The organism is Nocardioides sp. CPCC 206347, assembly GCF_048654605.1.
Lineage (GTDB): Bacteria > Actinomycetota > Actinomycetes > Propionibacteriales > Nocardioidaceae > Nocardioides.
Genome location: NZ_JBMCYZ010000001.1, coordinates 788,456 through 845,724, shown reverse-complemented (window position 1 = coordinate 845,724; position 57,269 = coordinate 788,456). Strand labels below are relative to the sequence as shown.

Here is a 57,269-nt window from a genome sequence, read left to right as displayed (position 1 = left end):
GGCATCGTGCTCACCGGCGGGGGAGCGTTGCTCCGCGGCCTCGACGAGCGGATCCGCCACGAGACCGGCATGCCCGTCCACGTCGCCGACGACCCGCTGGTGTCGGTCGCGATGGGTGCGGGTCGCTGTGTCGAGGAGTTCGAAGCCCTCCAGCAGGTGCTCGTCACCAACCCCCGGCGATTCTGATGACCCTCGACACCCGCCCGGTGCGTTCGCCCACCCCTGCGCCCCCCCCTTTGCAGGGCAGCAGTGGTCGTCGTACCCCGGCACGGGACGGGGACGACCGAGGTCGACCCTCCCGCTCGCTGGTCGTGGCGCTGGTGCTCGCCTGCGCCGCCCTGATGGTCGTGGACAAGGCCGGCGGCGACGACTCGCCGATCGCGCCGGTCCGCCGCGTCGTCGGCGAGGTGATCGGACCGGTCCAGGCCGGTGTCGCCACGGTCGTCCGGCCCGTCGCCGGCGTTCCCGGGGCCTTCCGCGACAACGGCTCGTTGCGCGACGACGTCGCTGCGCTCGAGGCCGAGAACGCGGCGCTGCGCAACCAGCTCGGCAAGGCCGGGTACGACGACCAGCGGTTGCAGGACCTCGAAGGACTCCGTGCCGTGGCCGGTGACCTCGGCTACGCCCTGGTGCCGGCGCGCGTGATCGCGATCGGCGCCGCCCAGTCGTTCTCCAGCACCGTCACCCTCGACGCGGGCTCGGACGCCGGACTGCGTCCCGACCTGACCGTCGTCGCGGCGCAGGGCCTCGTCGGCCGGATCACCTCGGTGACCAGCCACACCGCCACCGTGCTCCTGATCGTGGACAGCTCATCGGCCGTCGGTGGCCGGATCGGTGACAACAAGGAGCTCGGCTTCGTCAACGGACACGGCACCCTCGGTGAGGACGACCGCCTCGAGATGGAGCTCGCCGACCGCAACGTCGTCCCGAAGGTCGGCCAGCAGATCGTCACGTGGGGGAGCGAGGGCGGCTCGCCGTACGTCGCCGGCGTGCCGATCGGCAAGGTGACCAAGGTCTACGAATCGCTCCGCGAGACCTCCTACCGCTCGGTGATCGCGCCGAACGTCGACTTCACCGCCCTCGACCTGGTCGGCGTGGTGGTGCCCTCGGGCACACCCGGCCGCGTCATCGAGGCAGACGGGAGCCTGACTCCATGAGGACCAACTCCGCCGGCCGTCTTCTCGCCGTGATCGTCGCCGTCGTCGCCGCGCTGATGCTCCAGGTGACCGTCCTGCCGCACTTCGCCTGGCGCGTCGGCGGCCTGGGGGTCGTACCGGACCTCGTGCTGCTCGTCGTGGTCGCCACCGCGCTGGCGACCGACACCCGCTACGCCACCCTGACCGGGTTCTTCGCCGGGCTGGTGCTCGACATCGCGCCCCCGGCCGACCACCTCGCGGGCCGCTGGGCACTGGCCCTGACCGTCGTCGGCTACGTCATCGGCCGGCTCGCCCACGACAACACCGCCGAGGTGGCCCGGTTCGAGCCCGACGGCGTACGACGCCCGCCGCTGAGCCTGGTGCTCGCGGCCGCTGCCGGCGCCTCCTTCGTCGGGACGTCCGTCTTCGCGCTCAGCGGCGTGTTCCTCAACGACGCCGGTGCCGGTGTCGGTGACCTGCTGCCCGTCGCGCTGGTCGCCCTGCTGCTCGACGTCGTCGCTGCGCTCGTGGTCGTCCCCGCCGTCTGGTGGCTGCTGCGCCGTCTCAGCGCCGATCGCGCCGCCCAGACCCAGTGGGCGCGCGCCTGATGGCTGCAACCCCGGGCGGCGCCTCGCATCGCAGTCGGCTCCGGCTGATCGTCATCCAGACCCTCGTCTTCTCGTTGCTCGCGACGCTCGGCGCGCGGCTCTACTACCTCCAGGTCATCTCGGGGGAGCAGTACCAGGGCCAGGCCGCCTCGCAGTCGGTGCGCGAGATCGTCGTCCAGCCCCAGCGCGGCCTCGTCGTCGACGCGATGGGCCGTCCGCTCGTCACCAACCGCCTCACCTGGGTGGTCTCGCTGGACCGGACCCTTCTCGGCAGGATGTCCGAGGCCGACCGCACCGAGCTGTTGCGCCGCACCGGCAAGGCGATCGGGATGCCCGTGAAGGCCATCGAGGGCAAGTTGTTGCTCTGCGGCCAGAGCGGTTCGAACGCCGGCGAGTGCTGGAACGGGTCGCCCTTCCAGGCAGTGCCCGTCGCGCTCGACGTGAAGGAAGCCGCCGCGCTGCGGATCCTGGAGCAACCCGAGGACTTCCCGGGCGTCGTCGTCGACCGGCAGAGCGTGCGGCAGTACCCGTCGCCGTACGGCATCAATGCGGCGCACCTGCTCGGCTATGTCAGCCCGATCACCAAGGAGGAGCTGGACGACGCCGAGGACTCCGGCGACAGCTCGGTCAACGGTGCCTCGGTCGTGGGCCGTGCCGGCGTCGAGAAGGAGTACGACGAGTGGCTGCGCGGGCAGCCGGGCTACCAGCAGGTCGCGGTCGACTCGAAGGGTCGCGTCCGACAGGACGTCTCCGACCTCGAGGCGCAGCCGGGTGACACCCTCGTGTCCACGATCGATGCCCGGGTGCAGGGCATCGTCGAGGAGCAGCTTGCGAAGATGATCAAGACGCAGCGCGCCACGACCGACCCGGTGACGAAGCGGAAGTTCGAGGCCGACTCGGGCGCCGCGATCGTGATGGAGGCGAAGACCGGGCGGATCATCGCGATGGCCAGCCAGCCGACGTACGACCCGGGCGTCTGGGTGGGCGGCATCACCGACAAGCAGCTCGAGCGGCTGTACTCCGAGGCGGCGGGCACCCCGTTGCTGTCGCGAGCCTTCCAGGGCCAGTTCGCCCCCGGCTCGACGTGGAAGCCGTTCATGACGGTCGGGGCGCTGACCAACGGCTACTCCCGCGACACCGTCCTCAGCTGCCCCTCGGCGGTGCAGATCGGCAACCGTGCGTTCCACAACCACGAGTCGCACGCCTATGGCGCGATCGGGTTCGCGCAGGCCATCGCGGTCTCGTGCAACACCTTCTTCTTCCAGGTCGGCATGAAGTTCTGGCAGAAGTTCGGGTCCGACCCCGACGACGTCAACGCGAAGGATCCCCTCGTCGAGGAGGCCGAGGCGTTCGGCTTCGGTGAGCAGACGGGGATCGACCTGCCGGGCGAGGCCTCGGGCCGGGTGGCGGACCGCAAGTGGAAGCTCGCCTACTACAAGTCGATGAAGGACTACTACTGCGGGATCGCGGCCAAGCCGCAGGACAAGAAGACGTCCGACTTCGTCTACAAGTTCTCCCGCGAGTTCTGCGTCGAGGGCTGGAAGTACCGCCTGCCCGACGCGGCCAACTTCGCGATCGGCCAGGGCGACACCATCGTCACGCCGCTCCAGCTGGCCCGCGGCTACGCAGCGATCTCGAACGGCGGCACGCTGTGGGAGCCCCGCGTCGCCAAGGCGATCGTCTCGCCCGAGGGCGAGGTGATCCGCGAGATCGCCCCGAAGAAGGACCGCAAGCTCAAGATCCCGGCGAAGGTCCTGAAGTACCTCGACGACGCGCTCAAGAGCGTGGCGCTGCCGGGCGGCACGATGGCCTGGAAGCTCGGTGGCTTCCCGATCGACAAGGTGAAGATCCGCGCCAAGACGGGCTCCGCGGAGGTGTACGGCAAGCAGTCGACCGGCTGGGTGGCGTCGTACACCAAGGACTACGTCGTCGTGATGATGATGACCCAGGGCGGTACCGGGTCCGGGTCCACGGGTGAGGGCATCCGTGCGATCTGGGAGGCCTTGTACGGCGTCGACGGCGAGAAGGTGAACCCCGACAAGGCTGCGATCCCGGGCGTCACGCCGCCGACCGCGTTGCCGACCTTCGCCGAGGACGGCTCGATCCTTCCCCCGGCCCGAAAGGACTGATGATGAGCAACCGCATCCAGGCCACGCGGGCCTCGGCCGTACGTCGACCGCACCGCACCACCGCCTCACGGCGGGTTTCCTTCCTGCGCTGGGGCGACATCGACCAGGTGCTGCTCGGTGCCGTCGTCCTGCTCTCGCTCCTGGGCTGCCTGCTGATCTGGTCGGCCACCCTCGAACGCGACGACCTGACCGGTGGCGACACCCGCGCCTTCCTGGTCAAGCAGGTCATCAACCTCGGCATCGGCCTGGGCCTGATGGCGATGGTGGTGATGACCGACCATCGCTGGGTGCGGATCCTCGCTCCGATCGGCTACCTGGTCGCCATCGGTGGACTGGTGCTGGTGCTGGTGATGGGCTCGACGATCAACGGGTCCCGTTCGTGGCTGATCATTGGCGGGATGTCCCTGCAGCCCGCGGAGCTGGCCAAGCTGGCCGTCGTCGTCGGGATGGCACTGGTCGTCGCCGAGCGCAGTGAAGGTCGCTGGCGCGACCGGGTCGGCACGGTCGACGTCCTGCTGATGCTGCTGGTCGCCGGCGTGCCCGCCGTCCTGATCCTCGCCCAGCCCGACCTCGGCACCATGCTCGTGCTGACCGCCACGGTCTTCGGAGTGATCGCTGCCTCCGGCGCACACCGCCGCTGGCTCGCCCTCCTCGCCGGTGGGGGACTCGCCGCTGGTGCGTTCGCCGTGCTGAGCGGCTTCCTCGAGGAGTACCAGGTCGACCGCTTCCTCGCCTTCACCAACCCCCAGCTCGACCCCAAGGGCGCCGGCTACAACGTCGAGCAGGCCCGGATCGCGGTCGGCAACGGCGGGCTGTTCGGCCAGGGGCTCTTCGAGGGCTCGCAGACCCAGTCCGGCTTCGTGCCCGAACAGCACACCGACTTCGTCTTCACCGTCGCCGGCGAGGAGCTCGGCCTGGTCGGCGCGGCCGTGATCGTCGCGTTGCTCGGTGTCGTGATCTGGCGCGCGTTGCGGATCGCCGCTCGCACCGACGACGTGTTCGGTCGGATCGCCGCCGCAGGCATTGCCTGCTGGTTCGGGTTCCAGGCGTTCCAGAACATCGGGATGTGCCTCGGGATCATGCCGGTCACCGGCGTCCCGCTGCCCTTCGTCTCGTACGGCGGTTCGTCGATGTTCGCCGGCATGCTGGCCATCGGCCTGCTGCAGAACATTCACCTGCGGACGCTGACCGCACCGGCGTCGCGGATGGCGCCCCAGCAGCGGGTGCTGGTCCGCTCGTAGCGGCCGCTCAACGGAGGAGCCGGCTGTGCACCTGGCCGTGGCCGGGGTGGACCGGCCCGGCGGATCCACCGCTCACCTGGTTTCTGCCGGATTTGCACCAAGACACCCCGAGTGGTGGATCGGCGGGGCCCCTGAACCCTCGCGGTCAACCACCAGGCCCGTGGCGCTCAGGCGCTGAACAGCAGGAACAACCCGCCGGCGGTGAAGCCGACCATCACGAACAACAGCGGCAGCTGCCCGGTGACCTGATCGCGCTTCGGCAGCAGCGTCAGCGCGCGGTCATGGGCAGCGATCGCCGCCACCACATGGCCGATCACGACCGCGATCACCTTGATGCTGGCGAGCACGGACGGGTGGTAGGAGAACCAGTACGACGGCTCGATGCTCGCCGTGCCGAGGATGTCCCAGCCCTTGCCGAACGGGTCGCTGGCCCGTGCCAGTGTCTGCGTGCCGACGTCGATGAACAGCGTCAGGTAGTGGGCGAGGATGTAGCCGAGGATGATCGGCACGATCGAGTGGGCGTAGTGGCGGGGCAGGTCGCGCCTGCCGACGTCGCCCTTTGAGGACGTCAGGGCGCAGGCGACGGCGAACAGCACGCCGGCGGTCACGCAGAAGGCGAGCAGGGCGACGTTGTCGAGCAGCACCTTGCTGACGCTCGCGTCCTGGTAGGTCCGCACCCAGAAGGACGACTCCCGGAACGAGTCGAAGGCCGTGCTGCCGAACAGCACCGCCACGACGGCCACGAGGCCGGGACGTGGCTCGATCGTGGACAGGTTGGCCAGCGGACTGCGCAGCACCAGGCGATCGTCCACGCGGGCCCACGGCGACAGCTTGGCGATCAGCGAGGAGTAGACCTCGAACGGGTCGGCGCGCTCGTAGAAGCGGTTGCCGAAGACCGCGCCGCCGACGAGCATCACGCCGACGTACAGCGCACACCACAGGCGCACCGAGCCGAGCTCGGTCGGATAGCGGTAGGCCAGTTCCATCCACACGAAGGCGTAGAGGCCGAGCGCAGCCGGCCAGTGGCCGAGGCGCTCGGGATAGGTGAACAGCCCGACGTCGGGGTCGCTCCCGGCGAGCTTCGCGATGCCGGCGTTGATCGTCCGTACCGGGCTGATCGCCCGCCACACGGGGCCGAGCAGCGCGGACGCGATGACCAGGCCCACCCACCACCAGACGTAGACGATCCCGAAGAACGGGTTGGTCAGGGTGTTCTGGCCGCCGACGGCGCAGGCGACGGTGAACGCCGCGATGAGGAGCCCGAGCACCCGCAGGCCCACCCGGAAGTACGTCGACGAGGTGACCTGGTCGAGCACCGGCAGCGCGGCACGGGCGGGGTGTCCGATGCGGCCTGATTCGTCGTACCGGGGTCGCCGCCAGGCGACGATGAGCACGGTGAACGAGACGACGAGGGCGGCCACCGCGCCGGAGACGGCCAGCTCCAGCGAGATCGGCAGGTCGGCCTGGCCGCCGATGCCGTGCGCCTGGGGTGCGCCGTTCAACGGACTTCGAGCTGGACGATGACCTGGTCCAGTTCATGCGACTCGACGGCCACGACGCCTGGGCGGTCGATCTGGATCTTGAACGTCTCGGTGCCCGCCTGGTAGGCGAACTCCTGCTCGGGATCGGAGTGCACGTGCAGGGTGCCTGCGGCGTCGGAGGTGACGACCAGGTCGACCGGCTGGCCGGCACCCACGTCGACCCGGTCACCGCTGGGCTCGATGGTGCCGTCCTTCTGGGTGATGTCGACGACGACGACCTCGTCGGTGTTCGTCTTGTCATCCTCACCGCAGGCCGTCAGGCCGGCAAGCAGGGCGATGGTCGCGATGGCCGCGCCGGCGGTTCGCAGCCGCTGCATGAATCCTCCTCGTGATGGAGCCTCGATCGTGGACCGTGGAGGTCCTGCTCCGGGTTCTCTGTCAGAATCTCACGGTGACCCCAACGCGTCCGGAATGGGGCCGGACGTCGTAGCGCTGGTGGGTCCACACAGAGGCTGGAGATACGACCGTGGTGGATCGGGTGCGACCGCGCGACCTGACGTTCCTCGCTGAGGAGACGCCGGAGACGCCGCTGCACAACGTCACGATCGAGATCTTCGATCCGGGCGAGGGCGAGGACGCGTTCGACCATGCCCGGCTGGTGCGCCTGATCCGTGATCGGATCGCGTTCGTCCCGCGGTATCGCCAGCGTCTCCAGAGCATCCCCGGCCACCTGGCGAACCCGGTCTGGGTCGACGACGAGAGCTTCGATCTCGGCTTCCACGTACGACGTTCGGCACTGCCGCGCCCCGGTACCTCCGAGCAGCTGCTCGAGCTCGCCTCACGGATCGTGTCGCGCCCGCTGGACCGCACGCGTCCGCTCTGGGAGATCTACTTCGTCGAGGGGCTCGAGGGCGGCAGGGTCGCGCTGCTCTCCAAGACCCACCAGGCCCTCGTCGACGGCGTCCACACCGTCGACCTCGGCCAGCTGCTGCTCGACCTCCAGCCCGAGGCCCGGGCGCTCGAGCCCGACGACTGGTCGCCGAAGCGCGCGCCGAAGCCGGCCACGCTGCTTGCCGGCGCCGTGCGCGACAACCTGTTCGACGCGTCGGCACTGCTCGACACCGTGCGGACGGGCTCCCGCGCCGTGGCCCGGAATGCTGACCGGCGCTCGGCGCCGGCGCGTGCGTTCCTCGGTGCCGCGACCGGCCGTCGCCCGAAGAACCGCGGTGTCATCAACGGGCCGCTCTCCCAGCAGCGGCGCATCGTCACCGTCGAGACCCGCTTCGCCGACTACCGGCGGATCCGTGAGGTCCACGGCGGCACGATCAACGACGTCATCCTGGCGACCCTCACCGGTGCGCTGCGTTCGTGGCTGATGACCCGCGCAGAGTCGCTCGGTGGCATGCGCCAGATCCGCGCGGTCGTGCCGGTCTCGGTCATCGACGAGGAGCTCGAGGCCACGTCGCTGGGCAGCCAGATCGCTGCCCACTTCGTGGACCTCCCCATCGGAGAGCAGAGCCCCGTCGTCCGCCTGCACCAGGTCTCGTACTCCTTCCAGGGCCACAAGGACACCGGACGCAGCGTCGCCGCCAACCGGCTGGCCGGCATCGCCGGATTCGCACCGACGACCTTCCACGCCATCGGCTCCCGCGTCGCTGCGACAGAGCTGCGTCGCGGCTACCAGCTGTCGGTGACCAACGTGCCCGGCCCGCAGGCCCCGCTGTTCGCCGCCGGCGCCCGGATGCTGGCCAGCTACCCGGTGCCGCCGCTGGTGGCCGGCCACCCGCTCGCCATCGGCGTGACGTCGTACGACGGTGGGGTCTACTACGGCCTGACGGCGGACCGGGACTGGATCCCCGATGTCGACCTGCTCGGCGTCTGCATCCGCGAGGCGCTCGACGAGCTGCTCGACCTGTCGTCGCCGACCCGCCAGCGGGCACCCCGCGGCCGCCGCGGCGTCAGGGCGGTCCCGAAGCCGGGCGCCAAGGGACGGGACTGACCGGTGAGTGCCATGGTTGCGCAGCACCTCGGGACGCTGCACCCGTTGGAGCAGGCGTTGACGATCGTGCTCGCCTTCGGTCCGTTCGTGGTGCTCGGGATCGTCATCGCCTTCCGCCGGCGCGCTGAACGCGCCGAGGAGAGGCGAGACGAGGCCGCGGACCGGACTACCGGCTGAGCCAGGCCTTTCCGGTCCGCTCCTCGGCCCGCAGGGCGCTGCCGATGAGCTTGGCGATCAGCTCCTCGACCTTGCCGCCGACGAGGGGAATCTTCACCGTGACCTGGAGGTCGACGGTCTCGGTGGTGACGCCGTCGACCTCGACGAGGGTGGCGGTGCCGCGCATCTCGCCGGGCTTGCCCGGGATCGTGATGTGGACGTCACCGTGCGTGGGGCTCGACCACTTCTCGGTCTGGAGGATGGTGGTCTCGGCGCCCACGATCTTCTTCGCGAAGGACGGGACCCGGTCGGTCGGCTGGGTCATCTCGATCCGGACGTCCTTGCTGGTGACGTCGCCGTCGACCTTGACGTTGAACGCGGTCGCGCGCTGGTTGGTGCACACCTCCTCGCGGAAGGAGGCGTCGGACAGCATCGCTGCGACGGCGTCGGCGGGCGCGTCGTAGACCATCGTGTGGAGCAGTCGTGTCGCCATGTCAGCGGTTTCCCTTCAGCCAGGCCACGCCCACGGAGTGCTCCAGGGTCATGCCTGCGTCGATGTTGTCGGTCATGAGCTTCTCCAGCTTGCCGCCGATCACGGGGACCTTCACGGTCACCTCGAGGTCGAACACGTGCCGGGTGGTGCCGCCGTCCTCGACGAGGGCCACGGTGCCGACAGCCTTGGTGGGCTTGCCGGGCGTCTCGATCGAGTAGGTGCCCGAGGTGGGGCTGGCCCACTCCTCGCGCACGAGGGCGTGGCTGGTCTCGCCGGCGATCTTCTTGGCGATGGCCGGCAGGCCTGCCGTGTTCTGCACCTGGTCGATGAGGATGCTGACGCCGTCGCCCTGGGGCGTACTGGTCACCTCGATGGACACGACCTGCTGTGCGGCAGCGACCTTCTCCCGGAACGCCGGGTCCGCGAGCATCGCGAACACCTCGTCCGATCCCGCCTGATAGGCGAGTTCACGATGGAACTTCATGGCGTCATCATGGCGCACCTCATCGCTACCGCTGCTGGTTACTGGCGGGTCGCGCCGCATGTTGTCGAGGTCACGTTCGACGGCCTACGTTGAGAGGGTGTCAATGACGACGCTGAAGGCTTCCGTGACCGGGGCAGACCGAGACCGCATTTTCGAGCAGGCTGCCGCTGCAGCCGGACCACCGAAGGGCGGCGGGGGTCCACCCCGCGATGCGCTGCCGGTGCTGCTTCCGGCCTACTACCGGCACGTCGACACCGAGGAGCTGGCGTCGCGCAGCGACGTCGACATCTACGGTGCGTTCGCCTCCCACCACCATCTCGCCCTCGAGCGCACGCCCGGTACGCCGAAGGTGCGGGTCTTCACGCCGACGGTCGCCGAGCACGGCTGGTCGGCGGCCGGGCACTCGGTCGTCGAGGTCGTGTTCGACGACATGCCGTTCCTCGTCGACTCGCTGACCATGGAGCTCGGTCAGCACCTGCGCGACATCCGTGCCGTGGTGCACCCGACCTTCGACGTACGCCGTGACGAGGCGGGACACCTGCTCTCCGCCGAGGCCGTGGTCCCGGGCTCGGTGACTCCGCCCGAGGGTGCGACCCGCGAGTCGTGGATGCACGTCGAGATCGGCCGCCTCGGCGGCGGGGGCGAGGACGAGAAGGTCGCCGAGGGGTGCCGCCGGGTGCTCCTCGACGTGCAGGCCTCCGTCGAGGACTGGCCGAAGATGCAGGCCCAGGTCGCCGGAATCGTCGAGGGCCTCGCCGAGGAGGCTCCGCCGGTCGATCCGGAGGAGGTCCGGCAGACCGCAGAGCTGTTGTCCTGGCTGGCCGACGAGCACTTCACGTTCCTCGGGTATCGCGAGTACGTCCTGGCCAAGGCGCCTGCCGAGAGCGGGGAGGGCGAGGAGGACGTGTTGCGTCCCGTGCCCGGCACCGGACTCGGGATCCTGCGCGAGAAGGCCGAGGCAGGGGACGAGTCCGTTGCCTTCGGCCGGTTGCCCGACGCCGTCAAGGCCAAGGCCCGCGAGAAGACCCTGCTGGTGCTGGCCAAGGCCAACTCCCGCTCGACGGTCCACCGGCCGGCGTACCTCGACTACGTCAGCGTCAAGACCTTCGGTGCCGACGGCGAGGTCGTCGGCGAGCGGCGCTTCCTCGGACTGCTGTCCAGCGCCGCCTACACCGAGTCCCTGCTGCGGATCCCGCTGCTGCGGGAGAAGGCGGCCGAGGTGTTGCGCCGCAGCGGCCAGGACGCGCGCAGCCACGACGGCTCCGCCCTGCTCGACACGCTCGAGACCTATCCGCGCGACGAGCTGTTCCACACCCCGGTCGACGAGCTGACGCCGATCGTCGAGGCCGCCAGCCAGGCCCGCGAGCGCCGCGCCGTACGCCTGTTCATCCGGCGCGACACCTACGCGCGCTACCTGTCCGTGCTGGTCTACCTCCCGCGCGATCGCTACAACACCGGCGTCCGGCAGAAGTTCGTGAAGATCCTCATCGACCAGATCGGCAAGGGCAGGATCGGTCCGGAGAACGTCGAGTTCAACGTCAGCATCAACGAGTCGACGACGGCGCGCGTGCACTTCGTGGTGCACCTCCCCAAGGGCGAGCTGATCCCCGACGACATCGACACGGTCGACCTCGAACGACGCCTGGTCGAGGCGTCACGCTCCTGGCAGGAAGACTTCCTCCAGGCCGTCATTGCCGAGTACGGCGAGGAGACCGGCGGCCTGCTGGGTCGCCGGTACGTCGACGCCTTCCCCGAGGCGTACAAGGAGGACTTCAACCCCCGCACCGCCGCCGTCGACCTCGGTCGCGTCGAGGGCATCGCCGGTGAGAGCGGCATCGACCAGTCGCTGTACGCCGATGTCGACGCGGACGAGGGTGAAGCCCGCCTGAAGGTGTTCCGCGTCGGGGAACCGCTGTCGCTGAGCGGCGTGCTGCCCATGCTGTCCTCGATGGGGGTGGAGGTCGTCGACGAGCGGCCCTACTCGCTGGGCGGCCTGGACCGTCGTACGCACGTCTACGACTTCGGCCTGCGCTACGCCGGCGCGCTGCCCGACCACGCCCGCGAGCTGTTCGCCGACGCACTCCGTGCGATGTGGGACGGCTACACGGAGACCGACGGGTTCAACCGTCTCGTGCTCCGGGCCCGGCTGTCGTGGCGCCAGGCGATGTTGCTGCGCGCCTATGCGAAGTACATGAAGCAGGGCAACAGCCCGTTTGCCATCGACTCCATCGAGCAGGCGCTCGTCGACAACGTCGACCTGGCCCGGCTGCTGGTGCTGCTCTTCGAGACCCGGTTCGATCCGGGCGCCGAGGACGGCCGTGCCGACCGGGAAGCGGACCTCGTGACGAAGATCCGCACCGCCCTGGACGAGGTGGTCAGCCTGGACCACGACCGGATCCTGCGCTCCTACCTGACGCACATCCTGGCCACGTTGCGCACGAACTACTTCCAGTCCGCCGGCGACCCCGGCTCGGCCACGCCGAGCCTGACGCCGAAGCCCTACCTCTCGCTGAAGCTCGAGCCGTCGGCCATTCCCGACCTGCCGTCGCCGCGGCCGAAGTTCGAGATCTTCGTGTACTCGCCGCGCGTCGAGGGCGTGCACCTGCGGTTCGGTGCGGTGGCCCGTGGTGGCCTGCGCTGGTCCGACCGGCGCGACGACTTCCGCACCGAGGTGCTCGGCCTGGTCAAGGCGCAGATGGTGAAGAACACCGTGATCGTGCCGGTCGGCGCGAAGGGGGGCTTCTACGCCAAGCAGCTGCCCGACTCGAGCGATCGCGAAGCGTGGCTGGCCGAGGGCGTGGCCTGCTACAAGACCTTCATCCGCGGCCTGCTCGACCTCACCGACAACCTCGTGGGCGGCGAGACCGTGCCGCCGCCGCGGGTGGTGCGCCACGACGCGGATGACTCCTACCTCGTCGTCGCGGCCGACAAGGGAACCGCCACGTTCTCCGACATCGCCAACGGCGTCTCGAAGGAGTACGGCTTCTGGCTCGGCGACGCGTTCGCCAGCGGTGGTTCGGTCGGCTACGACCACAAGGCGATGGGCATCACCGCCAAGGGTGCGTGGGTGTCCGTACGGCGCCACTTCCGCGAGATGGGCGTCGACTGCCAGACCGAGGACATCACCGTCGTCGGCGTGGGCGACATGTCCGGCGACGTGTTCGGCAACGGCATGCTCTGCTCCGAACACATCCGGCTGGTGGCCGCGTTCGACCACCGCGACATCTTCATCGACCCGGAGCCCGACGCCGCGACGTCGTTCGTCGAGCGCCAGCGGCTCTTCGCCCTGCCGCGGTCGAGCTGGCAGGACTACGACAAGTCCCTGATCTCCGAGGGCGGCGGGGTCTTCCCGCGAACCGCCAAGTCGATCCCGATCAGCAACCACATCCGCGCGGCCCTCGGGATCGCCGGTCACGTCGAGAAGATGACGCCGGCCGAGCTGATGCGGGCGATCCTGCTCGCTCCCGTCGACCTGCTCTGGAACGGCGGCATCGGCACCTACGTCAAGGCGTCGACCGAGACCAACGCCGACGCGGGCGACAAGGCCAACGACGCGATCCGTGTCGACGGTGGCCAGCTGCGCGTGCGGTGTGTGGGGGAGGGCGGCAACCTGGGCTGCACCCAGCGCGGCCGGATCGAGTACGCCGTCGACGGGGGCCGGATCAACACGGACTTCATCGACAACTCGGCCGGGGTCGACACCTCCGACCGTGAGGTGAACCTGAAGATCCTGCTCGACCGGATCGTGCTCGAGGGCGACCTCACGGGCAAGCAGCGCAACGAGCTGCTCGCGTCGATGACCGACGAGGTCGCCGACCTCGTGCTGCGCGACAACTACGACCAGAACCTCGCGCTCGCCAATGCGGCCCGCAACGCGCCCTCGTTGTTGCACGTGCACGAGCAGTGGATGCACCACCTCGAGACCGAGGGCCTGCTCGACCGTGACCTGGAGGCCTTGCCGACGACCCGCGAGGTGAAGCGGCGCCTGGAGGCCGGTGGTGTGCTTACCCAGCCGGAGCTGTGCGTGCTGATGGCCTACACGAAGATCGTGCTGGCCGAGGAGCTGCTCGCTTCCGACCTCCCCGAGGACCCGTACCTCACCGTGGACCTCGAGTCCTACTTCCCCGAGCCGGTGCAGAAGGGCTTCCGCGAGCAGGTCGGGGCACACCCGCTGCGGCGGGAGATCATCGTGACCCAGGTGGTCAACGACCTCGTGAACGGCGCCGGCATGACCTACTGGCCGCGGCTGGCCGGGGAGACGGGCGCGAGTGCCGCCGAGCTGACGCGGGCCAACTTCGTCGCGCGCGAGATCTACGGATCGCTGCCGCTGCGCAAGGAGCTCGAGGAGTTCGACAACGTGCTCGACGCGTCCGTCCAGACCCGGATGCGGGTGGAGATGCGCACGCTCGTCGAGCGCGCTTCGCGCTGGCTGCTCACCAACCGGCGTCCGCCGCTGGACAGCCAGGCGACCGTCGAACTGTTCGCTGAGCCGGTCCAGGCCACGATGCTCGAGCTGCCGCACCTGCTGACCGGCGCCGAGCTGGCTGCCTACGAGGCGCGACGTCGTTCGCTGGAGACGCAGCAGGTCCCCGCCGAGCTCGCGGCCCGCGTGGCGTCGTACGACGTCGCGTATGCGTTGCTCAACGTCGTCGAGATCGCCGTCCGCGACGGACTGGACCCGGCCGACGTGGCCCGGGTGCACTTCGTCCTCGGGGAGCGGCTCGGGGTGTCGGCACTGCAGCAGCGGATCGTCGACCTGCCGCGCGCCGACCAGTGGCAGACCATGGCCCGGGCCGCCCTGCGCGACGACCTGCACGCCGTCCACGCCCAGCTCACCGGGAAGGTGCTCGCCGCGACCGCAGAGACAGTCGACGACGAGTCCGCCGACCCGCACGAGGCCGCCGACCGCAGGGTTGCGGCGTGGGAGGCCGAGACGGGCGGCGTCATCGAGCGAGCGGTCGCAGCCCTGACCGCGGTCTGCACGGACGAGCCGAGCGACATCGCCAAGGTCTCGGTCGGCCTGCGGGTGGTGCGCGGGCTACTGGCCTGAGATGCGCCCGGCGGCGAGGAATCGCCAGCCCAGGAGGGTGCCCAGCACCAGCGGTGCTGCCAGGACCCACAGCGCCGGGTAGGCGATGTTCGCGCCGTGCTGCATCACGTCCCGCGGCGCCAGCAGGAGCCAGCCGGAGAGCAGCGTGACCACGACCGACAGGCAGTACACGGAGCACGTGGTGCGGCCCACGGCTCGCAGGATCGTCCTTCCACCGCCCAGGACCGCGAGGAAGCCGGTGACGACCAGGGCCAGTACCGGCAGCGTGAGCAGGAGGCCTGCCCAGGGTTGTCCCGGACGGGATGGTGGCCTTGCGGTCCCCAGACCGCCCTGGTGGGCGACGAACCAGCCGAGCAGGCAGGCCAGGGTGGCGAAGGCGGCCACGAAGGACGGCAAGTGGTCGCGCACGTCGGGGTCGAACGTGGGCGCGGGTCCCGCCGTGACGGCCTTGCGTGCGTGGGGGTCGTCGGGGTCGAGGGCGAGCGCCCGGTGCGCCGCCTCCTGTTGCTCCGCCACGCTGCCGCTGCTGTTCCTGATGGCGTAGGAAAGCGTGATCCAGCCCTCCAGATGGGTCGGATCGATCTCGGTCACCCTGCGGAGCAGGGGAACCGCGCGGTCGTAGTGGTACTCCCTGAACTCGGCCAGTCCGCGGTGGAACCATGCTCGGGCGGAACCGGGATCGAGTTGGCTCCAGGTCAGGGCCGCGATCCGGACGTCGGGCCAGTCGCTCTCCGTGAGGCTCGCGTAGGACCGGACGATGACGCCGGGCAGCAGGTGGGCCGAGCGTATTGGCGGCGCATCGAGGCCAGGTAGCGGTGAGTCGGGACCGGGAACGTTGCAGTGCATCAGCTCCAGGACGTCGAGGGCCGCATTGAGGTCGCCGCGCGCCCTCAGCAACCGGCACTCGATGTAGTAGCCCTCGGAGACTGCAGGTGCCAAGCGGATCATCTGTCGCGCGGCCAGCAACCGTTCCTCGTCGTCACCGTCGGGGGGCGTGGGGGCGATCGCGTACAGGAACCACGCGTCCAGGTCGTCCGGGTCGATGGTGACGGCGCGCCGGATCGCGGTGAGGCCCTCTGCGTCTCGGCCCTCGTCGAAGTGGAACGCCGCCACGTTGGTCCACATCCGGCTGTCATCGGGGTGGGTCGCGAGCCAGGTCCGCGCACGCTCCATGGCTCCCAGCCGGTCGCCGTCGCCGAACGCGAGCAGTACGGCGTCGCTCTCGTCGTCAGGGTTCGGGTTGGCGTCGTCCATGGGTCGTGACCGTATCGGTTGGCGTCGCTGTTGGTGGATCGTTCTAGAGTCGTGCGCGATGGCAGCGATCAGTGCTCGGAACCTGACCAAGACCTACGGCGACCTGATCGCCGTCGACGGTGTCTCCCTCGAGGTCCACGACGGCGAGTTCGTCGGTGTCCTCGGTCCGAACGGCGCAGGCAAGACGACGTTGCTCGAGATGATCGAGGGGCTGCGGCGTCCCGACGGTGGGGAGGTCCACGTCCTCGACGAGCCGGTCTGGCCGCGCAATGCGGGGCTCCGGCCCCGGATCGGCGTCCAGTTGCAGGCGTCGTCGTTCTTCGAACGGTTGACGACGCGCGAACAGATCCGCACCTTCGCCAGTCTGTACGGCGTCGGCGCCGGCCCCGCTGACGAGTGGCTCGAGCGCGTGGGGCTCGCCGAGAAGGTCGACACGCGGGTGGAGGACCTCTCGGGCGGCCAGGCACAGCGCCTGTCGATCGCGTGCGCGCTGGTGCACGACCCGGAAGTGGTGTTCCTCGACGAGCCGACCGCGGCGCTGGATCCGCAGGCGCGGCGCAACCTGTGGGACCTGCTCGCGTCGATCAACGACAGTGGCCGGACCGTCGTCCTCACGACGCACTACATGGACGAGGCCCAGGCGCTCTGTGACCGGGTCGCGGTGATGGACCGCGGCCGGATTCTCCGGTTCGAGACACCTGCCGTGCTGATCAGCGAGCTGGACACCCCGGGCACCCTCGAAGACGTCTTCCTGTCACTCACCGGCCGGGAGTACCGCGCATGACGGCTCGGACGTGGGGACCGTTCTGGGCACTCTCCCTGGCGATCCTGCGCGGGTTCCTGCGTGACCGTGCCTCGGTGTTCTACACGGTCCTCTTCCCGTTGATGTTCCTGGTCCTCTTCGGCGGGCTCTTCGCCAACCAGGACCAGTCGAAGGTCGACCTGATCCAGGTCGGCCACGTGGCATTGATCGACGGCCTGTCCGACAGCGCCCGGGGCGCGTTCGACGAGACCTTCGAGGTCACGAAGGACGACGACCTGGCTGCCGCGCTCGAGGAGGTCCGCAAGGGCGACGCGGATGTTGCGCTCGAACAGCGCGGCGACAAGGTGATCGCGCACTACACGCAGACCGACCAGGTCAAGGCGGCCATCACGCAGGGCACGTTGCGGGCGTTCGTCGACGGCGCCAACGTCGCAGCGACGGGCCAGCCGCCGAAGTTCGGCTTCGAAGCGGAGCAGGTCGAGGACGACTCCCTGAGCACCATCCAGTACGTCACACCCGGACTCCTGGGCTGGGCGGTTGCGATGAGCGCCGCGATCGGCGCGGCGGCCACCCTGCAGGGCTGGCGCCAGTCCAAGTTGCTGCGCCGCCTCCAGCTCGCCCCGGTCACGACGGGGACCATCGTGGGGGCGCGGGTGACGGTCACGCTGTTGATCGCACTCGGCCAGCTCGCGATCTTCCTGGGTCTCGGTGCCGCGGCGTTCGGGCTCACCCTGACCGGCTCGTGGTGGATGGCGATCCCGTTGGTGGTGGTCGGCACGTTGTGCTTCATGGCACTGGGCCTGCTCGCGGGCGCGGTGGCCAAGACCACGGAGGGTGCGATCAACCTGGCGAACTTCCTCGTGCTCCCCATGGCGTTCCTGAGTGGTTCGTTCTTCCCGCTCGACGCGGCGCCGAAATGGTTGCAGCGTTTCTCGGAGCTGCTGCCGCTCAAGCACCTGAACACCGGGATGCTCGACGTCATGGTCCGTGGTGAGGGACCGTCGGCCACGTTGGTGCCGCTGGCGATCCTCGCGACGTTCGCGATCGTGGTCACGGGGCTGGCAGCGCGACTGTTCCGGTGGGACACCACCTGAGATTCCTGCCGTGCAGGAGGTGGAACCCTGCATTTTCGGGGGACAAGCCCCTAGTCTGACCTGCGCACCCCCCGTCCCAGGAGGCTCACCTTGTTCGACTTCAACGCGCTGCTGGCGGCCCCTGCGAAGGGGCCCGTGCTCGACATCTCGGTCATCCTCGCGCAGCTGGCGTTGATCATCGTGGTGGCCCGACTGGCCGGCAAGGCCGTCTCCAAGATCGGCATCCCGCCGGTCGTCGGCGAGATCGGCGCCGGCGTGCTCCTCGGTCCGAGCCTGCTCGGGATGGAGCTGAGCCAGGAGCTGTTCCCGCTGGACCAGCGCGGCTACCTGGACGTGCTGGCGCGGGTCGGGCTGGTGCTGTTCATGTTCGTCGTCGGCCTCGAGCTCGACATCAAGCTGATCAAGGGGCGCGAGAAGGTCGCCGGCTCGGTGTCGATCTGTTCGATCCTGCTGCCCTTCACGCTGGGCATCGGACTCGCCCACATCTTCGTCAACAGCAACGCGACCGAGGCGCTCAAGCCGGCCGACGCCGACTTCTGGCCGTTCGCACTGTTCATGGGTGCGGCGATGTCGATCACCGCTTTCCCGGTGCTCGCCCGCATCCTCACCGACCGTCGCATGCACCGGACCGAGACCGGCGGCCTCGCGCTGGCCTGTGCGGCGACCGACGACATCATCGCGTGGACCCTCCTCGCGGTGGTGCTGGCGATCGCTGGTGTCGACGGCGGCCACGGCCACCTCCCGAGCTGGGCGATCTACCTCGCGATCCCGTTCGTGCTGGTCGCGATCTTCGTGGTCCGTCCCGCGCTCGGCACCCTCACCAAGGCGTACCACAAGGCGGGGGAACTGACCCCGACCATCATGTCGGTGGTGCTCGTCGGCCTGCTGCTCTTCGCGGCCACCACCGAGGTGCTCGGCATCCACTACATCTTCGGGGCGTTCCTGTTCGGCGCGATCATCCCGCACGAGCAGGCCGCCGCCATGCGCCACGAGATCCTGGTCCGCCTCGAGCAGATCTCGGTCCTGCTCCTGCTGCCGGTGTTCTTCCTGATCTCCGGCCTCAAGGTCAACATCCAGGGCCTCGGCGTGAAGCACCTCATCCCGCTGCTCGCGATCCTCACCGTCGCCATCGTCGGCAAGTACGTCGGTGCGTACGTCGGTGCGCGGATCCAGAAGGTGCCGCACTGGCAGGCCAGTTCGCTCGGCCTGCTGATGAACACCCGCGGCCTGACCGAGCTCATCATCCTCAACGTCGGCCTCGAGAAGGGCCTGCTCAGCCCCGAGCTGTTCACCCTCATGGTGATCATGGCGCTGGTGACCACGGTGATGACCGGACCGCTGCTGGGCTTCACCTATCCCCAACGCCGGGTGGCCCGCGACATCGCCGAGGCGGAGCGCGCTGCCCTGGGCGCCGAAGCCGTCGATCGGATCCTCGTGCTGTCCCGCACCGACCAGGACGACTCGGTCCTGGTCGAGATCGCCGCCGCCCAGCTCGCCGGCGCCCAGCCCGCCGAGATCGTGGTCGCGGACCTGCAGCCGCAGGGCCGGGCACTCGAAGTGGGCAGCGGACTGTCCCTGGAGCTGGCGGAGATGGCCTCCGCGATGGAGCGCCAGCAGGTGCTGGTGCGTCGTGGCGAGGAGATCGGCATCCCGGTCCGGGTGATCGCCCACGCCAGCGCTGACGTCGAGCAGGACCTCGTCGAACTCGTCGCCGTGCTCAAGCCACAGGGCCTCGTCGCGTGGTCCGACGACCCGTCGCTCGACGGTGTCGTCGCCGCCAACGAGTCGCCCGTCGCGGTGGTGCCCGCGGGCACCCCGACCCAGGACGCCGACGCTCCGGTCATCGTGCACTGGTCCGGCGACGTCAGCGGCGAGGCAGCGATCGTCCTCGGCGCACGGATCGCGGTCTCCCGCGGCACCACGCTCGACGTCCGTGGCGACGGTGGTCGCCGTCAGGCGGCGGCCCGCAACGCCCTCGCCGAGCGCGGAGTCCGGCTGGCCGAGGCGGACGTCGAAGCGGGCCCGCTGGCCGCCGTCCCCACGGAGCTGGGGTCGTTCACGGCGTCGGGCACGCCCGGGATCCGGGTGCGCGCCGAGCTCGACGCTGCTCCGGTGGACTTCGCCGTCGTACCGCTGGGGACGACAGCGTCAGTGTGAATCTAGTGTGAGGCGCCGGCGTGGGTGTTGAACGCCAGCGTCCGGTGACCGATGCGCACGCGCGTTCCCTGGACCAGGACCTGCTCGGCGCCGGGCTGCATCCGCACCCAGTCCGGGGTCTTCGGGACGTGCACGAACGTGCCGTTGGTCGAGTTGTTGTCGATCAGGACGACGTCCCAGCCGCGCATCTCCAGGCGGGCGTGGACCCGCGAGACCTGGTTGGACTGGTCGATGATGGGCAGCGGGCGGAACTCGCCGCCGTGGATGCGCTCGTCGCCGCTCGGGTCCCGACCGAGGAGGTAGGGGGTGTCGAGCTGGAAGACGGAGCCGTCGTCGAGCACGATCACGCCCAGCGGCGGCCGTGAGCCGTTCACCAGGACCGGGGTCTGCTGCACCATGTTGATGCCGCACACGGCGCAGAAGAGCACGCGCGGGTCGTTGAAGTGGCGGTTCTTGCAGTAGACGCCCCGGACCTGCTCGCCGGGGCTGTCCTCCATGACCTGGGCAGCGCTCTCGACGATCGGCAGTGGCTCGAAGTCGTCCATGTCGTCGTCGACGTCGCTGATCAGCACCGACTGGAAGTTGACGTGCTCGTCGGCCGGAACCGGTGGCAGCGGGCGACCGGCCGGTGGTGCGACGGGCGCAGCCGGAGCCGGAGGTGCAGGGGGCGCGGGCGGAGCGGGAGGAGCCGGGGGAGCGGCGACCGGGACCACCATCGCGGCGGCGGCGTCGGAGACGGGGGTCTCCGGGTGGTCGTGCCCGTGTCCGTGGTCGTGTCCGTGGTCGTCGGTCATGGCGGGCGCATCCGCCGCCATCATCGGCTCGTCGGTCATCGCGACGGGTTCGACGACCATCATGGCGTCGCCGGCACCCGAGGGCAGGGTGAAGGAACCGGCCGGGATCACGCCGCCGTCGAGGCGGTACGTCGACCCGTCGGCCGGCGCGGCAGCGCCGGGCAGTGTGACCGTCACCGACTCGACCGGCCACGGGATCAGCCGCTCGACCCACGCGAGCGAGTCGGCGCCGGAGATCGTCTGGTCGTTGATGGTGACCGTGACGTCACCGTCGACGAACACGGCCAGGCCGGTGGAGTGCGGAGCCAGCGCGGCGAAGCCGGGGGACTGCTCGACCGCGGTCGACAGCATCAGGGCATAGCCCCGCACCAGCTGGCGACCCTGGCCGCCGTTGGCCGCGACGATCTGGGCGTGCTCGAGGTAGGGCTTGACCACCGTGGGCTGGTCGGAGCCGACGAGGAGGACGACCGGCCCGATCCGGGCGAGGGTGCCCTCGCCGGGACCGGGTACGACGGTCGCGCTCGACCAGTCCTCTGCGGATGTGGCGGGAATGGGCATCAGATGATCCTTCCACCGAAGAAGCGCCACCGGATGAACGGAACGCGCATGGGCCCGTTGGTCCAGATCCAGACCACGAACCAGATGACCGAGAAGTCGATGAGGAACGCCCAGAAGTCGGGGATGCCGTCGATGCCGGGGACCAGCTCGAGGTCGAGCAGCAGCCAGACCAGCGCCCCTTCGTTGAGCGCGGTGATGAGGCCGAACATCGTCGGCCAGTCCTTCTCCCACCGGAACTGCTGGATCCCGTGGTAGATCAGCTCCCACACGATCCCGAGCACCAGCACGGTCGCCAGGATGATGTACGTGGTCTTGTAGTCGGGGTCGCCGGGCAGGATCGGCGTGAGCGCCAGGGTGATCAGACCGCCGAAGACGACGAGCATGAAGATGCGGGTCTGCAACCGGCCGTTCAGGGTGGGCAACATCAGCGCACTCCCTTGCTGAATTGGAGGGTCGGGTGGGCAGCGTCGCTCACGGGGCGCTCCCTGCCAGCCACTTCCACCACTGCAGCGTCGAGCGCACCGGCCCGATCCGCTTGCCGAAGCCGCGCTTGCGCAGGTCGGCCTGGATCTCCTGCGCAGCGACCTGCAGTCCCAGGAACGTGTCGACGCCGGGGAAGTAGCCCCCCAGGGTCGAGGACCCGGACGCGTACATCGCGCCGGCACCGGAGGCCGTGCCGATCAGCTCGAACGAGCGGTCGACGTTGAGCCGCCCGACCGGGTTGCGGGTCACGCCACCGTGCTCGAGCAGGTCCTTGAGCAGACGGTGCTCGGCGATGTCGGCTTCCAGCCCGGTGCAGTCGATGACGAAGTCCGCCTCGATCGGGATGGTGCCCTGCGCGGTGCGGACGTGGTTCACGATCCGCTCACCGCTCGGCTGCATGTCCTCGACCGCGCCGACGACCGGCGTGTACCAGCCCTCGCGGCGGCCCTGGTTCATCTGCTTCTGCCACAGCTTGCGCCACGGGGTGTTGGTGCCACCCATCCGCTTGTAGAGCTCGGCGCGCTCCTCGCCCTCGAGCTTGCGGACCTGGGCCTTGAGCTGCCCGCCCCACACCGACTTCGGGTAGTTGAAGCCCTGGTAGGCCCACCCGTCGCCGCCACGGCGACGCATGAACATCCGCGGCTTGCCGCCGCCGGGGCGTGCGTCGCCCTCGTTGCCGTAGCCGTCGTTGGGCCCGTTGATGTAGGTCCGGAACAGGTGGACGATGTTGGTCTGCGCACCGTGCAGCAGCCGGTCGTCCATCAGGCGCTGGAGCACCCGCGAGGCCACGATGCCGCCACCGCGCACCACGACGGTGCTCGGGACCTGCATGAGTCGCTCGTAGACGTGCTCGTGTGCCTCGTAGGCATTGACGATGTGCCGGTAGTCGTTGTGCTCGGTGCGGTAGCGCTGGAGCTCGGGCAGGAACTTCAGCCCGGGGTAGCCCACGGCGACGTGGACGTACTGTGACCGGAAGGCCACCCGCTTGGTGGCCGACGCGCCCTCGGGGGGCGTCAGGATCGTGAAGTACCCGCCGCCGTACCGCCGGCGCACGATGCGGACCAGGCCCTTGACCAGCATCTCGTCGTACCCGATGCGGTTCGCCTCGCGCTCGAGCTGTTCGAAGACGTTGCCGGCCTTGGGCGTGTAGTAGTCGGCGAAGATCGGCTCGCTGAAGAGCTGCCACAGGACCTTGATGTTGAACTTGCGCACGCCTTCGGCAAAGCCGTACGACGGGAAGCCCCAGATGTTGTCGGGGCGCGATGCCGAGTCCGAGCGCAGCCGCTCCGGCCGCGGCACCTGCGAGACCCGGGTGAGGTACTCGTAGGTCTGCCACGGCTTGTCGAGCGTGCCCAGGACCCGGATCTGCGACGTCGGGACGCCGGCGATGCGCAGGTAGTCGACGGTGACGAAGCTGCCGATGCCCGACCCGACGGTCACGAAGGGGACGTCCACGATCGGGATGCCTGCCGCCGCCACCAGGTCGTCGGTCCAGAAGTCCGTCTCGAGCATCTGGTCCGTCAGGTCACCGGTGATGGCCTGGGCGGGCAAATACGTCGAGGGGTCAGTCGTGGGGACCACGGATGCTGCAGAGGGCTCGATCAACGTGCCTCCTAGATCGCTGAATGCGTGCGGAACGCTACACCCGCTACCCGATGCGGCGCTTGCTGAATCCTTGCACTTCCGGGGCGCGACGTAGGGGTTTCGGGGTGAAGGACCCGTGGCATCGTGCCATGCTGGAGTCCGGTCGCGTCGCGGCTGCCCGACAGTCATGGAGGATCGAGTGCAGGGAATCGCTGATTACGAGTTCGTGCGCCCCTTGGGCGAGTCGAACTACGGCACGAACTACCTCTCGAAGGCTCCGGCCCGCCTGGGCATCGGTGCCGAGGAGGTCGTGGTCAAGGTGATCGCCGGCCCGACCTCGGACGATGCCTTCCGGCGCGCGACCCGCGAGCTCAAGCACTTCAGCGTCGCCGATTCCGACCGTCTGGTCGCCGTGTACGACGCAGGCCGCCACGGCGGAGCGTTCTACTACGCGATGGAGTACCTCCCGCACGGCTCGCTGGAGAACCCGCACGTCGAGATCGGGACGGACCGTCGGGTGGCGGCCGTCCGCGACGCGGCGCTGGCTGCGCACGCCCTGCACGAGCGCGGCATCGCCCACCGCGACATCAAGCCCGCGAACATCCTGCTCGCCGACGACGGTGGTCGACTGGCGGACCTCGGCCTCTCCCAGTTGCTCTCCCCGGGCATGGTCACCACCGGCCTGGGCCAGATCGGCCTGGAGTTCACCGACCCCGCCATCATGCTCGGGGCGCAGGCCTCCCGGGCCAGCGACATCTGGTCGCTGGGCGCGTCGCTGCACTTCGCGATCACCGGCAAGGGCGTCTACGGCGACCTCAAGGGCACCGAGCCGCTGCTGCTCGTGCGTTCGATCCTGGCCTCGCAGCCGACGCTCTCCGACTCGCTCCCGCCTGCTGCCCGGACCCTGATCGAGTCGTGCCTCAGCGCCGACGTCGCGGCGCGCCCGCGTACGGCTGCCGAGGTCGCCGAGCGCGCCTCGGGCCTCGCCAGCGAGCTCGGCTCCACGGTCTGAGTCAACGGCATGGAACTCCACGAGGCGATCCGGGAACTCGTCACCGCCCACGGCACCTCGATCTTCGCGGACGCGAACGGGTTCCGGGGTGTTCTGGACGACGTCCTCGAGGAGGAGCAGGCCAGCACCGGTGACATCAACCTGCTCGTCGACGCGGTTCGCTTCGATGTCCTGACCCCGCTCACGGCCATGATCGACGGCGGCGCCGACCCGGTCCGCGCGGTCGAGGCGGCCGGTCAGCGGTTGGCCCGCGATCGCGGCGGCGATGACCAGGCCGCGTCCAGCTGGGCCGCGGCCGTCCTCGGGTACGCCGTTGGCAAGGTGCCCGGCGACGTGATCCTGCGCTATCGCTCGCAGCGCCCGCCGTCCTCGCATCTCCAACAGGCTCCGCCGCCCGCGGGTCCGCCGCTGCAATCCCCGCCCGCCCAGCCTTTTCAGTCGCCACCGGGCCAGTCGCCGGCCACCGCCTGGCCGCCCCAGCCGGGCCAGGCGGGCCAGCAGGCCGGCCCGCCGACCGTGCTGCCGGGGTACCAGTCCGCGCCACAGGGAACGCCGTACGGCACCCCGGCGTACGGCGTCGCGGGCGGCTACCCGCCTGCCCCCGGCTTCGGCCAGCCGCCCCGGAAGAAGAAGAGCCACGTCGTTTGGATCGCTGCCGCCGTCGCGGGTGTCGTGGTGGTGGGTGGCGGGATCACGGGCCTCGTCCTCGCCAGCGGCGACGACAAGTCCAGCAAGGGCAACGGCGGCCAGTCGCCGGAGACCTCCGACACCCCGACCGTGGACGTCGACGCCGACGCGCTCGACGAGCGATACAACGCACTGGCCTCCACCATCAGTGCCGGGACGAGTGACTGCGCCGCAGGCACGCCGACGACCGGCCAGGCCGAGGTCATCGACTGCGTCGTCAGCGCCGGCAAGCTGAAGCTGATCACCTACCTCGACGAGGCCTCCCTGACCGCCGCACGCAAGGCTCGGCTGGACTACCGCGCCGGCACGCTGACGGCTGACAACGGCACGACGGCGCTCTACGAGTTCGATCCGGAGCGCGGCGGGAGCTCTGCCCCGGCACTCGTGTACTGGGACACCACTTCCGCGCTGCAGTCGGCGACGATCACGGGCGAGGGCAGCGTCAAGATCGACACCGTGACGACGAACTACAAGGCGACGTCGCCGCGCGTCCCCGAGCCGACGAACCCCCAGCACCCGGTGCTGCGGGACTTCATCAACATCAACATGGATGTCTCGAAGTGCACGCGCCAGCGCACCTTCTTCGTCGGAGAGACGGAGGAGAGCTCGTGCACGGCGGTCGAGGGGATCGTCGTCACGGTCGGGCGCTACACCACCCGCAAGCTGCTGAGCGAGGACCGCAAGTACTACAAGGGGAAGTACGAGGAAGCCGGCACCGGCGGCGGCAAGCAGGGTGGCGGCGGCACCTGGAAGTTCGGCGAAGGCAAGGCCGAGGGCGCCTACTACGCCTATCGCAACAGCGAGGGCGACACGGCCACGCTCTACTGGGACTACAACCTGTCCGACTGCTTCTGCTACGGCGTGGCTTGGAGCTTCGACGGCAACCTGAAGAAGCTCGAGGACTGGTGGCCGAGCGACTGATCGTGAGTCGGGTCGTCAGTCGGGCACCGGGACCGTGTCGGCCAGGTCCGGCCGGCTGATCCCGGCGACGTCGGTGCGCACCATCAGGGCCATCGTGGTGTCGTCACCGCCGATGAGGGCGGGCTCGGCAAGCCATTCGGGGAGCTGTTCGCGGACCCAGACCAGGCCGCGGTTGCGGCTGAAGTCGAGGAGCTGCTCGCCGGTCTGGCGCCACCAACCGTCGGCGTCGACGCGCGAGCGCCCGAACCCGTCGGTGCACAGGAAGATCAGGGCGACGTCGTCGACCCGCACGTCCACGACCGCGACGCGGAGCGCGTCGACCGGCCGCGGCTGGCACAGCGAACTGGTGTGCAGCCCGTCGAGGTCGGGGTCCTCCGGCAACGGCCGCGACGCCTCCCCGGCAGCCGAGACGAGGACGGAGTCGCCGTCCCCGATCTGGAGGAAGACGACCAGGTCACCCACGGCGGCCGTGGCCAGCACGGTGGACCCGTAGGCCCGCAGCGGGTCGGCGCTCGCGCCAAGCGCGTCCTCGGCCGCGGAGTACGGGTGGGCCGCGAGGTGGTGCTCGACCTTGGTCACCCAGCTGTCCACGAGGGCGGCCCCGGCGGCGCTGAGCAGGGCCTCGGCGGCGGTGTGGTCCGCACCGTCGCCGAGCTCGTCGAGGGCGTCCAGCGTGCGCCGCAGCTCCTCGACCGCGCAGAGGACTGCGAGGGCGGAGCCGATGTCGCTGCGGAAGTGCAGCTTGTGGCCGTGCCCGTCGGCGACGGCGATCACGGCGCGGCCGTTCTCGTAGTCACTCCACGTCAGGACGGAGTCCTGGAGCGGCAGCTGATCGCGGACGTGGACCGAACCGATCGTGGTGCCGGACAGCGTCGTCCAGCCGTGCGTCATCCGAGGGTGCTCCAGATCGGGTCACCGATCGGGCTCGGAGGCGCGGCGGTCACACCGGTGCCCGGCCCGACGACCGGACGGGAGGCGACCTTGCTGGCGGCCTTCGAGGCCCAGACGATGTACTCGACCAGTTGCTCGGGGTTGTCGGCACGCAGCAACGGGACGTCCTCGTCCCCGATGAACCGGCGCAGCGAGTGCATGTCGGCGTCGCGGCCGACCCCGAGCGCGAGCCGCACGGCGGTGGCGCCCCATCGGTTGTTCAGCAGGGCCTGCAGGCCCTCGGCGAACGTCACGCCGCTGCTCTGCGTGGGGCGTCCGTCGGAAACGAGGATGATCGCCGGCGGGAAGGCGCTGTTGCTCTCGTCGAGGTGGTCGAGCGCGCCCGCGAGGGTCTGCAGGGCACTGCCCAGCTCGGTGAACCCACGCGGCACGGCCTCGAGGCGCTTCCAGTGGATCTGGTCGACCTGCGTCGGCTCCTCGATGATCCAGTGCGGTTCGTTGGCGAACGCGAGGACCCGGATCAGCAGCTCGGCGTGCGGGTTGGCGCGCGCCTCGTCCTTCAGGTGGGGGAGGACCTCGGTGATCGCGTTGTTGAGCGCCTGGATACGGCCGCCCCGCATCATGGAGCCCGAGACGTCGAGAACGAAGATGAAGTGCAACGGCTTGCGCGCGAGTGCACCGCCGAGTCTGTCGCTCATCGGGGCCCTCCTTCCGATGGGTCGGGGTGTCGGGGTGGGTCGGATCCGCGCTGTCGGGGCGTCTCGACCAACGCTAACGCTGAACCGGTCGGCCGGACTGTGTTTCAACGTCCCCGAATCTGTTGAGGCTATACATTGTCACGCAGGTCGAGCGGAGCTATTACGGAGGTCGGGCACACCCATGGTGCTGGCAGAGGGCGTGGAGGTCGATCTCGGTCCGTTGGGACGCGCCCGGGTGACCTCGTTGCTGGGCCAGGGGGGACAGGGCTACGTCTTCGAGGTACGCCGCGAGACCGGCGAGCCGCTCGCCCTCAAGTGGTACAAGCCCGAGAGCGCGACCTCGCAGCAGTACGACGAGATGCAGCAGCTCGTCGAGATCGGCTCGCCGCACCAGCGATTCCTCTGGCCGCTCAGCATGGCTCGCGTCGGCACGGAGCCGAGCTTCGGCTACGTCATGCACCTGCGGCACCAGCGCTTCCTCGAGCTGAGCTTCCTGCTGCTCAACGCGGACCGCGACGGACAGCCGCTCGACGTCTCCTTCTCCTCGATCATCGAGCTGTGCCGCCAGCTGAGCTACAGCTTCCTGCGCCTGCACGCCCGCGGCCTCTGCTATCGCGACATCTCCTTCGGCAATGTCTTCTTCGACCCGTCCAACGGTGACGTCCTGATCTGCGACAACGACAACGTCGGCATCGACAACGGAACGGGGCGGGTCCTCGGGACGCCGTACTTCATGGCACCGGAGGTCGTGCGCGACACGACGTACCGCACCCTCCCGAACACCGACACCGACCGGCACTCGCTGGCCGTGCTGCTGTTCTACTCGCTCTTCCTCGGTCACCCGCTCGAAGGCGCGCGCACCGACGCCGGCATGCGCGACGCCCACTGGCTGATGACCCACTTCGGGACCGAGCCGCTGTTCTGCATGCATCCGGACCGGACCGAGAACCGGCCGGCGCAGATCGTCCAGCAGTACTGGAACATCTATCCGCAGTTCCTCCGCGACCTGTTCATCCAGGCGTTCGCGGAGGGCCTGGACAACCCGGGTGCCCGGGTCACCGAGGGCCAGTGGATCAAGGCGATGGACCGGCTGCGTGACGGCCTGCTGGCCTGCCCGACCTGCGGAACGACGAACTTCTGGAGCCCGGAGGACGACAGCGTCACCTGCTGGCAGGACCAGACCGAGGTACGGCCGCCGTACATCCTGCAGATCGGGCGCCGCACGGTCGCGGTCGGACCGCAGACCACCATCCGGTCCGACCACCTCACCTCGGGGATCGACCACCCGACGGTGCTCGCCCAGGTGCGCCAGCACCCGGAGGCCCGCGATCGCTGGGGCCTGCACAACGCGTCCGACTTCTCGTGGCCCGTGTCCTACCCGGGTGGCCAGAACTTCCTGCTCGAGCCGGACCGGACGATCGAGCTGGTCAACGGCGCCCGGATCCAGATCCGCAACTCCACCGTTCAGGTGCGTCGACCGAGCGGTTCGACGCCCGGGGCGACCGCATAGGGTGACGGCCATGTCTGCTCTCGTGGTCGAGGTCGACGGACGAGTCCTTCGTCTCGAAGGCAAGCCCGTCTACCGCATCGGTCGGGCCATCGAGGCTGACGTCGTCCTGACCGCCGGATCGGTGTCGCGCCAGCACGCCGAGCTCCAGGCCTCGGAGTTCGGCTGGGTCCTGGTCGACAACGACAGCCAGTTCGGCACCTACGTCGACGACGAGCGAGTCACCGAGTACCCCGTCGAACGCGCGATCTCGGTGCGTTGCGGTCCTCCGGCGGAGGGCGCGAGCCTGAGGATCATCCCGGCCGCACAGTACGACGCCGCGGCCACCCCGGCGGTACCCGCCTCTGTGCCGCCGACGGCTCCGCCGCTGGCCGCACCACCGCCCCCGCCGATGCCCGCGCCCGGACCGCCGTCGCGCATCCCGCCGATGCCGAGCCTGCCCGACGAGCTCACCATGCCGCCGATGTCCTCGGCGCCACCGCCCGACCCTTCGGCGCGATTCGCACCGCCGGGCGCTCGTCCTGCGGGAGCCCCCGGCCTGCCGCCGGCGATCCCGGGCAACGACGCCACCCAGGTCCTGGCGGCTGCGCCGCGCCCGCAGGCCGGACCGCAGGGTTACGCAGGACCGCCCGTCCAGCGCACCGGCCCGGACCTGCTGCTGGTGGCCGAGGGCCGCGAGCACCGCTTCCGCCACCCCGCCCAGATCACCGTCGGTCGCCGCGGCGACTCGACCGTCGTGATCAGTGACCCCGCCTGCTCCCGTGTGCACGGCCGGATCGACCCCTTCCCGGGCGGCTGGGCCTACACCAACCTGTCCAACGAGGGCACCTTCGCCGAGGGCCGCCGGGTCACGACCCGGAGGTTCGACGAGCGGATCAGCATGCGGCTCGGGCACCCGGTGGCCGGCCCCGAGCTCACCCTCGTCCCGATCCTGTCCGCCGCCGAGGAGGAGAAGCGGATCGCCCGCCGGCGGTGGGGCAAGCGCCTGGTGATCGGTGGTGCGGCGGCCGCCGTCCTGCTCCTGATCGCGGGCGTCCTCGGGATCGCCCTGCTGGTCGGGCGCGACGACGACGGTGACAAGACCGCTGACGGAGGGCCGCCGAGCGGCTCCAGCTCGATGGGGGCGTTGACCGGGGAGGAACTCGACGCGGCCAAGGCAGCCACGGTGAAGATCTCGGCGCAGACCCATCTGCTGTCCGATCCGAGCAGCATGGGCGACTACCACGGGTCCGGCTCGATCATCCGCGAGGACGGACTGATCCTCACCAACGCCCACGTCGCCGAGCCCGAGGCCGAGGGCCTCAACGACCAGTACTCCGGTGAGGAGATCGCGAACCCCGAGTTCCTGCTGGTCTCCCTGACCGACGGCATGACGGACACCAACGCCCCGGCCGCCTACCGCGCCCGCGTGGTGGAGGCCGACGGCCACCTCGACGTCGCGGTGATCCAGATCTACGCGAACGCCGACGGCAGCGACCTCGACGGCAAGCTCGAGCTGCCCGCCGTGCCGATCGGCAGCTCCGGCGAGCTGCGGGCGGGCGACGACGTGACCGTCCTGGGCTTCCCGGCCGTCGCCGGTGCCGGCGAGTCGATCACGGTGACCACCGGCGTCATCTCCACCGTGCTCAACGACCCGGACCTCGGGCCGCGCTCGGAGCTCGACACCGACGCGCGCATCGCCCCGGGCAACTCCGGTGGCATGGCGATCAACAACGACGGCGAGCTGATCGGTATCCCGACAGCACTCTTCTCGGACCGCGACACGACCGTCACCAGCGGCCGGATCCGGTCGATCGACGTCGTGAAGGAACTGATCGACCGGGCCGAGGACGAGGTCGACTGACGGTCAGCTGGCCTTCTTCGCAGCAGCCTTCTTCGCGGGGGACTTCTTGGCGGTCGTCTTCTTGGCAGCAGCCTTCTTCGCGGATGTCTTCCTTGCCGGAGCAGCCTTCTTCGCGGTGGTCTTCGCGGGCTCCTTCGCCGGTGTCGTGTCCTCGCCGCGGGAGCTCTTGGCCGCTTCGACCGAGCGCTGCAGGGCGGCCAGCAGGTCGACCACCTCGCCGCCGGTCTTGGCGGACGTCTCGGTGCGCTTGACCTCGCCGCCCTCGATCTTTGCCTTCACCACGGACTCGACGGCTTCGGCGTAGTCGTCCTCGAAGTCGGCCGAGTCGAAGTCACCGGAGAGGGTCTCGATCAGCATCTGAGCCATCTTGACCTCGGCGTCCTTGACCTCGCCCACCTCGACGGAGAAGTCGGGCACGCGGACCTCGTCGGGCCACATCATGGTCTGCAGCACGATCACGTCGCCGTTCGGCGTCGAGCGCACGCGCAGCACTGCGGTCGACGTGCGCTGGCGCAGGGCAACGGTGACGACGGCCATCCGGTTGGAGTCGAGCAGGGCCTGGCGGAGCAGGGCGTACGGCTTGGCGCCGGTGCCCTCAGGCTCGAGGTAGTACGACTTCTCGAAGAGCATCGGGTCGATCTGGTCGACGGGCACGAACTTCTCGACCGCGATCTCCCGGGAGGAGGTCGTCGGCAGGTTGGCCAGGTCGTCCTCGGTGAGGATGACCATCTCCCCGTCCTCGGTCTCGTACCCCTTCGCGATGTCGGAGTAGGGCACCTCCTCGCCGTCGATGGCGCAGACCCGCTGGTACTTGATCCGGCCGCCGTCCTTGGCGTGGACCTGACGGAACGACACGTCATGGCTCTCGGTCGCGCTGTACAGCTTGACCGGCACACTGACGAGGCCGAAGGAGACCGCACCCTTCCAGATCGCACGCATGGGCAGAGCCTACGCCGAAGCACCGACCCGTTCGACTGCAACGATGGAGCCGTGCAGCAGTCCATCGGTGTCGTCGGCGGGGGGATCGTCGGTCTCGCGGTCGCCCGCGAACTGACCCGCCGCCGCCCGGGTCTCCAGGTCCTGGTCCTCGAGAAGGAGGACCGCGTCGGCGCCCACCAGACCGGCCACAACTCCGGGGTCGTGCATGCCGGCATCTACTACCGTCCGGGCAGCCTCAAGGCCGACCTGTGCACGCGGGGGCGGGACCTCCTGCGGGAGTACTGCGCCGAGCACCGGCTGCCGTACGTCGAGTGCGGCAAGGTCGTGGTCGCCGTCGACGCCGCTGAACTGGGCAGGTTGGACGCGCTCGAGCGCACCGCCCGGGAAAACGGCGTGCCCGGCCTCCGTCGGCTCGACGCTGCCGGTCTCGCCGGGATCGAGCCGCACGCCGCCGGTCTCGCGGCCCTGCACTCGCCCCGCACCGCGATCACCGACTACGTCGCCGTCGCCGAACAGCTCGCCCGCGACGTCGAGGGGGCGGGTGGCCGGGTGCTGGTCGCGAGCGAGGTCACCGGGATCAGCCAGCGCGGCGGCCGGGTCACGCTCACCACCGGCCGGACGTCGTACGACGTCGACCAGGTGGTGCTCTGTGGCGGACTCCAGTCCGACCGGCTGGGCCGGCTGGCCGGGCAGAAGGCGGAGCCCCGGATCATTCCGTTCCGCGGGGAGTACCTCGCCGTGTCGGCAGCCAAGCAGGATCTCGTGCGGGGCATGGTCTACCCGGTCCCCGACCCGCGCTACCCGTTCCTCGGCGTGCACTTCACCCGCCGGGTGACCGGGGTGCTCGAGGTGGGCCCGAATGCGGTGATGGCCCCGCATCGCGACGCCTATCGTCGTTCGTCGGTGCGGCTCGCCGACGTGGCCAGCGTCGCCACGTGGCCGGGCTTCTGGCGGATGGCGGCCACGCACTGGCGGACCGGCGCGAAGGAGGTGCGTGGCTCCCTGTCCGTGCGTGCCTACCTGCGCGCCGCTGAGCGCTACGTCCCCGCCATCGGGCCGGACGACGTGGTGCGTGCCGGCTTCGGGATCCGCGCCCAGGCCGTCGATCGCGACGGCACCCTGGTCGACGACTTCCGGATCACGCACCGCGACGGTGTCACCAGCGTGCGCAACGCGCCGTCGCCCGCCGCGACGTCGAGCCTGGCCATTGCCGAGTACGTCGTCGACCGGATCCCCACCACGGCACAATGACCGATGTGCTGCTTCCCATGCTCGCCACGCCGGGCACCCACGTGCCCCCGGGGGAGGACTGGCGCCACGAGGTGAAGTGGGACGGGGTGCGGGCGCTGGCCACGATCGACGGTGACGTGACGCTGGTCAGCCGCAACGGGAACCGGATCACGACCGCATGGCCCGAGCTCGTCACCGCTCCGACCGGGCTGGCCGACACGGTCGTCGACGGCGAGATCATCGCGCTCAACGACCGCGGCATCCCTGACTTCCGGGTGCTCGCGGAGCGGATGCACGTCCGCAACACCGCCACCGTGGCCCGCCTGGCGCAACGGATCCCGGCGACCTACATGGTCTTCGACGTGCTGCGCCTGCGGGGGAAGGACCTCACCGGGCTCCCGCTCGAGGAGCGCCGTCGCCTGCTCGGCGACCTCGACCTCAGTGCCTCCGGCTGGCAGGTCCCGCAGGAGTACGACGATGGCGCGATGCTGTTCGAAGCCACCCGCGCCCAGGGGCTCGAGGGGATCGTCAGCAAACGGATCGACTCCACCTACCGGCCCGGTGAGCGCAGCCACCACTGGCTGAAGTTCGCGCACCGGCACCGTGGCACCTTCGTGGTCGGGGGATGGCGTCCCCAGACCGGTTCGAGCGACCGGCTCGCGGCCGTCCTGGTCGGCGAGGTCACGCCGGACGGACTGCTCTACCGCGGCCGGGTCGGCAGTGGGATCGGTCCGAAGCAGTCCCGGTCGCTGACCGATGCCCTCGCGTTACTGGGCCGGGCCGAGAGTCCGTTCGCCGACGAGGTGCCGCGGGCCGACGCCGAGGGCACGTCCTGGGTCGACCCTGTCGTGGTGGTCGACGTGGACACGCACGGGCTCGGCTACGAACGGCTGCGCCAGCCGTCGTACCAGGGGATCCGTTCCGACGTCACGGTGGACGACCTGGCCCGACCTGACGCGGGAGGGCACTGATGCCGAAGAAGGCCGATCACCAGCAGACCGAGGTGCACGTGGACGTCGAGGGCCGCACGCTACGGCTGACGAACCTCGAGAAGGTGCTGTATCCCGCCACGGGCACCACGAAGGGCGAGGTGCTCGACTACTACGCACGGATCGCGCCGGTGCTGCTGCCGCACCTGGCCGGACGGCCGGTGACCCGGATCCGCTGGCCGCACGGCGTCGGTGACATGAGCTTCTTCGAGAAGAACGCGCCGGCCGGGACACCGAGCTGGGTGCGGACCGCCGAGGTGCCGACGACCGGCAGCCGCGGGCCGAGCCGGAACGGGGACACCTTGCGGTTCCCGATCATCGAGGATCTCCCGACCCTGATCTGGGCGGTCCAGCTCGCCGCCCTCGAGCTGCACGTTCACCAGTGGACGGTCGATGACAAGGACGAGCCGCTCGGCGCGGACCGGGTCGTGATCGACCTGGACCCGGGGGAGGGTGCCGGTCTGCACGAGTGCTGCCAGGTGGCCCTGCTGGCCCGGGACGCCCTCGCCGAGCGCGGCCTCGAAGCACTGCCGGTGACGAGCGGCAGCAAGGGCCTGCACCTCTATGCGCGGCTGCCCGAGCGCCGGCCGTCCGACGAGACGAGCGAGCTGGCGAAGGAGATCGCCGAGGAGCTCCAGGCCGCGCATCCGCAGCAGGTCACCGCCACCATGACCAAGGCCCGCCGTCGCGACAAGGTCTTCCTCGACTGGTCGCAGAACGCCGGCTCCAAGACGACCGTGGCGCCGTACTCGCTGCGCGGTACGCCGCGGCCCCAGGTCGCGACGCCGATCACCTGGGACGAGGTCGACGAGGGAGCCGAGGACCCGTTGGGCCTCGAGCAGTTCACGCCCGCCCAGGTGCTGGAGCGCGTCGACGAGTACGGCGACCTCTTCGCGCCGTGAGCCTCACGGGTCGTTGCGTCGCCGCATGGCGTAGACGTCGAACTCGGTGACCACACCCGCCGGGTCGCCGCTCGACCCGACGGCGCTGGCCAGGTCGTGGGGCGAGGTGGCGTGGTCGGCCTCGTCGAGGGTGGCGTCGATGAGCAGCTGGATCTCGGACGTCGGGTGGTCCACGCGCAGGGCCGTGGGCTCGATCCGCCAGCCGTGGCGGCCCAGGTCGTTGAACAGGCCCATCAGCGTGGTGTTCTTCTCCGCGGCGATGCCTTCGAAGCCGTCCGCGGCCTCGATCAGGTAGACCGGGCGGGTCACCGCGAGCGTGGCGGCGTCGTACAGCGGCACCCACAGGCGCGCGTACTCGTAGCTCCGCGATCCACTCACCCAGCCAGTGTAGGACTCGTGGGACGAGGTGCGCCGGAATCTTTCGACGGGCTGCCCGGTCAGGCAGAACGCAGCGGACGTACGGCGGCCGGGTCGACCACGTTCGCGAGGTCGAGGGTGGCACCGAACACCAGGCCGCTGCCGGTCACGGCAGGGGCGTCGACCACGTCGGCCACGACGACCGTGACGTTGTCGCGGCTGCCGCTGTCGAGAGCCGCGCGGACCAGGCGTTCGACCGCCATGCTGCGCGACTCCATGCCCAGGAGCATCTGGATCGCGGCGGGGGACAGGACGTCGCTCAGGCCGTCGCTGCACAACAGCAACCGGTCCCCGGGCAGCAGCTCGATCAGCCGCACGTCGGGCTCGGGTGTGTGCTCGCCGTCGACGGCCTGCAGCACGACGTGCTTGTACGGCGACGCCGCGGCCTGCTCGAGGGTGATCCGCCCGGCGTCGACCATCGCCTGCACCATGGTCTGGTCGTGGCTCAGCTGGGTCAGGGCCCCGTCGCGCACCAGGTAGGCCCGGGAGTCGCCGACCTGGGCCAGTGCCGTCTCGACACCGTTGGTCAGGATGGCGGTCAGCGTGGTGGCCATGCCGACCCGGCGTGGGTCGGCGGCGACGCCGGCGACGAGCTGGTCGTGCGCTTCATGGGTGGCGGCGGTCAGCAGCCGGACCGGGTCGACGCCCGGGTGGGCGAGCGCTCGCGCGCTGACGACGTACGACGTCGTGGCGGAGGCGATCTCGCCGGCGGCCGCGCCACCGACACCGTCGGCGACGCACAGCAGGTAGGGCCCGGCGAACCCGGCGTCCTCGTTGTTGTCGCGGACGAGCCCGACGTCGCTGTGCGCTGCGAAGCGGAACTGGAGCACCGCACTCACCTCCCAGGAACCGGTCGCCGTCGACCCTGTGTCGATGGTGCCCGATCAACCTGTGAAACGTCTGTAGGTGCCCTCGGAGTTCCGCGGAGCAGCGGTCAATCAGGAGCGGGTGAGCTCCGGAGCCTCGCTCAGGAGCGGAAGCCGACCTGACCCGCGACGCTGCGTCCGATCTCGACGTACGCGAGCTTGGCGACCGGAACCACGGTCACCTTGCCCTTGGTGTCGGTCAGCCTGAGGACGCCGTCGGACGACAGCGCCTCGCTGACGAGTGCCTCGACGCCCTCGTTGGTCTCGTCGGTCTCGATGACGAGCTCCCGCGCGGTGTTCTGCACACCGATCTTGACCTCGACGGTCATGGTTGTTCTCCTCGTTCGTGGGGACGGTCGAGGATCCCGACCGTCTCGTTCCAGCCTAGTCAGGCGTCGGAATGCTCATCTGTCCGCGGGTACCCGCGGATGCCGCGCCAGGCCAGGCCGGACACCAGGGCAACGGCCTGGTCGCGGGGCAACCCGGTCAGGCCGCGTTCGGTGTCGGTCAGCCAGAACCGCGCGCTGACCTGCGCCATTCCCACCAGGGACACCGAGAGCAGGCGCGATGCGTCCGGAGGCAGTCCGGTGTCGTCCTGGATCACGGAGGTGATCAGGTCGGCACACTCGGTGGTGACGCGGTCGATGTGGTCGCGGACCGCGGGCTCGTTGGTCAGGTCGGACTCGAAGACCAGCCGGAAGGCGCCGGTGTCGTGCGCGACGTAGTCGTAGAAGGCGTCCATCGCAGCGGCCACGCGCTGCTTGTTGTCCTGTGTCGACTCCAGTGCGCGGCGGCAGCTGGCGATCATCGCGTCGCAGGCGGCGTCGAGGATCGCGAGGTACAGCTCGAGCTTGCCGGGGAAGTGCTGGTAGAGCACCGGCTTCGAGACGCCGGCGCGCTCGGCGATGTCGTCCATCGCAGCGGAGTGATAGCCCTGGGCGACGAAGACGTCGAGGGCAGCGGCCAGCAGCTGCGCGCGTCGTTCGCGGCGGGGAAGTCGAACGCCGCGGGGCCGCCTGTCGTCCAGGTCGAACTGCTCGGTCACCACAGCCAGAAGCCTACTCGTTGGTAGGCGAGGCCCGTCGGACGCCCGGCACCCGGCCGGCACGTCCCGTCGTCCGGGTCCGGATGACGGGACGTGGTGTCCACTCCTTGGTCGGGGAAGGGACCATGGAAGGGTCGAGGGAACAGCCGGGCACCTGCACGGCGTTGTCCCTGGACTGACCCCCATCGTTTCCGAGGAGTACGACGTGAGCTTTCCCGCGCTGGTGGAGCCGGCCGCCGAGCTGACCATCGACGAGGTCCGCCGCTACAGCCGTCACCTGATCATCCCCGACGTGGCGATGGACGGACAGAAGCGGCTCAAGAACGCGAAGGTCCTCGTGATCGGCGCGGGCGGCCTCGGCAGCCCGGCGCTGCTGTACCTCGCCGCGGCCGGTGTCGGCACGCTCGGCATCGCCGAGTTCGACGAGGTCGACGAGTCCAACCTGCAGCGCCAGGTCATCCACGGGATGAGCGACATCGGCCGGCCGAAGGGCCTCTCCGCGAAGGAGTCGATCGCCGAGATCAACCCGCTGATCAACGTGATCCTCCACGAGGAGCGCCTCGACAACGACAACGTCATGGACGTGTTCAAGGGCTACGACCTCATCGTCGACGGCACGGACAACTTCGCGACGCGCTACATGGTCAACGACGCGGCGTACTTCCTCGGGATCCCCTACGTCTGGGGCTCGATCTACCGCTTCGACGGCCAGGCCTCGGTCTTCGCGCCCACGATGGCCGACGACGCCCCCTGCTACCGCTGCCTGTACCCCGAGCCCCCGCCGCCGGGCATGGTCCCGTCCTGCGCCGAGGGCGGCGTGCTCGGTGTCCTGTGCGCCTCGATCGGCTCGATCCAGGTCAACGAGGCCATCAAGCTGCTCATCGGTGCGGGTGACCCCGCCATCGGCAAGCTGGTCATCTACGACGCCCTCGAGCTCGAGTGGCGCAAGCTGAAGGTCCGCAAGGACCCCAACTGCGCACTGTGCGGGGAGAACCCGACCGTCACCGGCCTGATCGACTACGACGCCTTCTGCGGCGCGATCTCGGAGGAGGCGGCCGACGCCGCCGTCGACGCGACGATCAGCGTCACCCAGCTCGCCTCCATGATCAAGGAGCGCGAGGAGGGTTCGCGCGACTTCGTCCTGATCGACGTCCGTGAGCCGGCCGAGGCCGAGATCAACCACATCCCCGGTGCGGTCCTGATCCCGAAGGGCGACTTCCTCAACGGGACGGCGCTCGCGCAGCTGCCGCCGGTCGACTCCGGCAAGCAGATCGTCATGCACTGCAAGACGGGCGTCCGCTCGGCCGAGACCCTGGCGATCGTCAAGGGTGCCGGCTACGACGACGCCGTCCACGTCGGCGGCGGCGTGGTGGCCTGGGTCAACCAGATCGACCCGAGCCAGCCGACGTACTGAGTCTCGATCACCGAAGCAGACAGGCCCCGCGATCCGTGAGGATCGCGGGGCCTGTTGCGTCCCCGGCTCAGGTCACGGGTTGGTGACCTGGACCTGGATGGTGCCGTCGGCGTTCTCGGCGGTGACCGTGGCGGTCACCCCGACCCCGGCGACCTTCACGGAGTTCTGCTCGTTGGCAGCGCTCCAGTAGGCCTGGGGGTTGGTGTCGTTGAACGTCGGGACACCGGCGACGGACGGAGCACACGCGGCGAGCGTGTCGTGTCCGCCGGCGGTCGCCACCTGCTTGTGCAGGCAGACCTCGTCGGTCGCCGAGATGCCGAAGGTGGCATCGAACGGCTCGCGGCGGTTCGAGGGGCTGGACCCGTCCGGGTACGTCAGCGAGTCCGGTCGTACGTCGACCGGAAGGGCGTAGCCCCCGCCCGGGTGGGCGCTCGTGTTGTTGTCGGCGTACGCCAGGTCGACGAGCCAGACGAGCATGCCGTTCTGGTAGGCGAAGTGCTCCACCCAGTCCGGTCGCGTGACGCCCTCGGAGAAGTTGTACGGCCCCACCTGGAGGGTGCTGTCGTACCCGACGTACTGCCGGTTCTCGATGAGGTAGTAGCGCGGGGTCGTCTTGGTCTCGGTGCCGGTCGAGGCGGTGAAGCCCTTGACGGTCCAGCCGTTGGCGCCCTTCTCTGCCCCGTCGGTGATCGGCTGGCCGTAGCCCTTGATCACGATGTTGTCGATGAAGGCGCCGGCTTCGTTGTAACCGCCGTCGGTGGCATAGCGCAGCCGGAACAGCGAGGCCTTCTTCTTCTTCTTGTCCAGGGTGTAGCGCCAGCTGTGCCTGGTCCAGTCGGCGGTCCCGTCGATGGCCTCGAGCTGCTTCCACGTGGTGCCACCGTCGACGGAGTATTCCGCGTAGAGGAAGTCGTAGTCGGGCTCGATCTGGTTCCAGATGTCGGCAGTGACCAGGACCGACGTCGAGGGCGGGACCTGACGCGTCAGGGTCGCGACCAGGTTGTCGCCACGGCCGGAGTACCACGAGTACTTCCCCTGACGGGCCTTCGTGTAGACGTTCGTCGTGGTCTTGTCGGGCAGGTTGACCTTGATGGCCTGGTCCTGTCCGACGGCCGTCTCCTGCGACGGGGACAGCGTGAAGCTGCCGTTCTGGCCGGGGTTCACCTCGGTGTAGTCGAGCCAGCCGAGGTAGTACTTCTCCTCCGGGCCCATCAGCCCGGGCGTGGTGCCGATCGACTCCTGGCCGTGGTTCAGCCACGAGCCCGAGGACATCAGCGTCCAGAATCCGGTGCCGTTGTCGCCGCCCGCGGTGTCGTAGAAGTCGGGAAGCTCCAGGTCGTGGCCGTACTCGTGCGCGAAGACACCGAGCCCGCCGTTCTCCGGCTCGACGGTGTAGTCGCCGATGAAGTACTTCGAGTCACCGACCTGGGCGCCGCCGTACAGGTTCTGGCTGGTGCCGACGGTCGGGCCGGTCTGGCCGTAGAGGTTGCCGTTGACGTACCAGCGGTGCGACCAGATGGCGTCGTCGCCGGCACCGGCCTCCTCGCCACCGCCCGCGTGGACGGCCTGGAAGTGGTCGATGTAGCCGTCGGCCTCGTTGAAGTCGCCGTCACCGTCGAAGTCGTAGCGGTCCCACACGTCGAACTGTGCGAGGTAGGCGTCGATCTCGGCAGGCGTCTTGCCGGCAGCGACCTGCGCGGCGTACCAGGCGTCAGCGGTGTCGGCGATGAAGGCCCACGAGCCGCCGGTGTCCTCGACCGCGTTGTCGCCGTACGTCGAGGCGTTGCCGGGAACGGTCACCCAGTCCTCGGTCGTGACGCTGACGTCGTAGCGGCCGCTGGAGACCTCCTTGTAGTAGTTCCTGAAGGACTCGCCGTCGCCGTTGAACATCTCGTCGTAGTGCGCCTTGTTGAAGTCCGGCGTCCACTCCGTGGAGTTGTCGACCGCGCGGTCCGGCTCCGCGATCTCGTTGTGCAGCGGACCCGGGTCGGTGCCCTGGGCCGGCACGTTGGCCGTGCCGAACTGGCCGAGCAGGGTGAGGATCTTGTCGCTCCTCTCGACCGGGAACTCGACGTACTCACCGGTGGCGAGCTTCACGGTCGCGCCGCCGTCGGCCCGCTGCTGGAGACGAGCGTTGCCGTTCTCCACCAGCTCGAGCGCCTTGCGCATCTCGCGACGCTGCTCGTGGGTCTTGGGACCCGGCCGATCGTGCTTCTTGGCGTGTGCCGGGCGCTGCTTCGCAGGGCCGTCGACAGGGGTGTCGGCCTGAGCCGGTTGCAACATCGCGCCACCCAGGGCGATGGTTGCGGCGCCGGCGAGCAAGCCGGATGCCAGTTTCTTCACAGATGCCTCCGAGAAATAATGGTGAGAGGGCACCGAAAAGTCGTGGAAGACGGAACGTCGCCCGAGACCTGCAGATTTTCGGCGTCCGTCGGTACCTCACACGTAAATCACTGTCGGACGCAATAGTTGGGCGAAAATTTGCGCAAGGTGTTACGAGGCAGCTTGCAACCCTCGAACCCCACAAGTCCCGCGCGTAACCCCGGACCCGCTGTTCTCGTTGGTCAGGGCATCGTGGTCCTGGTGTTGCGGACCACCGCGAATCGGTCAAAGCGTTCACCGCACCGAGGGAGCAACTGAGAGCCCCGTCCTCACGGATGGGGCTCTCGGCGTCCGTACCGCCGACGGGGTTAGATGGGCCCGTGGACGAGGGGTACGTCGAAGTGTTGCTCGACCTGGTCGAGCGGATCCCGCCCGGTCGGGTGACGACGTACGGTGCGCTGGCGGCCGTGGCTGGAGGAGGTCCGCGGCAGGTCGGATCCGTGATGGCGAGGTACGGCGGCCCGGTGCCGTGGTGGCGGGTGGTGCGTGCCGATGGCACGCTCCCGCCGAGCCACGACGACCGGGCCCGTGCGCACTACCTCGACGAGGACACGCCGCTGAAGGTCAGCGGCGGCCTCGACATGCCGCGGGCGTTCTGGGATCCCGCGACGGAGGACTGACCTGGGTCAGCTGAGCGCCGCGATGGCGGCGTCGTAGTTCGGCTCGGTCGCGATCTCCGGGACGAGCTCGGTGTACAGGACCGAACCGTCCGCGTCGACGACCACGACGGAGCGGGCGAGCAGGCCCTCGAACTTGCCGTCGACCAGCTTCACGCCGTAGTCGTCACCGAACGAGGTGCGGAAGCCCGAGCCGACCTGGACGTTCTCGATGCCCTCGGCGCCGCAGAAGCGGGCCTGGGCGAACGGGAGGTCCTGGGACACGTTGATGACCGTGGTGTTCTCGAGACCGGCCGCGAGCTCGTTGAACTTGCGGACGCTCGCGGCACAGATCCCGGTGTCGATGCTCGGGAAGATGTTGAGCACCGCGCGGGAACCCTCGGGGAGGGCGACGTCGCTGAAGTCGGAACCGACGAGCGAGAAGGACGGGGCGGGGGCGCCGACGGCGGGAAGTTCGCCGACGGTCGAGACGGGGTTGCCGCCGAGTGCAGTGGTAGCCATGCCCTTTGTCTAGCAGGTCAGTAGTCGACGGCCACCGGCGAGGGTCACCGGAGACGGCCGAGGTAGCCGACGACCTTGCGCACCTCGAGCAGCTGGCGTTCCCAGGTGATGCCCACGACCGTCAGCAGGACGCCGGCGAAACCGATCCACACCCACTTCGGGAACTCCCCGGGGTAGGCGCCGATCTCGCGGAACACGATGATCGCGCCGACGGTGGCGCCGACCAGGAGCGGCGCGCTCCAGCGCAGCGAGGCGCCGGCGATGGTGAGCGCCAGGCACACGCCGCCGAGGAGCAGGGCCCGGAGCGAGACCGGGTCCCCGATGACCCACAGGAGCGACGGGATCGTGCCGAGCAGCAGGCCGGGCAGCAGGGCCTCCGCAGTGCCGACGGTGTCCGACTTCTGCATCCGCCAGAGACCGAAGGCGAGCAGGGCCACGGCCAGCGGGAGCGTGTAGGCCTCGGGTGCCTCCACCTCGAGGTCGGCCAGCCGCACCCACGTGGCGAGCAGCAGCAGCGCTGCACCGATCCAGGCGCCGAAGCGGCGCGACTCGTGGATCAGGGCGCTCGCGCAGAACACGAACCCGGCGACGGTCAGCCACAGCGCGGTGTACCCGCCCGCGTCGGTGGTTTCGGCGCCCGAGATCGGGAACGTGATCAGCGCGACCGCGACGGCCGGCAGCTCGATCTCGATGCGGGGCCGTCCGAGGGCGAGAAGACCGACGGCGAGGAGCACCGGGATCGCCACCCAGGCGGCGTCACCCCCGAAGGCGTAGACGGAGGCGCTGGTCGCGAGGCCGAGGAACGGCGCGGCCGAGAGGGCGCCGCTCATCCGGACGGCCTCCGTGCCGCGCAGCGCGAGGACGACGGCGGATGCGGTGGCCAGTCCGGCAACGATGGCGGTCATCGGGGCGCTCGGGACGGCCGCGATCGAAGCGGCACCTGCGGTGAACGTGGCGGCGACGCCGAGGCCGGCAGCCCGGCCTCCGGTGGTCATCAGCGCGGCGGCCGCGGCGCCGAGTGCCACGAGGGTGAGCACGGCGACGGGCAGGGCCAGCGTGACGTCGTACGACGCCAGGGTCGCGGCGGCACCGATGCCGGCCGCGATCGCGGCGACCTGGGCCCAGATGGCCAGGTGGTCGCGGCGGCGGGCCGAGACGAGCAGCGCGATGAAGGCGATCGGCACGAGCAGCGACGGCACCAGGAGCAGCGGCTCGGTGACCGGGTTCTCGCCGCCGATGGTGAGGTCGAAGCGACGCTCGAAGCCGGTGGAGAGGTCGGCCCAGCGGGCGAAGGCAACCACCACGGTGACCAGTGAGAAGCCGGCGAGGATGGCGCTGCCCACCGCCGACGGCGCGATGGCAATGGTGCGGAAGGACCGGGGAAGCAGGCCGAGGACCAGGACCCAGGCCGCGGTGACGGCGACGGCCACCAGACCGACGGTCGTGGTGTCGGTGTCGACGCTCGGGAGGGTCACGACGACCGTCACCACCATGGCGGCGAAGCTGGCGCCGGCGAGGAGGAGCCCGCGGTTGCGGACAACCAGGCCGGGGACGAGCAGCACAGCGGCGGAGACGAGCAGCGACCAGCCGGAGCCGTCGATCCACAACTGGTGGAGATCGGGTTCGGTCAAGGAATCGGTGAGTGCCAGGCCGCTGGCGCCGAGCCAGGCGAAGGAGCCGGCAACGGCCTGGCTCCAGGCGAGCACGGGCAGGTCCTGCGAACGGGCGAGAAGGATCGCGCCGATGGCGAGCGCCGTGAACACGTGGCCGACGAGGAGCTGGTGGTCGGTGACGTCGAGGGTGCCGAAGTAGGCGACCGCCGTACCGATGCCGGCGATCACCTGGGGAGCGACAAGCCGCGGCTCGCCACCGACGCGGACGAGTCCGAGCACGATGCCGGCCACCGCGACGACCAGTCCGGCGACACAGGCCGTGACCCCGTCACCACCGTCGCCGAGCCAGCCGGATGCACCGGCCCCGAACACGTCGAGGGCCAGCAGGCCCAGTGCGACGACGATCAGTGACTCGCCCGCGATGCGGAGCCCTGCGCGGTGCAGGAGCAGGGCCGAGGTGCCGGCCGTCAGGGTCAGGCCGGCGAGGACCGCGGTGCGGCCGCCGACGCCCAGCGCCGACCACGAGACGGCCAGGAAGATGACGGACGCGACGAGCAGGCAGAACGCACCGAGGCCGAGCAGGATCTTCGGGACGGACGCGGACGCGACGCCGCGGCGTTCCGGGGCGGGCGCCATCGCAGCGCCCGGGTAGGGCGGCAGCGGCGGGGCGGGCGGACCCGCCGGCCGGGGCGGGGGCGGTACGGCGCGCTTCTGCGCCGGGGCGGCGCCCGGGGGGACCAGCGGGCCGCCGAGCGGCGCCGCGGTCGCGGCGGCCGGGGCAGCCGCGGGAGCCGGGGCGGCCGGCTGGCCGTGGAACGCGGTGCTCGCCGTGCGCAGCTCCACCACCAGCTCGTCGGCGCGACGCAGCGTGCGGAACAGGTCGACGGCGAGGGGGTGCCGGACGAGCAGCTGGCACGTGGGGCAGACCGGAACTCCTGTGGGCAGGGGTGACCGGCAGTCGGGGCACAGGGCGGGATCGGCGTAGCGCATGGATCCATTCAGCCAGACGAGCCTCCAGGCAGGCATGACCGCACGACTCATTCGCACTGAGTCGTCGTACTCATTCCTCCACAGGCATACCGCTGGTCTGGGGAGGAACGCGGTGTTTCTGTGGAGGGCGCCGGGCGTGTCTGTGGACGACACGCCGACAACCGGTGGAGGACGAAAAACATTGGTGAAACCGCGAGGAAACCCCTTGCCAAGCTTGTCTGGACCGGCGTAGAACTTCTCCCACGCACTCCTCCGGGAGAGCGGGATCGCCGGAAGGCAAAGATCCAAACGGCCCTACCGGAACCCTTCGGGGTGAAGGTGAGGCGGCCCCTCACGGGGACGCTGGCCGCACGAGCCGGGTGACGAGGCGAGTGGGATCGGATGCAGAAGGAGATCGATCGGGAGCGTCACCAGTACCGATCAACCGAAGGGCCCTTGTGACTCATACTCACGAGGGCCCTTCACCTTTTTCTTGCCTGTGCGTGTGCGAGGCGTCGGGCCCTGAGGTGGTCCCTCGCTGGCTTAGGAGCGGGTCCCCGTCGCCGGCGTCGACCTTTGTTGCACGCCCTGCGGTTTGGCGGATTGACGCCGACGACGGCGACCCGAAGCGCCCTCGAGGGACCACCTCGATACCCGACGCCTCGCCCGGCAGACTTGTCTCCATGGATCGCCCTGCGCTTGCTGTCCTGCACGACCTGGAGCCGCACCCGGAGGGTGGGTGGTACCGGCAGACGTGGGTGTCGCCGGAGATGGTGACGTTGCCCGACGGGCGGGTGCGGCCGACGGCGACGCTGATCTACTTCCTGCTGCCGGCGGGGGAGTCGTCGGCCTGGCACCGGGTGGCCTCCGACGAGATCTGGCTCGCACACGAGGGAGTGGTCACGGTCGAGCTCGGTGGGGACGGGGCGGTGCCGGATGCTGGGCCGGATGTGAGGGGCGGGTCGCGCCTGGTGGTCGGGGCCGACGTACCGCAGGGGTTGGTGCCGGCGGGGGTGTGGCAGCGGACCCTGCCGTCGGATGCCGACGCGCTGGTGAGCTGCCTGGTGTCGCCCGGGTTCGACTTCGCGGACTTCGAACTGGTGTGACGCCGCTCGGGGATGTGTCGGGCCGGGATGGTTGAGTGACGCCCGTGGAGCAGGGGAGCGGACAGGCCAGGTATCGCCTCGCCGTGCCGTCCGCGGCCGGACCGGCACCGGTGCTCGACGAGCACCAGCGCCAGGTCGTCGACCACGGCGGTGGGCCGCTCCTCGTCCTCGCTGGTCCCGGCACGGGCAAGACCACGACCCTGGTCGAGGCGATCGTCGAGCGGATCGAGGGTCGCGGTGCGCGCCCCGACCAGGTGCTCGCGCTGACCTTCTCGCGCAAGGCCGCCGACCAGCTGCGCGACCGGGTGAGCGCCCGGCTGGGGCGCACCACCGGTCCCCAGCTGAGCTCGACCTTCCACTCGTTCGCCTACGCGCTGGTTCGTCGGTACGCGCCGGCCGAGCTCTACGAAGCGCCCTTGCGCCTGCTCTCGGCGCCCGAGCAGGACGTCGTGCTCCGCGAGCTGCTGGCCGACCATCCCGAGTCGGTCCAGTGGCCCGACCGGTTCCGGCAGGCGATGTCGACGCGCGGGTTCGCCCGCGAGGTGCACGCCGTCCTGGCGCGCGCTCGCGAGAAGGGACTGGAGGGCGAGGACCTGCGCGCCCTCGGCGAGGCCGAGGGGATCGACGAGTACGTCGCCGCCGGGCTGTTCCTCGAGCAGTACCTCGACTCGCTCGACAGCCTCGGCGCCACCGACTACGCCGACCTGATCCGTCGCGCGGTGATCGAGGCCGAGGTGCACCGTGACGAGCTGCGTGCGCAGTTCCGGCACGTGTTCGTCGACGAGTACCAGGACACCGATCCCGGTCAGGTGGCGTTGCTCCGGGCCCTCGCGGGCGACGGCCGCGACCTGGTTGCCGTGGGCGATCCGCACCAGTCGATCTACGGATTCCGCGGCGCCGAGGTGCGCGGGATCCTCGAGTTCCCGACGTCCTTCCCGCGCCGCGACGGAGCACCGGCCGACGTCGTCGCGCTGCGCACGATCCGTCGCTTCGGGCCCGGCATCATGGCGCCCGCGCAACGCGTCGCCGGCCGGATCGGGCTGCCCGGCACGATCAGCGAGGACGCCCGCAAGCTCTTCCTGTCGCCGATCGCGGAGACGGGTCCGCACGGACGGGGCCTCGTCCAGGTCCGCACCTTCGACACCGAGCGGGCCGAGGCCGAACACCTTGCCGACCTGTTGCGGCGTGCCCACCTGGAGGACGGCATCGCGTGGGACGACATGGCCGTCCTCGTGCGTTCGGGACGTGCCAGCATCGGCCCGCTGCGGCGGGCGCTCGGCGCTGCCGGCGTGCCGGTCGAGGTGGCGCGCGACGAGGTGCCCCTGGTCCGCGACCCCGCCGTACTGCCCCTGCTGGACGCCCTGCGCGCGGTGGTGAACCTCGACAACACCGACCCCTCGCACGTGGAGTACGTCGACGTCGGGCGCGCCGAGGCGTTGCTGACCGGCCCGCTCGGCGGCCTCGACGCCGGCGACGTGCGACGCCTCGCACGGGTGCTGCGCCAGCGGGAGAAGGACGTCGCCCAGGCCGAGGGCGGGACGCCGCGCGGTTCGCGGGAGCTGGTGCGGCTGGCCGTGGTCGACGCGACGTTCCTCGACGGGCTCGACACACCCGAGGCGGGACAGGCCCGTGCGCTGGCAACGCTGCTGGCCCGGGCGCGAGCGGACCTCGACGCCGGCGCGAGCGCCGAGGACCTGCTGTGGACCGTGTGGTCGGGCACGAACTGGCCGCAACGGCTGCGCCGGTACGTCGAGGCAGGTGGCGGCTCGGCGCGTCGCGCCCATCGTGACCTCGACTCGATCTGCGCCCTGTTCGACGTGTCGGTGCGATCCGGGGAGAGGCGCGAACACCAGGGTGTGGCGCCGTTCCTCGAGGGCCTCGTGCAGCAGGAGATCCCCGCCGACACGTTGGCGGACCGCGGCGCACGCGGCGCCGCCGTACGCCTGTTGACGGCGCACCGGAGCAAGGGCCTGGAATGGCGCCTGGTGGTGGCTGCGCACGTCCAGGCCGAGGGCTGGCCCGACCTGCGGCGTCGCTCGACGTTGCTACAGGCCGACCGGATCGGGACCGACGGGCTGCTTCCGCCAGTCTCGACCCGCGAGCTGCTCATGGAGGAACGGCGGTTGTTCTACGTCGCGTGCACCCGTGCTCGCGAGCGCCTCGTCGTCACCGCGGTGAAGTCCAGCGAGGACGAGGGCGAGCAGCCGTCCCGGTTCATCGAGGAACTCGGCAGCTCGATCGAGCACGTCGTCGGTCGTCCGCCGCGGCCGCTGTCCCTGGACGGCCTGGTGGCGGAGCTGCGCCGTACCGTCGCGGACCCGGCGACGGAGGAGCCGCTGCGCGCTGCTGCGGCCCGTCGCCTCGCCCGCCTCGCGCAGGAATGGGTCGGACGCCGGGCCCTGGCGCCTGCCGCCGATCCCGCCACCTGGTGGGGCACCCGCGCGGTCACGGTGTCGACCACGCCGATCCGCGCCGAGGACCAGCCGGTGCCGGTCTCCGCGAGCATGCTCGACTCGCTGGCCGTGTGTCCGACGCAGTGGTTCCTGACCCGTGAGGCCGGCGGCGTCGGTCGCGCCCACCAGTCGGCCAACCTCGGCGAGCTCGTGCACGCCCTCGCCGAACGGGTGGCGGCGGGCGACGCGCCGCCCGACCCGGCGGCCCTGATGGCGTACGTCGACGAGGTGTGGGACCGCCTCGACTTCCGGACGCCGTGGTCGAAGGTGCGCGAGTACGAACGTGTCCGCGCGGCGCTCGAGCGGTTCGTGGAATGGCACGAGTCCAACCCGCGTGAACTGGTGGACCGCGAGGCGAAGTTCTCAACGGTGGTCGACCTGCCCGACGGCGAACGCGTGCAGCTGACCGGGTACGCCGACCGGGTCGAGCTCGACGCTGACGGGCATGTCGTTGTGGTGGACCTCAAGACGGGCCGCAACAAACCGTCGGACACCTCGGTCAAGGGACACGTCCAGCTCGCGCTCTACCAGTTCGCCGTCGACCACGGCGCGCTCGACACCGACCCGGCCGCTCCGGCGCACACCGCCGGCGGCGCCGAGCTGGTGCAGCTGGGACTGGTGGACGGCGGCATGGCGGCGACGGTGCAGCAGCAGCCGGTGCACGCCGAGGAGGGCCCCGAGCGCGACGACCTCCGTGGGCGGTTGGCGAACGCCGCGGCGCTGATCCGCGGGGAACACTTCCCGGCCGTGGCCGGCCAGCACTGCCGTACGTGCTCGTTCGTGCCGTTGTGCCCCGCGAAGAGTGCCGGGGCGGTGGTCGCGCAATGACGTCGACCCGACCGCCGATGAAGCTCGACACCCCTGCCGACCTGCAGCGGGCGATGCAGGCGAAGTTCCCGCCGAGCGACGAGCAGTGGGCCGCGATCAGCGCCCCCCTGCGGCCGGCGGTCGTGATCGCCGGCGCCGGATCGGGCAAGACCACGCTGATGGCTTCGCGGGTGGTCTACCTCGTGCTCACTGGTCAGGTGCGTCCCGAGGAGGTGCTCGGCCTGACCTTCACGACCAAGGCTGCCGCCGAGCTGCGCCAGCGGATCCGCACCGCGCTGCGCGACGCGGGAGCACTCGACCTCACCGTGGGCGGCGAGGACGCCGACGAGGTGCTGGAGCCGACCGTGGCGACGTACAACGCCTATGCGGCGACGCTCCTCACCGACCACGGCCTGCGGATCGGGCACGAGCCCGACACCCGCGTCATCACCGACGCCGCGCGCTACCAGCTGGGTGCCCGGGCGATCGACCGCTTCACCGGCGACATCGATCACCTGACCGACCACCCCGAGACGGCGATCCAGAACCTCCTCGCCCTCGACTCGGCGATGAGCGAACACCTCGTGGCGCCGAGCCAGGTGCTCGCGCACGACGCCGAGGCGCGCCGCGGCTTCGAGCGGGCCCGCGACGCGGAACTGGCCGGCAAGGCGCGCAAGACGTACGTCGAGGCGGTCGAGAAGGCGATGTCCGCGATCGACCGGCGGGCCGACCTGCTCAAGCTGGTGGCGTCGTACCGCGGCCTCAAGCGGGACCTGGGCCTGATGGACTTCTCCGACCAGATCGAGCTCGGTGCACGGCTGGCGGCCGAGCGGCCCGAGGTCGGCGCCATCGAGCGCGGGCGGTTCAAGGTGGTGCTGCTCGACGAGTACCAGGACACGTCGGTCGCGCAGGCGATCATGCTGTCGCGGTTGTTCTCCGGTGAGGTCGACGGGCGTGGGCACGCGGTCACCGCAGTGGGCGACCCGAACCAGGCGATCTACGGCTGGCGCGGTGCGTCGGTCGCCAACATCCTCAACTTCGCCGAGACCTTCCCGGCGGCGGACGGTGAGTCCCGCACGCACCCGCTGACCATCAACCGCCGTTCCGACCGCCGCATACTCGACGTCGCGAGCCGGCTCGCCGGTCCGTTGTACGACGCCCTGGAAGCGCGCGGCGCAGGGGTGGCGCGGTTGCGCGCACCTGACGATGCCGTGGACGGCCTCGTCACGGCCGAGGTGTTCGAGACGCAGCGGGACGAGCTGGCGTGGCTCGCGTCCTCGATCCGTGCCGGTTGGGGTGGGGAGCCCGGCGACTGGGCGAAGACGGGCGTGCTGACCCGCGACAACGCGCACGCCGAGCTCGTCTTCGACGCGCTGACGTCCGCCAACATCCCCGTCGAGATCGTCGGTCTCTCCGGACTCCTGCGGTTGCCGGAGATCGCCGAGATCGTGGCCACGCTGCGGCTGCTGCACGACGTCACCGACAACGCCGCGCTGCTGACCCTGCTCGCCGGACCGCGCTGGGCCATCGGGCCGCGCGACCTGCGCCTGCTCGGTCGACGGGCCAGCGAGCACGCCGGCCGGCGGGGCCGCGCCGACGACACCGTGTCGGTCTCCGCGCAGCTGGTCGCCATCGCCGACGGCATCGATCCGGCCGAGATCCCGTGCCTCGACGACGCCCTCGCCGACCCCGGCGACGCCGAGTACTCCGAGGAGGCGCTGGCCCGGTTCGGCCTGCTGCGTGACGAGCTGCGCCTGCTGCGCGCGGCCGTGGGCGAGCCGTTGCTCGACCTGGTCCGCCGGATCATCGACGTCACCGGTGTCGACGTCGAGCTCGCCTCGTCGACCAGCCCCGCGGCCGCGGCACGACGCGACAACCTCGACCTGTTCGTGAAGGCCGTCGCCGACTTCCAGGCCGTCGACGGCGACGTGACGCTGCCGGCGTTGCTCGCCTACCTCACTGCTGAGGACGACCAGGGCAACGGCCTGGACGTGGCGACGCCCACCGAGGCCGACTCGGTCAAGCTCCTCACGGTGCACCGCTCGAAGGGCCTGGAGTGGGAGACGGTCTACTGCGTGGGTGTCGGGGAGTCCCGCTTCCCGTCGAGCCAGGGACGGACGCTGTGGGTCTCCTCGCCGTCGGTGCTTCCCGCGCCCTTGCGCGGTGACGCCGGCGACCTGCCGCAGCTGGAGGGCTTCGACAAGGCCGCGCTCGACGACTACCGGCAACGGGCCAAGGCGCACGAGGCCGACGAGGAGCTGCGCCTCGGGTACGTCGCCTTCACCCGCGCCGCCCACCACCTGTCGGTCACGTCGTTCCAGTGGGGACCGCGCAAGACGCCCTACGGACCGTCCTCCTACCAGGAGACGGTGCGCGCGCTGCTGGCCGAGTGGGGACTGGCGCCCGAGCCGTGGCTGACCCGGCCCGAGAAGGGCTCGGCGAATCCCTACGACGCCGAGGATCCCTCCCGGCCCTGGCCGGCCGACGGCTTCGGCGAGGAGGCGCGCCTGCGGCTGGCCGCCGCCGAGCTGGTGCGCGCCGCCGACCCCGACGCCGAGGAGGACGACCTGGACCTCGTGGCCAGTGCGCGCGTCGCGGAGTGGGATGCCGAGATCGAGCAGCTGCTCGCCGAGGCCCGCGTGCAGGCGGCCGGCGGCGCCGGCACCGAGGTCGTGGTGACGCTGCCGGCCTCGCTCTCGGCGACGGCGATGGGACGACTGCGGGACGACCCCGAGGGCCTGGCCCGCGACCTCGCCCGCCCGATGCCGCGGCCGCCCGCACCCGCGGCCCGCTTCGGCACCCGCTTCCACGCCTGGGTCGAGGCCCGGTTCGGCCAGCAGGGGCTCTTCGACCCCGACGAGCTCGCCGGACGCGCCGACGCCGGTATCGACGACGAGGCCGACCTCCAGGAGCTCATCGCGACCTTCGAGACCGGACCGTTCGGGTCCCGGGTCCCGCACGCCATCGAGGCGCCGTTCGCCCTCGTGCTCGGCACCCAGGGCGGCGCACAGCAGCTGGTGCGGGGGCGCATCGACGCCGTCTACCTCGAGCCCGATGGTGCGGGAGAGGGCGGGTCGTCGTACCTCGTCGTGGACTGGAAGACCAGCGCCCGCCAGGACGCCGATCCGCTGCAGCTGGCGATCTACCGGCTCGCGTGGGCCGAGCTCCACGACCTGCCGGTCGAACAGGTGCGCGCGGCCTTCTACTACGTGCGCAGCGGGGAGCTGGTCGTCCACGACGACCTCGCCGACCGCGAGGAGATCGAGAAGCTGCTCGGCTGAATCGCTGGGTGGGCCTGCCCTCAGGCGCGCTCGACGCGGATCGCGGGCGGAGTGGCGAGGGTCTGCCCGACCACGCAGTAGCGCTCCGTCGCGGTGGCCAGGCGGCCCAGCGTGGCATCGTCCGCGTCGGTGTCGAGCGTGAGCGTCACGACGATGTCCTGGACGCCGACGGGTGCCTGCCGGTCGACCCCGAGGGTGCCGCGCGCGTCCCACCAGGCGTCGGCGGCGAGCCGGGCGTCGCGGATCTCGACGCCCATCGACGTGGCGACGGCGCGCAGCGTCACGGCGGCGCAGGCGAGCACCGCCTCGAGGAGCAGGTCGGCCGAGCACGCATCGGTGCCGTCACCGCCGGCAGCGCTGTGGAGACCGGCCCGGACCGGACCGGCGAAGCCGTCGACCGTGCCCGTCACACCGGGATCGCGGTAGTCGCCTCGCGCGCTGGTGGGGATCCTCGCGGTGGCGGGGTCCGACCGGTACGTCTCCTTGAGCGGGACCTGCGCGGCCCGGAGCGCTGCTGCATCCATGGTTGATCATCGCGTGGATGCGCTCACTAGTCTGCAGGTGTGACTTTTCCGCACCTGGCGCTCGCGGCCGCCGCCCACGAACGCCACGGCCTGCACCGCAACGACGAGTCCTGGCTGGCCGATCGGTGGGCCGATCCCGCCAGCCGCGTCCTGGTCGTCGCCGGAACCCGAGTCCGCCCCGGGCCGGACGGACTGGAGTGGGTCCCCGCTGCTGATGCCCCGGACGGCGTACGCGTGCTGCTGGGGGAGCGGGACGGCACGACCTGGTGGGCGGTGATCGCCCCGGGTGACCTGGCGAAGGTGGAAGGGGAGACGTGGCTGCCGTTGCGCGGGCTGCTCCCGTTCCTGGCCGGCGAGTCCATTCGCCAGGCGCCGCTGGTGTTCCACGCCCTCGGCCTGGCCGAGTGGCACTGGGCGCACCGGTTCTGCCCGCGCTGCGGGGGCACGCTGTCGTCGCGTTCGGCTGGCCATGAACTGGTGTGCGACGCCTGCGGGAAGCCGCAGTTCCCGCGGTCGGACCCGGCCGTGATCATGCTGGTCTCGGCCGGTGAGCCGGGCAGCGAGGACGAGCGGTGCCTGCTGGGTCGGGGCGCCGCGTGGCCCGAGGGACGGTTCTCCACGCTCGCGGGCTTCTGCGAGCCCGGCGAGAGCCTGGAGGACGCCGTACGACGCGAGGTGCTCGAGGAGACGGGCGTCGAGGTCGGCGAGGTGACCTACTTCGGCAACCAGCCCTGGCCGCTCCCGTCGAGCCTGATGCTGGGCTTCCACGGCCGAGCGACGTCGGAGGAGATCCGGCTCGAGGACGACGTCGAGGAGGCGCGCTGGTTCACCCGCGCGCAGATGCGGGCGGGCGCCGAGGACGGGTCGCTGGTGCTGCCCGGCGGTGTCTCGATCAGCCGTTCCCTCATCGAGGACTGGTACGGCGGAGCGTTGCCCGGGAGCTGGTGAGGCGGCTCGGGCTACTCGACGACCGCGAGCGTCGCGAGCTTGGCCTTGACCTGCGCGACGCTCGGGTTGGTCTGCGCGCTCCCGTCGGCGTACACGAGGGTCGGGACCGTCTGGTTGCCGCCGTTGGCCTGCTCCACGACGAAGGCGGCGTCCGGCACCTGCTCGATGTCGACGATGTCGAAGGCGATGCCTTCGCGGTCGAGCTGGCTCTTGAGCCGGTGGCAGTAGCCGCACCACGGAGTGGTGTACATCGTGAAGGTGCTGGTGCTCATCGCTGAAGTGTCGCCTCTGCGGTCTAGGGTCTGATCTTCGACCCAACCATGTGCGCGAAGGAGATGTTCCCACCGATGTCCACGGTGTCCTCGTCGATCGAGCAACTCCTCTCCGCGCTCGACCCCGAGCAGCGTGCGGTGGCCGAGACCCTGCGCGGCCCGGTGCGGGTGCTGGCCGGTGCGGGCACGGGCAAGACCCGGGCGATCACCCACCGGATCGCGCACGGCGTCCAGGCGGGTGTCTACGCCCCGTCCGAGGTCCTCGCCGTCACCTTCACCACGCGGGCTGCCGGTGAGCTGCGCCAGCGGCTCCGCACCCTCGGCGCACCGGGGGTCCAGGCGCGCACCTTCCACAGCGCCGCCCTGCGCCAGCTGCGGTACTTCTGGCCGCACGTCTACGGCACCGAGCTGCCGGTCCTGACCGAGTCGAAGATCCCGATGATCGCCGGCGCGTGCCGCAACATCGGCGTCCGCGGCGACCAGGCGCTGCTGCGCGACCTGGCCTCCGAGATCGAGTGGGCCAAGGTCAGCAACGTCGGCTCCGACGTCTACGCGCGGATCGCGCCGACCAAGGGTCGCAGCATCGACGGCCACTCGGCCTCCGACATCGCCCGCGTGTTCGCGGCCTACGAGGAGGTCAAGCGCGACCAGGGCCGGATGGACATGGAGGACGTGCTGCTGCTGACGGCCGGTGTGCTCGCCGGCGACGAGCGCGTCGCGGCCCAGGTGCGGCGCCAGTACAAGTGGTTCGTGGTCGACGAGTTCCAGGACGTCTCGCCGCTCCAGTCGGCGCTGCTCGACCTGTGGCTCGGTGGACGCGACGAGCTGTGCGTCGTCGGCGACCCGGCGCAGACGATCTACTCCTTCGCCGGCGCCGATGCGACCTACCTGCGGGACTTCCCGAAGCGCTACGCCGGCACCACCTCGATCGAGCTGGTGCGCAACTACCGCTCGACCCCGCAGATCGTCGAGGTCGCCAACAGGCTGCTCGCGGGCACGCCCAGCGCCGGCGTCGACCTGCGCTCGCAGCAGGCGACCGGCTCCGCCGTCCGTTACGTCGGCGAGCCGGACGAGGTCGCCGAGGCGGCCAGCGTCGCGGACCGGATCGCGAAGCTGCATCGCGCCGGGACGTCGTACGGCGAGATGGCCGTGCTGTTCCGGATCAACGCACAGTCGGAGACCTTCGAGGACGCGCTGACCGACCGGGGCATTCCGTACGTCGTCCGGGGTGCCGCGCGCTTCTTCGACCGCCGCGAGGTGCGCGAGGCGGTGACCCGGCTGCGCGGAGCGGCGCGCTCGGGTGACGCCGACTCCGGGCCGTGGCTCGACATCGTCAAGGCGGTGCTGGCGTCGATGGGGTGGACCGCTGCGCCGCCGACGAGCAGGGGACAGGTCCGGGACCGCTGGGAGTCGTTCCAGGCGCTCGTGGACCAGTCCGAGGAGTTCTCGACCGAGGACGGGATCGAGGCGTCGATGACGACCTTCGTGGCCGACCTCGAGCGCCGGGCGAGCGAGCAGCACGCGCCGACCGCTGACGGCGTCACGCTCGCGACCTTCCACGCCGCCAAGGGCCTGGAGTGGGATGCGGTGTTCTGTTGCGGCGTCCAGGACGGCACCCTCCCGTTCGTCTACGCCAGCCAGGAGGGTGCGCCTCCCGGTGCGGTCGAGGAGGAGCGGCGGTTGCTCTACGTCGGCATGACCCGGGCGCGCCAGGACCTGATGGTGTCCTGGGCCGCTGCCCGCAACCCGGGACAGGCAGCGCGGCGCCAGCCCTCGCGCTTCCTGGTGCCGATGCTGCCCGAGGCCCAGCGCCCGCAGGCGAACCGGCGGCCCACCAAGGTCGCGCGGTGCCGCGAGTGCCTGCAGCCGTTGGCGAGCGCGGCGGAGAAGAAGCGGGGGCGCTGCTCCCACCACCCGATGCGGTACGACGAGGCGCTCTTCGAGCGACTCAAGGCCTGGCGCCTCGAGACCGCCCGGGAGAGCGGCGAGGACGGCAAGCCACTGCCGGCGTACGTCGTGTTCACCAACGCCACGCTGGAGCTGATCGCTGAGCACAAGCCCGCCACCATGGCGGCGCTCGCATCGATCAGCGGGGTCGGCGAAACGAAGATTGAGCGGTACGGAGAGGCCGTTCTCGCGGTTGTTTCAGAAAAACCTTGAAAAACCCAATAAATGATTTGCGCGTCCTGATACACGGCCATTACGGTCGTCAGACAACATCCGTTGCGCATCAGAGCCCTGGCACGGCTCGCGCTCTCAAGGCACCGAAGGAGGTGGCGACACCATGAAGAACATGACGATCATTCCGATCCCGATGGCGACCTGGCAGCTCACGCTGTCCGCACTCGACTGCGCCACCTCTGCTCCGACGGCTCCGAACGCTGCTTTTGCTCCGTTCAGCGCCGCCGTTGACGCCGTGGCCACTGACATCAAGGCCGTTCCGGCCGTCAAGCGAGAGCGCGCCCTCACCGGCACGGGACACCGCGGCTTCAACGCCGTGTACGTCTCTGGTTTCCACGCCTGGAGCCCACCTGTCTGATCTGAGCATCAGAAAGGCAGCCTCCAGGCCGCGGAACCCGAAAGACCGGGATCCGCGGCCTTCGTGCTTCTCAGACCGAGAACGCGGAGTCGCAGATCCCCTCAAGGAAATCGACCAACGCGATCAGGTCATTGAAGAGGAGGTGAAAGCAGATGACGACCAGTGTTCTCGAGCCGACGCTGGACGAGCTGCTGCCGTGCCGGCTGAACGATGCGGAGTTGTGGTTCGCCGAGTCACCGTCGGACGTCGAGTCCGCGAAGGCGCTGTGCCTGGACTGCCCTGTCCAGCAGCTGTGCCTGTCCGGCGCCCAGGAGCGGCGTGAGCCGTGGGGCGTCTGGGGCGGCGAGTTGTTCCTCGCCGGCGTGGTGATCCCGCGCAAGCGTCCCAGAGGACGTCCGCGCAAGGACGCCGCGGCGTAGTCCACACCCGCAC

The 57,269-nt window shown here is 70.3% G+C and carries 47 protein-coding genes (1 of these 47 cut by a window edge); 27 read left to right on the top strand and 20 right to left on the bottom strand.

The genetic code is table 11. From position 1 onward, the window contains the following. The 5 genes in view from ACOACQ_RS04030 to rodA are tightly spaced (at most 2 nt apart) and all read left to right on the top strand, a layout consistent with a single transcriptional unit that may run on beyond the window. Window positions 1–186: the 3' portion of a rod shape-determining protein gene (locus ACOACQ_RS04030; RefSeq protein ID WP_378602340.1), read on the top strand. It extends 846 nt beyond the left edge of the window; only the last 186 of its 1,032 coding nucleotides appear in the window; the start codon falls outside the window, past its left edge; the stop codon is at window positions 184–186. Further along, entirely contained in the window at window positions 186–1,157 is a 972-nt protein-coding gene (gene mreC, locus ACOACQ_RS04025) for a rod shape-determining protein MreC (protein WP_420287649.1), read from the top strand. The genes ACOACQ_RS04030 and mreC overlap by 1 nt, the downstream gene beginning before the upstream one ends. Next, window positions 1,154–1,744, top strand: a complete 591-nt coding sequence (gene mreD, locus ACOACQ_RS04020) for a rod shape-determining protein MreD (protein ID WP_378602346.1) — start codon at window positions 1,154–1,156, stop codon at window positions 1,742–1,744. Before mreC ends, mreD begins: the two co-directional genes overlap by 4 nt. Then, complete coding sequence (mrdA, locus tag ACOACQ_RS04015) at window positions 1,744–3,873, top strand: penicillin-binding protein 2 (RefSeq protein ID WP_378602349.1); 2,130 nt, start codon at window positions 1,744–1,746, stop codon at window positions 3,871–3,873. Before mreD ends, mrdA begins: the two co-directional genes overlap by 1 nt. Before the next feature lie 2 nt (window positions 3,874–3,875). Further along, entirely contained in the window at window positions 3,876–5,114 is a 1,239-nt protein-coding gene (gene rodA, locus ACOACQ_RS04010) for a rod shape-determining protein RodA (RefSeq protein ID WP_378602352.1), read from the top strand. 167 nt (window positions 5,115–5,281) lie between these two features. Here the strand turns inward: rodA and ACOACQ_RS04005 are convergent, their stop codons facing one another. Then, complete coding sequence (locus tag ACOACQ_RS04005) at window positions 5,282–6,616, bottom strand: hypothetical protein (RefSeq protein ID WP_378602355.1); 1,335 nt, start codon at window positions 6,614–6,616, stop codon at window positions 5,282–5,284. Beyond that, window positions 6,613–6,972: a hypothetical protein gene (locus tag ACOACQ_RS04000; protein ID WP_378602358.1), complete on the bottom strand. Its 360-nt coding sequence runs from the start codon at window positions 6,970–6,972 to the stop codon at window positions 6,613–6,615. Before ACOACQ_RS04000 ends, ACOACQ_RS04005 begins: the two co-directional genes overlap by 4 nt. 161 nt (window positions 6,973–7,133) lie before the next feature. Between ACOACQ_RS04000 and ACOACQ_RS03995 the strand changes: the two genes are divergently transcribed. Together ACOACQ_RS03995 and ACOACQ_RS03990 are read left to right on the top strand one after the other, a co-directional pair. Further along, window positions 7,134–8,594 (top strand): wax ester/triacylglycerol synthase family O-acyltransferase, encoded by a 1,461-nt coding sequence (locus ACOACQ_RS03995; protein WP_378602361.1) that lies wholly within the window; start codon window positions 7,134–7,136, stop codon window positions 8,592–8,594. Window positions 8,595–8,597: 3 nt separating this feature from the next. Continuing rightward, complete coding sequence (locus ACOACQ_RS03990; protein WP_378602364.1) at window positions 8,598–8,771, top strand: hypothetical protein; 174 nt, start codon at window positions 8,598–8,600, stop codon at window positions 8,769–8,771. On the opposite strand, the gene ACOACQ_RS03985 is transcribed toward ACOACQ_RS03990, so the two are convergent. Together ACOACQ_RS03985 and ACOACQ_RS03980 are read right to left on the bottom strand one after the other, a co-directional pair. Beyond that, window positions 8,761–9,243, bottom strand: coding sequence for a DUF2505 domain-containing protein (locus ACOACQ_RS03985; protein ID WP_378602367.1), 483 nt, complete (start codon window positions 9,241–9,243; stop codon window positions 8,761–8,763). The genes ACOACQ_RS03990 and ACOACQ_RS03985 overlap by 11 nt on opposite strands. A gap of 1 nt (window position 9,244) precedes the next feature. Continuing rightward, window positions 9,245–9,727: a DUF2505 domain-containing protein gene (locus ACOACQ_RS03980; protein ID WP_378602370.1), complete on the bottom strand. Its 483-nt coding sequence runs from the start codon at window positions 9,725–9,727 to the stop codon at window positions 9,245–9,247. Window positions 9,728–9,830: 103 nt separating this feature from the next. On the opposite strand from ACOACQ_RS03980, the gene ACOACQ_RS03975 reads away from it, so the two are divergent. Then, window positions 9,831–14,777 (top strand): NAD-glutamate dehydrogenase, encoded by a 4,947-nt coding sequence (locus ACOACQ_RS03975; protein WP_420287648.1) that lies wholly within the window; start codon window positions 9,831–9,833, stop codon window positions 14,775–14,777. On the opposite strand, the gene ACOACQ_RS03970 is transcribed toward ACOACQ_RS03975, so the two are convergent. Then, on the bottom strand, window positions 14,766–16,031 hold the full coding sequence (locus ACOACQ_RS03970; protein WP_420287647.1) for a tetratricopeptide repeat protein: 1,266 nt from the start codon (window positions 16,029–16,031) through the stop codon (window positions 14,766–14,768). The genes ACOACQ_RS03975 and ACOACQ_RS03970 overlap by 12 nt on opposite strands. A 58-nt stretch (window positions 16,032–16,089) precedes the next feature. Here ACOACQ_RS03970 and ACOACQ_RS03965 point away from each other — a divergent pair, with 58 nt between their 5' ends. The 3 genes from ACOACQ_RS03965 (at window position 16,090) to ACOACQ_RS03955 (ending at window position 20,045) form a co-directional block, all read left to right on the top strand. After that, a complete protein-coding gene (locus ACOACQ_RS03965; protein ID WP_420287646.1) occupies window positions 16,090–16,815 on the top strand; it encodes an ABC transporter ATP-binding protein in 726 nt (241 codons plus the stop codon). Then, window positions 16,812–17,888: an ABC transporter permease gene (locus ACOACQ_RS03960; RefSeq protein WP_420287645.1), complete on the top strand. Its 1,077-nt coding sequence runs from the start codon at window positions 16,812–16,814 to the stop codon at window positions 17,886–17,888. The genes ACOACQ_RS03965 and ACOACQ_RS03960 overlap by 4 nt, the downstream gene beginning before the upstream one ends. Window positions 17,889–17,978: 90 nt before the next feature. Beyond that, the gene (locus tag ACOACQ_RS03955) at window positions 17,979–20,045 is read left to right on the top strand and encodes a cation:proton antiporter (protein ID WP_420287644.1); all 2,067 of its coding nucleotides are present in this window, start codon (window positions 17,979–17,981) and stop codon (window positions 20,043–20,045) included. 2 nt (window positions 20,046–20,047) lie between these two features. Here the strand turns inward: ACOACQ_RS03955 and ACOACQ_RS03950 are convergent, their stop codons facing one another. From ACOACQ_RS03950 to ACOACQ_RS03940, 3 genes are read right to left on the bottom strand one after another with little or no spacing between them, the layout of a single operon-like run. Next, the gene (locus ACOACQ_RS03950) at window positions 20,048–21,397 is read right to left on the bottom strand and encodes an FHA domain-containing protein (RefSeq protein ID WP_420287643.1); all 1,350 of its coding nucleotides are present in this window, start codon (window positions 21,395–21,397) and stop codon (window positions 20,048–20,050) included. Then, entirely contained in the window at window positions 21,397–21,822 is a 426-nt protein-coding gene (locus ACOACQ_RS03945; protein ID WP_378602392.1) for a hypothetical protein, read from the bottom strand. The genes ACOACQ_RS03950 and ACOACQ_RS03945 overlap by 1 nt, the downstream gene beginning before the upstream one ends. A 46-nt stretch (window positions 21,823–21,868) precedes the next feature. After that, window positions 21,869–23,485 carry a hypothetical protein gene (locus tag ACOACQ_RS03940; RefSeq protein WP_378602394.1) on the bottom strand — a complete coding sequence of 539 codons (1,617 nt, stop codon included), beginning with the start codon at window positions 23,483–23,485 and terminating at the stop codon, window positions 21,869–21,871. A gap of 178 nt (window positions 23,486–23,663) precedes the next feature. Here ACOACQ_RS03940 and ACOACQ_RS03935 point away from each other — a divergent pair, with 178 nt between their 5' ends. Both ACOACQ_RS03935 and ACOACQ_RS03930 read left to right on the top strand, forming a co-directional pair. Next, entirely contained in the window at window positions 23,664–24,476 is an 813-nt protein-coding gene (locus ACOACQ_RS03935; protein ID WP_378602396.1) for a protein kinase domain-containing protein, read from the top strand. 9 nt (window positions 24,477–24,485) lie between these two features. Further along, window positions 24,486–26,084, top strand: coding sequence for a proline-rich domain-containing protein (locus tag ACOACQ_RS03930; protein WP_420287642.1), 1,599 nt, complete (start codon window positions 24,486–24,488; stop codon window positions 26,082–26,084). 15 nt (window positions 26,085–26,099) lie between these two features. On the opposite strand, the gene ACOACQ_RS03925 is transcribed toward ACOACQ_RS03930, so the two are convergent. Further along, the gene (locus ACOACQ_RS03925; RefSeq protein WP_378602404.1) at window positions 26,100–26,975 is read right to left on the bottom strand and encodes a protein phosphatase 2C domain-containing protein; all 876 of its coding nucleotides are present in this window, start codon (window positions 26,973–26,975) and stop codon (window positions 26,100–26,102) included. Continuing rightward, complete coding sequence (locus tag ACOACQ_RS03920; RefSeq protein ID WP_378602407.1) at window positions 26,972–27,673, bottom strand: vWA domain-containing protein; 702 nt, start codon at window positions 27,671–27,673, stop codon at window positions 26,972–26,974. The genes ACOACQ_RS03925 and ACOACQ_RS03920 overlap by 4 nt, the downstream gene beginning before the upstream one ends. 181 nt (window positions 27,674–27,854) lie before the next feature. Between ACOACQ_RS03920 and ACOACQ_RS03915 the strand changes: the two genes are divergently transcribed. Both ACOACQ_RS03915 and ACOACQ_RS03910 read left to right on the top strand, forming a co-directional pair. Then, window positions 27,855–29,183, top strand: a complete 1,329-nt coding sequence (locus tag ACOACQ_RS03915; RefSeq protein WP_378602410.1) for a protein kinase domain-containing protein — start codon at window positions 27,855–27,857, stop codon at window positions 29,181–29,183. Between the two features lie 10 nt (window positions 29,184–29,193). Further along, window positions 29,194–31,023 carry a trypsin-like peptidase domain-containing protein gene (locus ACOACQ_RS03910; RefSeq protein ID WP_420287641.1) on the top strand — a complete coding sequence of 610 codons (1,830 nt, stop codon included), beginning with the start codon at window positions 29,194–29,196 and terminating at the stop codon, window positions 31,021–31,023. Window positions 31,024–31,026: 3 nt separating this feature from the next. On the opposite strand, the gene ACOACQ_RS03905 is transcribed toward ACOACQ_RS03910, so the two are convergent. Then, window positions 31,027–31,962: a Ku protein gene (locus ACOACQ_RS03905; protein ID WP_420287640.1), complete on the bottom strand. Its 936-nt coding sequence runs from the start codon at window positions 31,960–31,962 to the stop codon at window positions 31,027–31,029. A 51-nt stretch (window positions 31,963–32,013) separates the two neighbouring features. Between ACOACQ_RS03905 and lhgO the strand changes: the two genes are divergently transcribed. The 3 genes from lhgO to ligD (ACOACQ_RS03890) are packed head-to-tail and all read left to right on the top strand — an operon-like array spanning window position 32,014 to window position 35,083. After that, window positions 32,014–33,213 carry an L-2-hydroxyglutarate oxidase gene (gene lhgO, locus ACOACQ_RS03900; RefSeq protein WP_420287639.1) on the top strand — a complete coding sequence of 400 codons (1,200 nt, stop codon included), beginning with the start codon at window positions 32,014–32,016 and terminating at the stop codon, window positions 33,211–33,213. Further along, a complete protein-coding gene (ligD, locus tag ACOACQ_RS03895; protein ID WP_420287638.1) occupies window positions 33,210–34,163 on the top strand; it encodes a non-homologous end-joining DNA ligase in 954 nt (317 codons plus the stop codon). The genes lhgO and ligD (ACOACQ_RS03895) overlap by 4 nt, the downstream gene beginning before the upstream one ends. Next, on the top strand, window positions 34,163–35,083 hold the full coding sequence (ligD, locus tag ACOACQ_RS03890) for a non-homologous end-joining DNA ligase (RefSeq protein ID WP_420287637.1): 921 nt from the start codon (window positions 34,163–34,165) through the stop codon (window positions 35,081–35,083). Before ligD (ACOACQ_RS03895) ends, ligD (ACOACQ_RS03890) begins: the two co-directional genes overlap by 1 nt. A gap of 3 nt (window positions 35,084–35,086) precedes the next feature. Here ligD (ACOACQ_RS03890) and ACOACQ_RS03885 read toward each other — a convergent pair whose 3' ends face one another. The 4 genes from ACOACQ_RS03885 to ACOACQ_RS03870 form a co-directional block, all read right to left on the bottom strand. Continuing rightward, window positions 35,087–35,461, bottom strand: coding sequence for a hypothetical protein (locus tag ACOACQ_RS03885; protein ID WP_378602432.1), 375 nt, complete (start codon window positions 35,459–35,461; stop codon window positions 35,087–35,089). Window positions 35,462–35,520: 59 nt separating this feature from the next. Next, window positions 35,521–36,330, bottom strand: coding sequence for a PP2C family protein-serine/threonine phosphatase (locus ACOACQ_RS03880; RefSeq protein ID WP_378602435.1), 810 nt, complete (start codon window positions 36,328–36,330; stop codon window positions 35,521–35,523). Between the two features lie 137 nt (window positions 36,331–36,467). Next, window positions 36,468–36,695 (bottom strand): DUF3107 domain-containing protein, encoded by a 228-nt coding sequence (locus tag ACOACQ_RS03875; protein WP_378602438.1) that lies wholly within the window; start codon window positions 36,693–36,695, stop codon window positions 36,468–36,470. 59 nt (window positions 36,696–36,754) lie between these two features. Then, window positions 36,755–37,414 (bottom strand): TetR/AcrR family transcriptional regulator, encoded by a 660-nt coding sequence (locus ACOACQ_RS03870; protein WP_378602441.1) that lies wholly within the window; start codon window positions 37,412–37,414, stop codon window positions 36,755–36,757. Between the two features lie 202 nt (window positions 37,415–37,616). Between ACOACQ_RS03870 and moeZ the strand changes: the two genes are divergently transcribed. Further along, window positions 37,617–38,825, top strand: a complete 1,209-nt coding sequence (gene moeZ, locus ACOACQ_RS03865) for an adenylyltransferase/sulfurtransferase MoeZ (RefSeq protein WP_378602444.1) — start codon at window positions 37,617–37,619, stop codon at window positions 38,823–38,825. 72 nt (window positions 38,826–38,897) lie between these two features. Here the strand turns inward: moeZ and ACOACQ_RS03860 are convergent, their stop codons facing one another. Then, window positions 38,898–41,168, bottom strand: coding sequence for an immune inhibitor A domain-containing protein (locus ACOACQ_RS03860; RefSeq protein ID WP_378602447.1), 2,271 nt, complete (start codon window positions 41,166–41,168; stop codon window positions 38,898–38,900). Window positions 41,169–41,527: 359 nt separating this feature from the next. Here ACOACQ_RS03860 and ACOACQ_RS03855 point away from each other — a divergent pair, with 359 nt between their 5' ends. Beyond that, the gene (locus ACOACQ_RS03855) at window positions 41,528–41,827 is read left to right on the top strand and encodes an MGMT family protein (RefSeq protein ID WP_378602450.1); all 300 of its coding nucleotides are present in this window, start codon (window positions 41,528–41,530) and stop codon (window positions 41,825–41,827) included. A 6-nt stretch (window positions 41,828–41,833) separates the two neighbouring features. Here ACOACQ_RS03855 and tpx read toward each other — a convergent pair whose 3' ends face one another. Both tpx and ACOACQ_RS03845 read right to left on the bottom strand, forming a co-directional pair. Further along, on the bottom strand, window positions 41,834–42,325 hold the full coding sequence (gene tpx / locus ACOACQ_RS03850) for a thiol peroxidase (protein ID WP_378602453.1): 492 nt from the start codon (window positions 42,323–42,325) through the stop codon (window positions 41,834–41,836). Window positions 42,326–42,369: 44 nt separating this feature from the next. After that, window positions 42,370–44,964, bottom strand: a complete 2,595-nt coding sequence (locus ACOACQ_RS03845; protein ID WP_420287636.1) for an SCO7613 C-terminal domain-containing membrane protein — start codon at window positions 44,962–44,964, stop codon at window positions 42,370–42,372. Between the two features lie 626 nt (window positions 44,965–45,590). On the opposite strand from ACOACQ_RS03845, the gene ACOACQ_RS03840 reads away from it, so the two are divergent. The 3 genes from ACOACQ_RS03840 to ACOACQ_RS03830 are packed head-to-tail and all read left to right on the top strand — an operon-like array spanning window position 45,591 to window position 52,554. Beyond that, entirely contained in the window at window positions 45,591–46,013 is a 423-nt protein-coding gene (locus tag ACOACQ_RS03840) for a cupin domain-containing protein (protein ID WP_378602462.1), read from the top strand. 44 nt (window positions 46,014–46,057) lie between these two features. After that, entirely contained in the window at window positions 46,058–49,294 is a 3,237-nt protein-coding gene (locus tag ACOACQ_RS03835) for an ATP-dependent helicase (RefSeq protein ID WP_378602465.1), read from the top strand. Continuing rightward, a complete protein-coding gene (locus ACOACQ_RS03830; RefSeq protein ID WP_420287635.1) occupies window positions 49,291–52,554 on the top strand; it encodes an ATP-dependent DNA helicase in 3,264 nt (1,087 codons plus the stop codon). The genes ACOACQ_RS03835 and ACOACQ_RS03830 overlap by 4 nt, the downstream gene beginning before the upstream one ends. 20 nt (window positions 52,555–52,574) lie before the next feature. Here ACOACQ_RS03830 and ACOACQ_RS03825 read toward each other — a convergent pair whose 3' ends face one another. Next, window positions 52,575–53,078, bottom strand: a complete 504-nt coding sequence (locus tag ACOACQ_RS03825) for an OsmC family protein (RefSeq protein WP_420287634.1) — start codon at window positions 53,076–53,078, stop codon at window positions 52,575–52,577. Window positions 53,079–53,117: 39 nt separating this feature from the next. Between ACOACQ_RS03825 and nudC the strand changes: the two genes are divergently transcribed. Further along, entirely contained in the window at window positions 53,118–54,026 is a 909-nt protein-coding gene (nudC, locus tag ACOACQ_RS03820; RefSeq protein ID WP_420287633.1) for an NAD(+) diphosphatase, read from the top strand. An 11-nt stretch (window positions 54,027–54,037) separates the two neighbouring features. On the opposite strand, the gene ACOACQ_RS03815 is transcribed toward nudC, so the two are convergent. Beyond that, entirely contained in the window at window positions 54,038–54,298 is a 261-nt protein-coding gene (locus ACOACQ_RS03815; RefSeq protein WP_378602474.1) for a mycoredoxin, read from the bottom strand. A gap of 75 nt (window positions 54,299–54,373) precedes the next feature. Here ACOACQ_RS03815 and ACOACQ_RS03810 point away from each other — a divergent pair, with 75 nt between their 5' ends. From ACOACQ_RS03810 to ACOACQ_RS03800, 3 genes are all read left to right on the top strand, one after another. Next, window positions 54,374–56,458 carry an ATP-dependent DNA helicase UvrD2 gene (locus ACOACQ_RS03810; protein ID WP_378602477.1) on the top strand — a complete coding sequence of 695 codons (2,085 nt, stop codon included), beginning with the start codon at window positions 54,374–54,376 and terminating at the stop codon, window positions 56,456–56,458. Window positions 56,459–56,591: 133 nt separating this feature from the next. Beyond that, window positions 56,592–56,837, top strand: a complete 246-nt coding sequence (locus ACOACQ_RS03805) for a hypothetical protein (protein ID WP_420287632.1) — start codon at window positions 56,592–56,594, stop codon at window positions 56,835–56,837. Window positions 56,838–56,989: 152 nt separating this feature from the next. Next, a complete protein-coding gene (locus ACOACQ_RS03800) occupies window positions 56,990–57,256 on the top strand; it encodes a WhiB family transcriptional regulator (protein ID WP_056707208.1) in 267 nt (88 codons plus the stop codon). Window positions 57,257–57,269: the final 13 nt, after the last annotated feature.

Excerpts from the sequence above, each read along its gene's own strand:
- mreC (WP_420287649.1), top strand. The coding sequence starts at position 186 with ATGACCCTCGACACCCGCCCGGTGCGTTCGCCCACCCCTGCGCCCCCC.
- mreD (WP_378602346.1), top strand. The coding sequence starts at position 1,154 with ATGAGGACCAACTCCGCCGGCCGTCTTCTCGCCGTGATCGTCGCCGTC.
- mrdA (WP_378602349.1), top strand. The coding sequence starts at position 1,744 with ATGGCTGCAACCCCGGGCGGCGCCTCGCATCGCAGTCGGCTCCGGCTG.
- rodA (WP_378602352.1), top strand. The coding sequence starts at position 3,876 with ATGAGCAACCGCATCCAGGCCACGCGGGCCTCGGCCGTACGTCGACCG.
- ACOACQ_RS04000 (WP_378602358.1), bottom strand. The coding sequence starts at position 6,972 with ATGCAGCGGCTGCGAACCGCCGGCGCGGCCATCGCGACCATCGCCCTG.
- ACOACQ_RS03985 (WP_378602367.1), bottom strand. The coding sequence starts at position 9,243 with ATGGCGACACGACTGCTCCACACGATGGTCTACGACGCGCCCGCCGAC.
- ACOACQ_RS03980 (WP_378602370.1), bottom strand. The coding sequence starts at position 9,727 with ATGAAGTTCCATCGTGAACTCGCCTATCAGGCGGGATCGGACGAGGTG.
- ACOACQ_RS03975 (WP_420287648.1), top strand. The coding sequence starts at position 9,831 with ATGACGACGCTGAAGGCTTCCGTGACCGGGGCAGACCGAGACCGCATT.
- ACOACQ_RS03970 (WP_420287647.1), bottom strand. The coding sequence starts at position 16,031 with ATGGACGACGCCAACCCGAACCCTGACGACGAGAGCGACGCCGTACTG.
- ACOACQ_RS03965 (WP_420287646.1), top strand. The coding sequence starts at position 16,090 with ATGGCAGCGATCAGTGCTCGGAACCTGACCAAGACCTACGGCGACCTG.
- ACOACQ_RS03960 (WP_420287645.1), top strand. The coding sequence starts at position 16,812 with ATGACGGCTCGGACGTGGGGACCGTTCTGGGCACTCTCCCTGGCGATC.
- ACOACQ_RS03950 (WP_420287643.1), bottom strand. The coding sequence starts at position 21,397 with ATGCCCATTCCCGCCACATCCGCAGAGGACTGGTCGAGCGCGACCGTC.
- ACOACQ_RS03945 (WP_378602392.1), bottom strand. The coding sequence starts at position 21,822 with ATGTTGCCCACCCTGAACGGCCGGTTGCAGACCCGCATCTTCATGCTC.
- ACOACQ_RS03930 (WP_420287642.1), top strand. The coding sequence starts at position 24,486 with ATGGAACTCCACGAGGCGATCCGGGAACTCGTCACCGCCCACGGCACC.
- ACOACQ_RS03925 (WP_378602404.1), bottom strand. The coding sequence starts at position 26,975 with ATGACGCACGGCTGGACGACGCTGTCCGGCACCACGATCGGTTCGGTC.
- ACOACQ_RS03920 (WP_378602407.1), bottom strand. The coding sequence starts at position 27,673 with ATGAGCGACAGACTCGGCGGTGCACTCGCGCGCAAGCCGTTGCACTTC.
- ACOACQ_RS03915 (WP_378602410.1), top strand. The coding sequence starts at position 27,855 with ATGGTGCTGGCAGAGGGCGTGGAGGTCGATCTCGGTCCGTTGGGACGC.
- ACOACQ_RS03910 (WP_420287641.1), top strand. The coding sequence starts at position 29,194 with ATGTCTGCTCTCGTGGTCGAGGTCGACGGACGAGTCCTTCGTCTCGAA.
- ACOACQ_RS03905 (WP_420287640.1), bottom strand. The coding sequence starts at position 31,962 with ATGCGTGCGATCTGGAAGGGTGCGGTCTCCTTCGGCCTCGTCAGTGTG.
- ligD (WP_420287638.1), top strand. The coding sequence starts at position 33,210 with ATGACCGATGTGCTGCTTCCCATGCTCGCCACGCCGGGCACCCACGTG.
- ligD (WP_420287637.1), top strand. The coding sequence starts at position 34,163 with ATGCCGAAGAAGGCCGATCACCAGCAGACCGAGGTGCACGTGGACGTC.
- ACOACQ_RS03875 (WP_378602438.1), bottom strand. The coding sequence starts at position 36,695 with ATGACCGTCGAGGTCAAGATCGGTGTGCAGAACACCGCGCGGGAGCTC.
- tpx (WP_378602453.1), bottom strand. The coding sequence starts at position 42,325 with ATGGCTACCACTGCACTCGGCGGCAACCCCGTCTCGACCGTCGGCGAA.
- ACOACQ_RS03845 (WP_420287636.1), bottom strand. The coding sequence starts at position 44,964 with ATGCCTGCCTGGAGGCTCGTCTGGCTGAATGGATCCATGCGCTACGCC.
- ACOACQ_RS03840 (WP_378602462.1), top strand. The coding sequence starts at position 45,591 with ATGGATCGCCCTGCGCTTGCTGTCCTGCACGACCTGGAGCCGCACCCG.
- ACOACQ_RS03830 (WP_420287635.1), top strand. The coding sequence starts at position 49,291 with ATGACGTCGACCCGACCGCCGATGAAGCTCGACACCCCTGCCGACCTG.
- ACOACQ_RS03825 (WP_420287634.1), bottom strand. The coding sequence starts at position 53,078 with ATGGATGCAGCAGCGCTCCGGGCCGCGCAGGTCCCGCTCAAGGAGACG.
- ACOACQ_RS03815 (WP_378602474.1), bottom strand. The coding sequence starts at position 54,298 with ATGAGCACCAGCACCTTCACGATGTACACCACTCCGTGGTGCGGCTAC.
- ACOACQ_RS03810 (WP_378602477.1), top strand. The coding sequence starts at position 54,374 with ATGTCCACGGTGTCCTCGTCGATCGAGCAACTCCTCTCCGCGCTCGAC.
- ACOACQ_RS03805 (WP_420287632.1), top strand. The coding sequence starts at position 56,592 with ATGACGATCATTCCGATCCCGATGGCGACCTGGCAGCTCACGCTGTCC.
- ACOACQ_RS03800 (WP_056707208.1), top strand. The coding sequence starts at position 56,990 with ATGACGACCAGTGTTCTCGAGCCGACGCTGGACGAGCTGCTGCCGTGC.